The sequence below is a fragment of the Flavobacterium celericrescens genome, from assembly GCF_011392075.1.
Lineage (GTDB): Bacteria > Bacteroidota > Bacteroidia > Flavobacteriales > Flavobacteriaceae > Flavobacterium > Flavobacterium celericrescens.
In genome coordinates this window covers 57,672-115,342 of the sequence record NZ_JAAJBV010000005.1, presented here as the reverse complement: position 1 = coordinate 115,342, position 57,671 = coordinate 57,672, and the positions used below count along the sequence as shown (strand labels likewise).

The window sequence follows — 57,671 nt, the reverse complement described above, 5'->3', positions numbered from 1 at the left end:
TGAAACGGTGTTCCAATTGTTGTCTCATCAAGACACTTGGGCAGTAGAAGACATTCAAGATAAGATTGAAAAAACACTTTACGAATATGGTCATTATGAAGCTATGCGCTCTTTTATGTTATTTCGACATACAAGAAAACTTCAACGTGAACACGTTAATGGATTAAATGATGACAGTACTTATGTAGACAGTACCCAAACCATTGAAGAATACACCAACCAAACCGATTGGCGCATCAATGCCAACGCTAATACTTCGTATTCCAACGCAGGTTTAGTGAATAATGTCGCAGGAAAGATCATTGCGAATTATTGGTTAGACAAAGTCTATTCCAAGGAAGAAGGCTACGCACATCGTAATGGCGATATTCACATTCACGACTTAGATTGTTTAACTGGTTATTGTGCGGGTTGGAGTTTACGCGTTTTATTAAATGAAGGTTTTAACGGCGTTCGTGGTCGAGTAGAAAGTCGTCCTCCGAATCATTTTAGAGAAGCATTAGGACAAATGGCGAATTTCCTTGGGATTTTACAAAGCGAATGGGCAGGTGCTCAAGCGTTTAGTTCGTTTGATACTTATTTGGCTCCTTATGTTTTCAAAGATAATTTATCGTATGACGATGTTTTAAAAGCAATTCGAAGTTTCGTCTACAACTTGAATGTTCCAGCGCGTTGGGGACAATCGCCGTTTACGAATATTACTTTGGATTGGGTAGTTCCTGATGACTTAAAAGAGCAAATCCCAACTCGAAACGAACAGCATCTTTTCAAAGGAATCACTTCTGAAGATTTTATACAAAGAGCTAAAGAAAGAGGTGTTTCTGACATAACCGAAATGCGTTACGAACATTTCCAAAAAGATATGAATCTCATCAACAAAGCCTATTACACCGTTATGACCGAAGGCGATGCGCATGGACAACCGTTCACCTTCCCTATTCCAACGGTTAATATTACCGAAGAGTTTGATTGGTATGGAGAAAACACCGATATTCTTTTCGAAAATACAGCGAAAATTGGTTCGTCTTATTTCCAGAATTTCATTGGTAGTCAATATACTTATGATGAAAACGGCAATAAAGTTGAAAATCCAAATGCTTACAAACCCAATGCTGTACGAAGCATGTGCTGTCGTTTACAACTCGATTTACGCGAATTATTAAAAAGAGGAAACGGCTTATTCGGTAGTGCGGAAATGACGGGAAGTATCGGTGTCGTAACTATTAATATGGCGCGATTGGGTTATTTGAACAAAGGAAACAAAGCCAAATTATATTCTGATTTAGATCGTTTGTTAGAAATTTCGAAAGCAACTTTAGAGAAAAAACGAGTTTTTATTCAGGAAATGTACGATAGAGGATTGTTTCCCTATACCAAACGTTATTTGTCTCATTTCAGAAATCACTTTTCTACAATTGGTGTGAACGGAATTAACGAAATGATTCAAAATTTCACTAATGGAAAAGAAGACATCGTTTCGGGTTACGGAATGGCATTCGCAACCGAAATTTTGGAACACATTCGAACCAAAATGAGAGCTTATCAAGAAGAAACAGGCAATTTATACAACTTAGAAGCGACTCCAGCAGAAGGCACGACGTATCGTTTTGCAAAAGAAGACAAGAAACGCTATTCCGATATAATTCAAGCGGGAGAAGACGAAAATATTTACTATACGAACAGTTCACAATTACCAGTAGATTACACCGAAGATCCTTTCGAAGCTCTACTTTTACAAGACAATTTACAATGTCAGTACACAGGCGGAACGGTTTTACACTTATATATGAACGAAAAACTAAGTTCGGTAGAAGCGTGTCGTAATTTCATTAAAAAAGTGATTACGAATTTTAAATTGCCATACATAACAGTAACTCCTGTTTTCAGCGTTTGTCCAAAACACGGTTATTTGAATGGCGAACACGAATATTGTCCTAAATGCGATGAAGAATTATTAGCAACCTTAAACACAACATCTTATGCAAACACAAACCTCTGAAGCTTTGCTTCAACACAATGAAAAAAGAACCAAATGTTTGGTTTATACACGAGTAATGGGCTATCATAGACCCGTAGAAAGTTTTAATATTGGAAAAAAAGGTGAACACAAACAACGAACCCACTTTAGAGAATGTAAATCTTGATTTTCTAAACAAAAAAGCCATTCATAGTTTTACACCCTTCACACTGTTAGATTATCCTGATAAATCAGCTTGCATCTTATGGTTTGCAGGGTGCAATATGAAATGTGATTATTGTTACAATCCAGAAATAGTTTTCGGAAAAGGCTTGTTTTACTTTTCCGAAATATTTTCTTTTTTAAAAACCAGAAGAAACCTGTTAGATGCTGTTGTGCTTAGTGGTGGCGAATGTTTGATTCATAAAGACATTATTCCATTTATCAAATTAGTCAAAAGTTTAGGTTTTTTAATTAAAGTTGATACCAATGGAAGTCAGCCAAAAGTACTTGAAAAATTAATTAAAGAACAATTCATCGATTATGTAGCACTAGATTTTAAAGGTCCGAAAGAGAAATTCTTTGCGATTACGAAATCGGATTTTTATTCTCAATTTATAAGTTGCTTTGAATTACTTCAAGCGAGTTCAATTCCATTTGAAATTCGAACAACTTATCATTTCTGTTTATTAAATCCTAAGGATATTGCATCAATGCAGCAAATTTTATTGGAATTAGGTTACGACAAAAACTATTACGTTCAAAATTTCAGAAACTATCAAAATACCATTGCATCACTACCCGATTCGCAATCTATTTCGGAAAAGTATATCAATCAGAATATGACTAAAATCATAATTCGATGATTTAAAATGCCTAACTTTGTGTAAATTTTAAATATGTTTTCGAAAACTTGTGAATATGCCATACGAGCTACAATTTACATTGCCTCAGAATCGTCTGCAGGCAAACGTTGTGGTATTCGGGATATTGCCAGAAAAATTGAATCGCCAGAACCTTTTACGGCTAAAATATTGCAGCGATTGGTAAAAGCAAACATCATAAATTCTATTAAAGGAAATGGTGGTGGTTTTGAAATCGAAAAAGCACAATTGAAACAAATAAAATTAGACCAGTTGGTAAAAGCTATCGACGGAAATGACTTATTTGACCGATGCAGTTTAGGACTTCATGATTGTTCCGACAAGCAACCTTGTCCATTTCATCATAAATATAAGCCATTACGTGAAAATTTGAAGAAAACCCTTAGAGAGACTTCCCTTTTGGATTTGATAAGTGAATTCAACACTGGAGAGACTTTCCTTAAGCTTTAAAAAATTTATTTACATAGAAGATAAAAACATCCTTTAATGGAAACAATTACGGATTTAAAAGAAAAAATTCTTGCTCTAAAGAAAGAAAAAAATGCAGTTATTCTAGCCCATTATTACCAAGAAGAAGCCATTCAAGAAATAGCTGATTTTGTAGGTGATAGTTTAGAATTATCTAGAAAAGCGTCGCAAGTAGAGGCAGATATTATCGTTTTTGCTGGTGTTTATTTCATGGCAGAAACTGCTAAAATTGTCAATCCCAATAAAAAAGTAATCATTCCTGATGTAAATGCAGGTTGTTCGCTTGCCGATGGATGTCCACCTGATGAATTCAAAGCCTTTTTAGAAAAATATCCAAATCATACCGTTGTAACATACATAAATTGCACAGCCGAAGTGAAAACTTTAACCGATATAGTTTGTACATCTTCCAATGCTAAAAAAGTGATTGCTTCCATTCCAGAAGACCAACCCATAGTGTTTGCTCCTGATAAAAATTTAGGCAGATATTTAATTGCAGAAACTGGTCGTGATATGGTTTTATGGGAAGGTTCCTGCATTGTTCACGAAGCATTTTCACTAGAAAAATTAATCGATTTATTTAAAAAACATCCTACAGCAACCATCATTGCACATCCTGAATCGGAAACGCATATTTTAAAAGTAGCACACTACATTGGTTCGACATCAGGCATGTTGAATCATGTAAAAAACAGTACAAACAACACTTTTATCGTAGCCACAGAAGCGGGAATTTTACACCAAATGCAATTGGATAATCCAACCAAAACATTAATTCCAGCTCCTTCAAAAGAGGACAATACGTGTGCGTGCAGTGAGTGTGCGTTTATGAAAGTCAACACCTTAGAAAAACTCTATCAATGTTTACAAGATGAAAGCCCTGAAGTGCATTTAGACAACGGAATCATCAAAAAAACTTTACTTCCAATTCAAAGAATGTTAGCACTAAACTAAAACATTATGCAAAATTTAGAAACAGATATATTAATAGTAGGTACAGGATTAGCAGGATTATCCCTAGCGAAATATCTCAGCGAGCAAAATTCGAACCTACAAATCACCTTACTTAGCAAAACTTCCATTGACGAGTGCAATACCTATTACGCTCAAGGCGGAATTGCCGTAGTACACGATTTTATAAAAGACAGTTACCAACAACACATACAAGACACTTTACTTGCAGGAAAAGACATTTGTGATAAAAAAGTAGTCGAACACGTGATCACAGAAGCTCCTGCCCGATTACAAGAATTGATTCAATGGGGCGTGGAATTAGACAAGAATAATTCTGGCGAATTGGATTTAGGTTTAGAAGGTGGTCATTCGCAAAATCGTATTGTACACCACAAAGACAAAACAGGATTAGAAATCGAAACTAAGTTGATTCAAGTCGTTCAAAATTTAGCGAATGTTATCATCAGAACTTCCTTTTTTGCAACAGATGTTTTGCAAGACAATCAAAAATGCATTGGAATCATAGGATTTGATGAAAAAAGCGAAGTGACTTCCATCATAGCAAAAGCAACTGTTTTGGCTACTGGCGGTTCGGGACAAGTGTTTGGCGTGACTTCAAATCCTTTTGTTTCTACGGGAGATGGTGTGGCAATGGCGTATCGAGCGGGAGCAAAATTGGACAAAATGAAATACATTCAATTTCATCCCACAGCACTTTACGAACCTAATAAAAGTCAAGCTTTCCTAATTACCGAAGCGATTCGTGGTTTTGGAGCTCATATTTTAAATCATAAAATGGAACGTTTTGTTTTTCAATATCATCCTGATGGCGAATTAGCAACTCGACATATTGTTTCGAAAGCAATTTCTAACGAAATGAAGAAAGAACATTCGCAACACGTTTGGCTTGATGTTAGACATTTACCAATAGAAACGTTTAAAACGAAATTCCCAAAGGTTTACAACTATTGCTTTGAAAACGGAATTGATCTTTCCAAAGATTTAATTCCGATAACTCCTGCTGCGCATTATCAATGTGGCGGAATTGTCGTGGATGAAATGGGTGCTACTTCTATCAAACAATTGTTCTCCATTGGAGAATGTTCGCACACCGGACTTCATGGTGCCAATCGATTGGCTTCGAATTCATTATTAGAAGCTATTGTTTATGCGCATGATTTAGCGAATCATCTGATTTCATCAGTAGATGCGATTAAATTGAATAAATCTGAAATTACGCCTATTCATTATAAAAACATTCATCACGACCAAATTTTGCAATTTAAAAACCAACTGCAACATTTCATGAAATACGATGCTTTGTACACTTCTGGGAAAAATACTGAAAAAGTATATGAAATGGTTACCGAAATGAGCAAACGCTTCAAAATGAAGTTCAAAAATTATAATTCGCATCCGTTTTTATGTGAAACTTACAATTTAATTCAAACCGCAGAAATCATTTTAAAAGATTGTTTACCCAAAAGGCATCGTGTAAAATCGGTTAAAAAAGAAAAAACTATTTCGTAATGCTGAATCTATTTGCCCATCCAAGACGCATTTTTTTGATGCTTTTCGTTTGCTTTCTAGCGTTTAGCATTTGGATTTATGCCATTCCACTTTTTAGCCCAACGCCCTATTCTGAAAAAGAACTTCATTTAGTAGCTGAAGGTCGATTGGTTTGGCAGAAACACAACTGTCATACGTGTCATCAATTGTATGGCTTAGGTGGTTATTTGGGTCCGGATTTAACTAATGTGTATTCTAGAACTGCGAACAACGAAGCGTATATTAAAGGCATTATAAAATCGGGAGTAAAACAAATGCCTGCTTTTAAAATTTCGGATGACGAAATGAAAGCACTTTTACACTTTTTAAAAAATGTAGATGCCACAGGAACATCGAATCCGCAAGATTACCAACCTGAAATAATAGGAACTTTTAGTTTAGAAAAGAAATGAAGAATTTTGGAATTTGGCTCATCAGAATAGCCCTTGTATTGTTTGTTTTAGGTTTGTTTTTTGGACATTTAGCTTCCGAAAGTTATCGTATTACCCAACCAAAATCGGGTGTTATGGGATTTTTATCGCTTCGTCCGCTTCATGTGAGTAGCGCTTATTTGGGAATTATAACTGCTGGATTGGGTTTTCTGACTTTGATTATTGCGAAAATGAAAACCACACGTTTTGGTACTTTTTTACAATATCTTCATTTTTCACTTTGGGTAATTGCTTTGCTGGGAATTTTCTACAGCTATTTTACAGGTGATTTTGGAGGAAGAGAATATTGGGAATTCAATCCTGTTTGGGCTTTACCGATATTTATTTCTTTTATTGTTTTCTTAGTTTTCTATCTGCATCAAATTGGATTTTCGACAAAATGGCCTGTTTACTATTGGATGTGGCTCACTGGAATTATCTTCTTTATTTTCACTTTTATCGAAAATTATTTGTGGATTTTTCCATATTTCAGACAACATTTCATTGCCGATATGACGATTCAATGGAAAGTAAATGGTTCGCTAGTTGGCGCTATAAATCAAATTATTTATGGTGTTGCTTTTTATTTGATGGAAAAAATTAGTGGCAATGAAAAATCATCCTATCAAAAACTATCATTTGCAATGTATTTTCTGGGAATGTTTAATTTGATGTTCAATTGGGGACACCATATTTACTTGCTTCCAACCGAAAAATATATTCATTACATTGCCTATGCAGTGAGCATGACTGAATGGATTATTTTGATTCGTCTTTTTTACAAATGGAGCCAACAAATCAAAGAAAATAAACAGTTTTACTACTTTTTCCCTTACCGATTTTTAATGGCTTCTGATTATTGGGTAACGCTAAACTTAACCCTCGCACTATTTATGTCGATTCCAGCCATCAACTTATACACGCACGGAACGCATATCACGGTGGCACATGCTATGGGAACTACCATTGGAATTAATACGATGATTATTTTGGCAGGTGTTTTTTACTTTATTAAACCGAGTTTTAATTCGGCAAAATGGCGATTGTATGGAAGTATTACGTTTTGGATAGTACAAGTTACCTTATTACTTTTTCTAATTTCCTTAATTGGAATGGGAGTTCAACGTGCAATTTGGCAAGCTGGATTAACTTCGGAAAGCTTCAGTAAAATGAGTAGTTCCAGTGGAAATTGGGTTTTACTTTTCATCATTTTGGGAACGATTTTAATGTTCAGTATGGCGAGTTTCTTCATATATCTGTTTCTTCAATCTTGGAAGAAAAGTAAATTGAACCTAGAAGAATAAATTTATACTAAAAATACGATGATAAAAATCAGGTGAAATATCATAATTCCATTGTATATTTGACCTTTAATTCTTTCAAATTTATCATTGCTTATGTTTTCAAAATCATGCAATTATGCTATAAAAGCTACCATATTTATTGCCAAACATTCCTTAGAAGAAAAAAAGGTAGGTTTTGTTGATATCGCTAAAGAAATCGATTCGCCACAAGCGTTTACAGCTAAAATTTTACAAATACTAGTAAAAGCAGGGGTTATTGAATCTGTAAAAGGTGTAAATGGGGGATTTTATATTCCGAAAAAGAGAATTAAAAAAACTTTCTTAGTTGAAATCGTTGATGCTATTGATGGCGATGCCGTTTTTCATGGTTGTGGATTAGGATTATCGCAATGTTCTGAAATACATCCTTGTCCGGTGCATGATAAATTCAAAAGTATTCGTGATGAATTAGCGCATATGCTAGAAACCACGAATTTAGAAGAATTAGCTTTGGGAATAAAATCAGGAGAAACTTTCTTGAAATCGCTATAAAACCAATTCTTCTAATTTGTAGTATTTTTAAAACTGAAACATCAAATTTACAAAGATATTTCGTCCCATTCTTGGAAGATTTTTCCAATCGGTGTAAGTAGTATAATTGGCATCGAAGATGTTTTCAACACCGGTATTTATCATCATTTTTGATTTCTCAAAACTGAATTTATAACCTAAATTAGCATTTACAATCGCATAATCAGGTGTTTTGTCTTCACCATAAAAAGCGTTGTATTCGGTTTGTGTGGCATTTCCTTTTAGTTGTAATTCCGAACTAAATTTTCCTGGTCTAAAGCCTAAAGAAGTCATGTAATTAAACGGACTCATAAAAGCCAATCCGTTATTCTCATTGTCTTTTCCTAAGTTATATACGAATTGTCCTTTCCAAATCCAGAAATCAGATAATTGATAACTTACCGTAAAATCGGAAGATAAAATAGTAGCATAATCTAAAGCAGTATAGACTTTTATTCCATTGGCACCAATAGTCATAGGTGCTACAGAAGCATCAGGAATTCCGATGATATAATCGTAAATGTGAAAATAGGAAGTGGATAATTTGGTTTGCCATTTCGCATTTTTGTATCCAATATTGGCATTTCCTTCTAAAGATTTTTCGTTTTTTAAATTGGGGTTTCCGATGTAATCAAATCCATCAAAACTGTTGTACAAATAAAAACCATACCCTTCTGAAACTGATGGAGCGCGTTCGCCATACCCCATTCCGAATCCATACGAAATTCCGTCTTTGTTATAGAAATAATTGGTAGAAAAACTTTTTAGGAATCGAGATTTTGAAGCTTCCATTTCAGGATAAAAAATCTGTAAACTTTCTAAACCGAAATCACTAGCAACATTGTTATTATGAAATCCTAAATTCGTAGTGAATTTCAAATTAGAATGACAATTGATTTCGAAATTATCCTCCAAATAAATTCCAGTGTACAACGTACGAACATCAGGCCAAGTGTACATAAACATTAGATTTTCATTTGGATCGGACGGATACATCGTCATTTCGGCAACGGAACGATTGTAAAACGAATTCAAATTGGCTAAAAATTGATGTTTTTTGTATTTCCCATTTACTTTAGAATAAAAACCATAAGTGTCGCTCCAACCTGGCATGTCCATATGAATAGGAACATCTGGGCGTTTGGTGTCGTCCATGGTGTGCGTAATCGTATTAAAATAGAGTTTGGTTTCCCAATTATCGATTGAATCAAAACTTAGTTTGTAATTGAATTTTACCGAAGTAATTAAAGCTTCCGCCAAAGAAACATCCATTGGTAACGCAGGATAACCGACATCGGTAGCTCTATCAAAAATTACTGAAGCTTCAATGTTTTTATTGGGCGCCAATCGGTAACCCGAAGTGGCGGAAATATTGAGTTTTCTGAACTGTGAAAACTGAATTTCTTTATCATTTCCTGCTTTGTAATTTTCGGCATCGCGAAACATTACATCGGTATCCACATAAAATAAACTATCAGCATAATTGATGGCTGAGCCAATAATTTTCTGACGATTATTCGTTTCATAACCTGAATTCACAAAAAATTCCCAACCTGCATTAGTAAATTGGCGTTGGCTTCTTTTTAAATCGATAGAACCACCAATCGTATTTCCATGACAACTGCCTTGTTGCCCAGAAGAAATCGTAGCTTCAGACAAATTTGATACTTCAACATAGGAAGTTACAGGGTCCATTTTATCCGTACAAGCACCAAAGATTCGCATTCCGTCGATGGTAACTACGGTTCGCTCGGTTGCCATTCCGTTGATGATGGGTTCCCAAGCATAAGCACCTCTTTTGATTAAATCTACTTTGGTTGATTTTTGCAGAAATTCGTCTAAAGTTGCGAGTGTTTTGGTTTGTTTTTCGTGCAAAGCTGCTTTTGTCCCTACTACCAAAACTTCTTTAAGTTCTTTGGTTTTAAGAGAATCTGCTTCTTGACTAAAAGTAAAACAGAACGAAAGTGACAGAAAAAATACTATTAATTTTTTCATGATATAAAAGTTTTAAAAAAGGTCATTATAATGTCATAATGACCTTTTTTATAAGTAAAAATTAAAATTCGATTTCGAAGAAAATACTACTAGCAGTAACTGTTTCTGTGATTTCTTCTCCTTTTAAGATAGTTCCTTCTGCATCAGCTAATTGTAAGTTAATTTTCCAATAACCTGTCATGGTTAACGATAATTTACCATCGTATAATCCGCCAGCAAGTGTTTGTATTGCATGAACGTTATTTGGAGAGGTATGATTTCCCATACTTGGCATTCTTGGGTCGATTTTCACAGTGTAACCATCCACAACTGGGAACGTCATCATGTTTTGCATTTTCCAAACGCCAACTTTCATATCGTTAAGCGCTACTTTTGGATGATGAGGCTCAATGTAAGCCACTAAATACTTAACACCATCCGAACCTGTGAATGTATTTACTTTACGTTTTGCAGAAGCAGGCACATCAATTACATCTGTAGCAGTGTAATCTACTCCATTAATTGTGTAATCGATTTTTAAATCCCAATATTCCGTATCATTCTGAGCCATTTGGAACATGATATATCCTTCATATAAAGTTCCGTTTTCAGTTACTTTTTCTACTGCTGAATAAGGACATGAATGCGTCATCATAGCCATATGCATTAATGGAGACCAACTCACTTCGGCATTTTTAATGTATTTATCTGTGGTGTTGTCTTTAATTCTTAAGCTAATTTCGTTGTATCCTTGTTCTAAACTTCCCATGTGAGAATACAATTCAATAGTATGAGTATCGTTAGTGATTTCTTTAAATTTAGTAATTCCGTCTAATTCATTTACAGTAGTTTCATCATCGTTTGAACAAGACACGAAAGTTAAGGCCATAGCAAAAATGGCTACAATATATTTTATTGAAGTTTTCATTATATTTTTTAATTAAAGTGATTGTAATTCCATCTGAAATGTGATTTTTCAGAGAAATTATGATATAAGTTGAGTGGGTTAATTCAGTAAATGAACTAACAAAAACCAATATTTAATTAAGAAATAAATGTGGGTGGATGAAAAAAGGCACAATCATTCAAGTGAAAGTAAAGGTTAGAATAATTGTTACCAATAGAAGTTTTATTTAAAAAATAAATTTGTCTAATTTCTATAGGTTGAATTTCCTGAAAAAATACAATTTCAGTATGTTCGAAAGATATTTTTTTATCAGAAGAATTTTCAGAATTACTTTCGGAAGCTTTTGCCAATTGTTTTGTTAAGTGACACTTCCCGTTACATTTTAATTCGGGTTTGGATTTATTCTCACAAAGGTTAGTTACAATGTAATCATAATTCACGGCATACTCTAAAACCGGGAGTATTGGCTTCAGGAACATTAGCGCGGTTAATATGATTAGTAATTGTTTCATGGGACAAATTTACAAGAAATAAATTAAGGTCTAGTATGATTTCAGTCATATTTTTTTTACTTTTATTGAAATTAATTTGTGCTTTATCTAAAAGAATTAAAGCCTTCAACACAACTACTTTATGCAGATTGATTTAGATTTATTATTTACTTGGGGCGCTATTGCCAAGGAGTACAAGAAAAATGAAATTATTTTTCATGAAGATGAATCAGCGAATTTTTATTATCAAATTATCGATGGTTGCGTAAGAATGTACAATTCCAATGAAGAAGGAAAAGAGTTTACTCAAGGCTATTTTAAAAATGGTCATAGTTTTGGTGAACCACCTTTGTTTATTGATGAAGTGTATCCTTCCACTGCAGTAGCCTTTAAAGATTCCAAAATAATAAAAATTTCGAAGGAGAAGTTTTTAAAGATTTTAGAGGAATATCCTTTTATTCAGAAGCAATTCTTGAATTTAATGGCAACTCGAATTCACACCAAAGCCAAAACTACAAAAGACATTGTAAATCAAAAACCAGAGTTTCGAATTTTAGCCTTTTTAAATGCCCACAAAAACCCCGATTGTCCTAAAAAAGAATTGGTAGCATTTACAAGACAAGAAATTGCCAACTTTACAGGTTTACGCGTGGAAACTGTGATTCGAGAGCTTTCAAAAATGAGCAAGACGAATAAAGTGGAAATTATTAATCATAAATTATATTACTGATGTCTTTTAAAACAACTTTTTGGATTCGGTTTTCGATTTTTAATCTGATGCTTGTTGCATTATTAGGACTTTTAATGCGTTATAAAATTCTGTTTGAATTTCCGCTTCTCGATCAAAAAAGTTTACAACACTCGCATTCTCATTTTGCTTTCGCAGGTTGGGTTACGCATACTTTAATAACTTTACTCATAGCTTTTTTACAAAAACACGATACCCTTAATAAAATTGTGTTTAAGAAATACAATCTTATTTTAATTGGGAATTTAATTTGCTCTTATGTAATGCTAATTTCCTTTATTATTCAAGGTTATGGGGCGATTTCGATTACTTTTTCAACCCTTTCTATTTTTGTTTCTTACTGGTTCGCTTACTCTTTCTTTAAAGATTGCAAACAACTTGAAACATCTTCTGTAGCAACAAAATGGTTCAAAGCTGCATTATTTTTTAATGTAATTTCGTCTTTGGGAACTTTTGCTTTGGCTTATATGATGGCAACTAAAAACATCCATCAGAATGAATATTTAGCTTCCATTTATTATTATTTGCATTTTCAATACAATGGTTGGTTTTTCTTTGCTTGTATGGGATTGTTGTTGGATTATTTAAAAGTAACATCAAACTCAAATCGAATTTATTCACAATCGTTTATTTGGTTATTTTGGTCCTGTATTGCTGGATATTTTCTATCAACGCTTTGGTTAGATTTGCCTCTTTTAATTTATATTTTAACTGCTATTTCGGCGATTGTTCAAGTAGTTGTTTGGTATTTTTTATTTAAAACTATTTTAAAAGAAAACAAATCCATCTTCGTTACTCTTCCAAATTACTTAAAATATCTGATTTTATTCATCAGTTTCGCTTTGAGTGCGAAGTTCTTATTACAATTGGGTTCCACTATTCCGGCAATTAGTAAATTAGCCTTTGGTTTTAGATCAATTGTGATTGCTTATTTACACTTGATTTTATTAGCTATTATTTCTCTTTTTCTACTGTTTTACATTTATGTGAATGATTTTGTTACAATAAATAAGAAAACCATCTTAGGATTAGTTGTATTTAGCATTGGAGTTGTACTTAATGAAGTTGTTTTAGGAATTCAAGGAGTTGCTTCTTTAAGTTATATACTAATCCCTAACATTAATGAAGCTTTGTTTGGAATTGCCATACTCCTTTTCGCAAGTATTTTATGGACAACTTTTTTTACAAAAAAAGGATAAAAAAGTATTTTTTTTTATGATTCTACGCATAAAATAATAAGTAGATAATCAAGTACTTTGTGTGTATAAATTATTCAAATTATGAAAAATTCCATTAAAACTTTATTGTTAGCTAGTTTACTAATCACCTTTGGATGTAAACAAGGCGAAGAAACAGCATCAGAACCCACATCAGAATCTACAGAAGTATCATCTGGAGGACAAGAAAATGTAGTAGATGAAAATTCTGCTCCAAATATTGTGCAAACCGCAATGGGAAGTAAAGATCACACTACATTGGTTACAGCAGTAAAAGCTGCAGGATTAGTAACATCTTTAAGTAATGCCGGACCATTTACTGTATTTGCGCCAACTAATGCTGCTTTTGATAAATTACCTGCAGGAACCGTAGAAGGATTATTAAAACCTGAGAAAAAAGGCGATTTAGAAAACATTTTAGGCTATCATACGTATGTAGGTTCGTTGAAAACAGAATATATGCAAGACGGACAAGAATTTGATATGGTATTTGGTGGAAAAGTGAAAATCACTAAAAAAGACGGAAAAACATTTGTAAACGGTTCTGAAATTATGGCTTCTATTGAAACATCAAACGGAATTATCCACGTAATTGGCGATGTTTTACTTCCAAAATAGAAAACAATTATTAATTCATCTTTTATAAAGGTAAAAAGCGTAGACTTCAACAGTTTACGCTTTTTATTTGATGCGAATTTGAATTAATAATTAAAACTTCAAAAGTTAATTCCCTAATGTTTTATACTGAATTACTTGAGCAATATTTAATGCTCTTTCTTTAATTTCAGAGGCTTTTTCGCCTACAAATAATTGATCAACTGTTGTAGTGAATACGATTACCCAATGCTCAAAATGTTCGGGTTTCATAGGACATTTACTGTGTAACTCTTTGTGGACTTGCATAGGACTTCCGTTGTAATTTCCAGTATAGAAAAGAATGTTTTCCCAAAAATCATACATTCTTGGTAAATGAGTTTCCCAATTTACATGAGCAACTTCGGTAAACAGAAAACCGATAACAGCATCGGTTTTGATTGTATCATAAAAGGTATCGACTAAAAGTTCAATATCTTTTCTATTTCTAATATCTGTTTTCATTTTGTAATTTGATTAAATATAAATTACAAGTCTTTTTTATTGAATTTTCGCATCGAAATGAAAAACGGAATTATCGCCCACAAACTCAACAACACGAATGAAACTAGTAATCCAACCGTAGTTCCGAAGAAATCTTTGAAAATCGCCCCAGTATATCCCATCATAGCAGAAACATCTAAATGCAAGAGAATTTGAATTCGAGCTAAGTCAATCGGACTAAAAGCGGTGATGCCTACCATCATGTTTTCGATTGGATATTCTGCTAATTGGAAGAGTAAAAACAAAACCATTCCATCAAATAGCAAGGCGAAATACAGCCAAATCATTATCGCTAAACCAATTCCTTTTGCTTTATCTCGGGTTAAAATCGAACTCAAAAAAGCCAAAGCGACAAAGATGACTGAAATCAAACAACCATTTAGCAACATCATAAAACCAATACTATCAGGAGAATTGACTAACAACGGAATTCCTGCCCCAATAAAAAACGCAAAAACCATTGCCGTGGATAATCCGAAAAATAAACTCAACCAAATCTTTCTTCTTTTGATAGGTTGACTTAGTAAAAGTTCAATAAATTCAGCGCTATTGTACAAATAAATTGTAGCAAATAAAATAGAAACTAACGGAACTGTGAATAAAATCACATTCAAAATCGTTAGTAATCCTTTTGCTGAATTATCTTCTAATGCAAATGAACTCCATGATAAAATAGACAAAATCAGCGTGTAAGCCAAAACAATCTTGTTTCGGATAATGTCGGATAATATGATTTTAATGATTCGGTTCATTTTGTTTGTTCTTTAAAATTTTGGCAATCGCTTTTGAAATTTTCTCTTCACTAGTAGTCGTTTTTAATTCTTCTACTTTTTGATGAAAATGTACTTTACCTTCTTGCATAAAAATGATTTCGGTAATTAAATCATCCAATTCACTTAATAAATGCGATGTAATCAAAATCAATTTTCCTTTTTCTTTCTCTTTTATGATTTTTTCTTTCAAAATCTCAGCCGCCAAAGGATCTAAACCAGCCGTAGGTTCGTCTAAAATCAATACATCTGGATTAAAAAGAAAAGCTAAAACAGCACTTACTTTTTGAGTTGTTCCACCGGATAAAGTGCGCATTTGCTTGTCGAACATTTTTTCTAATTCGAAAGCGTGCAGCAAATCTTCATCCAAATCATCTGATGAATTTCGAATCTTTTTTATCATTTCGATAATTTGACCAATTGTCATGTTATCGGGATAACGACCAATTTGTGGCATGTATCCAATTTTTTCGCGATACAAATACTCACCTAAAACGGAATTTCCATTAAAATGAATCGTACCCGAATCTGGCAAAACCATTCCTAAAACCGATTTTATCAAAGTGGTTTTTCCACAACCATTCGGACCAATTAAAGCAATACATTCTCCTTTTTTACAAGAAAGATTGATGTTCTTTAAAACTTCAAATTTTCCAAACTTTTTCTGCAATTCTTTTATCTCAATCATAGCGGCAGTGACTTCATTAAAGGCTTATTATCTACAAAATTATCAGGTGTTATACTGGGTAATACTTTTTCAGATTTATCTAGCAACGTAATCATAAAACTCCGATATAACAACATAGCGGAAGGCGTATTTTCAGTTAAAACCGCAAATAAACTCAGCGGATGATAAGGAACATCACCCATTCCATCTTTGTCTAAATCGTAACCTTCGTATTTGTCCCAATAATTTTCATTGAACGTATTTAAAACTAAACTTCCATTGGTACTGATATCGAAAGTATTTTTTAAGAAATTATTGTTTACGATTTCGTTTTCCATACAACTCGCTTGGATTTTCATGCCCCAACCATTCGATTCGAAACTGTTTTTTTCTACTTTGATTCGAGACGTTCCTTCCATATAAATTCCAGATGTATTTCGAGCAAAACGATTATTGAAAATATAACTATCTGCAATTTCTTTCAGCAATAATCCGTAAGCCGAATCGCCCCAATTTTCCTCGAAATAATTATTGAACATTTTTACGTTTTTGGTAAACATAACGGCTACTCCTGCTCCATTGTTTTTGAAAACATTGGTTATGTAGGCATCATCATTGGAAAACATAAAGTGTAATCCGTAACGAATGTTATTGTTTGCAATATTTCTCCAAATTACGGAATTGGTTACAAATTCGAAATAAATTCCGTCTCGGTGACCGTCAATTCGATTAGCAATAATTAAAATATCTTTTGATTTCCAACAATGAATTCCGTTACCTAATTTTTGCTCTTCTTTTCCGTATGCCTTTAGCGTATTATTTTTAATAATGCAGTTTTGAGAATTTTGTAGATATATTCCAAAAAAATTATCGTCTAAAACATTATTTTGAATTAAAACATGACTTTTATTGTAAACTTTGATGCCGCATGGATCTGTAATAGTTGCATAAGCGCTTCGAATTATTTTAAAGCCATCAACTACAACACTATCAGCATGTATTGATAAAACTTCATGCTTTTTTTCGCCATCTAAAACTGGCAAATCTTTACCTAAAAAAACAATTTTTTTATCAATTATTATATTTCCTTCTTTGTACCATCCGCCGTGTACAATAAGTGTATCACCCACTTTAGCTAAAGTAATTCCTCTTTTAACAGACTTAATCGCATGTTTTTTACCTACGTGAATAGTTGCTGCTTTTAGAGAAAGTGAAAAAAAAAGGAAAATAATTAAGAAATATTTCATTTGATTTTATTTAATTATTTCACTCCAAGATGTTGGATTTGCTTTATATTTTGCAGTTATTTTTTTTGCTTCTTCCTCAGTTTTTACAGCAATTATATTGCCGCGCATTGGGCTATTAATCTCCCCACCTTTCACATAAAAAGCAGTTTCAGCAGGAATCAAAATATTATTTTCATTAAAATCATGAATATAAAAAGATTGAATATTTGTTGTTTGATTTTCTTTGTGATAACTAATCATACAATGCATATCATCAAACTTATAAATTCTTCCTTTATTAGTAATTAATTCAGCACCAAATTTTCCATCTGAAATTTTCATTTTACAAAACTCACATGCGTCTGAATTTAACTTAATTGGTTCTGCTTCTTTTGTTACACAAGAAACCGATACTAATAAAATTAAAAGATAAGATAACCATTTCATTTATATTGATTTTTTAAATTTGAATTCTTTAAGAACTATTGCAAATAATAAAATCCCAGCACCTACAAGCATCCATCCACCAGTGTCTGGTATAGAGTAAGCTCCAAAATTTAACAATTGCTTATACCCAATTAATGGAGGTTGATAAGCCATACCCGGCACTTTTATAGCTGCATTAGGATCAAGATTATGTCCATATTCGTAATTCCATCTATAAAAATCAATTCCTGCAAGAATTACAAAAAGCACAAAAACTACAAGAAAGCCAAAAACAGCTTTTCTATTATTAATAAATACTAAAATTAGCGAAATTAATGCAAAAGCACCAAAAATGTATGGAAGAATCTTAAATTCAAAAAAGTTCTCTGTATGCAAAGTTGCCATACCGATATAGTGATTCAATCCGTTTATAATATCTACATCACCTCCAATTTTATTTGCATGAAGTTGTAACATTAATCCTTCTGGATATTGAGGAGCATTTAATTCAATTCTCCACATAGGTACAAATAAAGAGCCAATAAATAATAATCCTACTAGTACTAACAAAACTTTAGAAAGTATTGTTAAATTATTTTCTTTCATGATTTCCGTTTTTATGATAAAATAACATATTGTTTTTAAATAAATTATCGCAAGTTTATTTTACAACAAGATAAACAACAACATTTTTAATTATAATTTTTAAGTAAAGGTTTTTGTTTTATTGGTAGAAAAAAATAGGGAGCATTGCTGCTCCCTATAAAATTATTTTTTTGCAGAAGCAGGTAGATTGGTACCTAAACTGTAACTAATTGGCACATTACTTCCTGCCGGAGAAACTCTAATGTATCCTGACATTTCTTGGTGTAATGCACTACAGAAATCTGTACAGTAAAATGGAACAATACCAACTTTTGATGGTTTCCAATTTAAAGTTGCTGTTTCACCTGGCATAATTAGTAATTCAGCGGTTTGTGCTCTTCTAATTGAGAATCCATGAGGAACATCCCAATCTTGCTCAAGGTTTGTAATGTGGAAGTAAACATCATCTCCCACTTTAATTCCTTCAATATTGTCTGGAGAGAAATGTGATCGTACCATTGTCATGTAAACATGTACTTTTTTACCTTCCCTTACCACTTTTGTTTCTTTTTCACCTTTAGCTACCCTTGGGTGATTATTTTTCTTGATATCGTAAATTTTTAATTGCCCGTTGTTTCTAATTAAATCAGCTGGTGCAGCTTGTGCATAGTGAGGTTCTCCAATAGTTGGAAAATCTAACAGCAATTTCATTTTATCTCCACTAATATCATATAATTGGGCTGATTGGGTTAACTCTGGACCAGTTGGTAAATATCTGTCTTTAGTAATTTTGTTATACGCAATTAGATATTTTCCGAAAGGTTTTTTAGAATCACCTCCTGGAATACATAAGTGACCAACAGAATAATAAGTTGGAACTCTATCTAAAACTTTTAATGTTTTAATATCCCATTTCACTACTTCAGAAGATACGAAGAATGTGGTATAGGCATTTCCTTTTCCATCAAACTCAGTATGTAAAGGTCCTAATCCTGGTTTTTGAACTTCTCCGTGAAGAACAGAGTTATATTTTAAAACTGGAATTCCTTCATAATCACCTTCATAATCTTTTTTACCAATGGCTTTTACCATTTTATCAAAGCTAAATACAGGTATTAATGCTGCTAATTTTCCAGAACCAACTATGTATTCACCTGTTGGGTCAACATCACAACCATGAGGAGATTTCGGACAAGGCATCAAATAACAAATATCTTTCATTGCCATAGCATCTAAAACTAAAACTTCCTCTTTTATTACAGAAGTTCCTGTATGTGTTTCGTCATTCCAAGTATTGTGAGCATATTTTGTTTTTTCAATTTTTCCTTTACCTGCTTTGATATATTCTTCCGCTTTTTTCCAGTTAACCGCCATAATAAAGTCTTTATCTCTTTGTGAGGCATTAACTTCTAAAAGCGTATTAGCTTGTTCAGAATTGTAACAAGTGAAGAAAAACCATCCATGAGATTTTCCTTTACCAGCATGGGAAAGGTCAAAATTCACACCTGGTAAACGTAATTGGAAAGATAAATCCATTTTACCAGATTCTTTATCTACTTTAATAAAACTGATGTGAGCTTTAAAATTTTCTTTATACGTATTAATTGGCACATCTCCTTTATCGTAATCTCCAGGTACACCAAAACGTGTTCCAGCAACTACATATTCTGTATTTTCAGTAATAAAAGGTGAAGAGTGGTTACCAGCAGAGTTTGGTAACTCAATAATTTCTGAAGTTTTAAAACGTTTTAAATCAACTCTTGCGATACGTGGTGTGTTGTTTGCATTAGCAAATATCCATCTACCATCAACTTCTCCGTTAGTTTGAGATAACTCTAAGTGATGTTGATCATCCCAAGGAATAAAACCTTCTGATGTGTTTAACATTGGTTTTGTTTCTTCACTAAAACCCCATCCACTTTCAGGATCTACCGAGAAGATAGGAACAACTTTCATCATTCTACCGCTTGGAAGTCCATAAACACTCATTTGACCACTAAAACCACCAGATACGAAATTATAAAATTCATCGTATTTACCAGGAGCTACATAAACACGTTGAGCAGCATCACCACTCACGGCATCCCCTGAATTTTTTGGTTTACAAGAAGAAACCAAGGCACTTCCTAATGCAATTACTAAAATTGCTTGTACAAATTTATTTTTCATGATATATGTAGTTAAATTAAGGTATCGTATTACTTTCACTTAACACAATACCCTTTTATGTTTATTTCACACCGTCATTTTTACGCATATACTCAAGAATTCCTCTAGCTTCGTCATCAGAAACACCTTGGTTAGGCATACGAACCAAACAAATTTCCAATTGCGCTTGTACTTCTGGATCTTTGTCAATCATTGGATCAGGATTAGTTATAAAATTCATAATCCATTCTGGTTTTCTTCTTTCAGTAACCCCTTTCCAACCTGGTCCAACTAATTTTTCATCTGTTGTTTTGTGACATGATGCACATTTTACACCCGCTACTTCTTCTCCTTTTTTCGCTAAAGCTTGGTCTAATGTAGCTCCTAATTCAACTGTGTCAAATTTTCCTTCACCACGTTTTGGATCATACGATGCTGGATCAGCAGCTTCTGTTGTTGCTTCACCTCCACCTGGCTGATAATTGTCTTCAGCAGATGCTTCTTTTTTACCACATGCTACAGCTAAAGCAAGAGATAAAACAAGTAAAATTGATTTGTTCATGATATTTTAATATTAAAATTATTACTACAAATTTATGAAATTGAATGCTTTAAAAGTATGATTACAATCATAAAAAAGGATATTTTTATCTTTATTATTAACAATTGTTGAACAAAAAAAAGGCTGTTTCCAAAAAATGAAAACAGCCTTTTGCAAAAACCTACTTATAAAAATTAAATAACCCTCATTATTAAGTAATTATCTTTTAGACAGAAATTGTATTAAATTCTAATTTGTTTAATTGTAATTCCAATTGTAAAATATCGTTTTGAATTTTGGAATTCTTTTCTTGAAAAATAGATTTGTAATAATCAATTCCATTTAAAAGATTCGTTTTAAAAGTTTCCCATTTTTTGATTTGCTGTGGCGTAATTTCGAAAACTTCATTTATTTGATTTAACAAATACGAAACATACAAGCCTAATTCTTTTACAAACATATTAGGTCTATCGGTGTGATTTTCGATTTCTTTTTTGCCGTAAATGTGTTGAATCATCTCTTTCAATGAAAATTCTCTAGAAAAATAAGCCATGTTTGGACCTGGACAAACAACAACACCTTGTGCTTGACCTTTAATTGGAATTCCTAATTCGATATGACTTGCATTTGCTAATCCCACGCACAAACATGATTTTTCTGTGATTGAATCGTATTCTTTAGTGTAAGCTTCGAATGAAATGCTATTGCGTTTTGCTTCTAATTCATCTAATTTCTTGTCTTGATGTTTTTTAGATGCGGTACAAGTGCCTTCTTTTTTGTATTCTTTGCTTAGTGCTAAATATTTTTTCGGACACGCACTTCCTGCTTTTCCTGAAGCGATACGTTGACTTTTATAGAAATCATTCGTCATGCCTTTAATCGTGTTGAAAGGAACTCCGAGTGGTGAAATATTACTCAAATACAAATCTTTTTCTTTGGCATCGGCTAATAATTTTCTGGTTTCAACATCAACTGAAGTCGCTTCTGGAACTAAAAGAAACGGAGAACCCCAACCCACAGCGTCTACCTGATAATGGTCTAATAAAAACTGATGCTCTTCCGCAGTTCCAACTCCGCCTTGAACTGTTATTTTTAAAACAGGTGGTTCGTTTGGAACTTCTTTATTTTTAGACGTTAAAGCATTTGTCAATAGCGAATAAGCCGATTGAATTAACTCGTCTTTTTTATTTTTGAATTCTTCTAAAATTGGACCTAATAGAAATCCATCAGTAGCAAATGCGTGTCCACCACAATTTAAACCTGATTCTATTCTATATTCTGAAACCCAAAGTCCTTTTTTAGCTAGAAAATTTCCTTGAATCATCGCCGAACGAAAATCGCTTACTTTCAAAATGATTTTTTTTTGAAATTGTCCGTTTGCATTGGAATAAAAAGCATCGAAAGTTTCCATATAACTGTACAATCTTGGATTCATTCCGGCAGAAAAAACTACGGATGAATTTGTGGTACTGTTTACAAAACCTCTCAAAGCAGCATGCGCATCGTTGTACATTACAGGTAATTGTTCATCATCACTAAAATTATCTTTATCAATTTTTGTCATGATATTGACATCGATACTACCTGGTGCAAAATGATGATCTAAGATGGTTTTTAATTCCATCATATTGTTTTTTCCAGAATCGATTAAATGTTCTAATTTGATTTTTAATTCGGAAGTTGTTGGCAAAATGGCAATAAAATCTTCTAATTGCGTTCTTTTTTCAATCAATTCCGATTTGAAGCATTCGAACTTTTGAGTAACAACTGTATCGAGTAAATTCAAATAATTGGTAATTCTTTTTGCTCTAAAGTCTTCAACTTTTTGCGAGATTTCTTCATAAGGTTGCTTGAATTTTTCGGCATAAAAAGCGGTCATTTTTTCAATCAAATCATCATCCATGATAGAGATTACAGAATCAATCCCATATTGTGCCACTCGTACTGGACTATCAATTGTGAAAGCCAATCCCATAACAGGAATGTGAAAAGTATGTGTATTTTTTTGTAAAGTCATATTGTTTTCTTTGTTAATTTCTGCATTCCATTTATCTCTTAACAAAATAAATAGTGACAAATAAAATACAATCCTTAAGATTAATTTATGATTATTATCATGCTTTGAAAATTGGAAGAATTTAGAGCAAAATCACTAAAATGACTCCCATTAAACCACCAAAACCTAATATCAAATATTTCCAAAAAGAATGTGCTTTTTTTAATTCCATAAACTGAAAAGCTACTAACCAAAATTTAATTAAAGCTAAAGTCACAACCGTTGTTGTCATAATTTCTGCACTTACATTTAATGCTAAAAAAGCAGCGATTACAGTTAGTGTCAACAACAAAATAAACGTAGAAGAAATAGTTTCTTTCATAATCTAACATTTAAAAAAGTAAATAAAGTACCGGAAATAAAAGCAACCAAATTAAATCGCACATGTGCCAAAAACTAGCACTTGCTTCGATGTCTTCAAAGGATGCTACAGTTTGTTTTTTTTTGATGGAAAATGTAATTACCAATAAAATTACCAATCCCACCAAAACATGTATAAAATGAAAACCCGTTAATAACCAATAAAATCTAAAAAACGAATTGTAATCCATATGCAATCCGGCTTCTAATTTTTCGTAATATTCGAATGATTTTAAAACTAAAAATCCAAGACCTCCCAGCATTGCCCAATTGAAATAAAACAATGTATTTTTGATGTTAGCAGTTTTAAAAAAACGGATTCCTTTGGCTACAAAAAATCCGCTAGTTAACAACAAAATAGTGTTTATTGTTCCAATTGTTTTATTCAGTTTTAAACTACTGTTGTGAAATAATTCACGCTCTTCCGAACCGTAATAGGCTAAGGCTAAAATCGCCATTCCGAAAGTGATGAGTTCCAAATAAATGATAATCCAAATTAAAATGCCTCCTGGCGGATAATATATTGATTTTGTATGGTTCATAATTGTAATAATTCGACTTTACCTGTGTGTAAATCGTAAAATGTTCCTACTATTTTTATTTTCTTCTGATTGACCAAATCTCTAATAATTTTGCTTGATGAGAGAATGTGTTCTATGGTGGAAAGCACGTTCAATCGACCTGTTTCATCTGATAAATGTTCGGGTAATGGATAGGTTCTGTGATTACTAAATGCCACTTTGATTTGATTGGTTAATTGTGTTAAATGTCCCAAATTCACATTATCAATTGCTCCTTGAACTGCACCACAATTGGAATGTCCTAACACCACCAACAATTTGGTTCCTTTTACTTGAACGGCATATTCCATACTTCCTAAAATGTTTGGATCTTCTATGTTTCCAGCAACTCTTGCTACAAATAAATTTCCTATTCCTTGATCAAAAACAATTTCAGGCGGCACGCGAGAATCGATACAAGACAACACAAAAGTGTGCGGATGTTGGTCTTTTTCAAAATGATGCGCTTCATCAATAAAATCATGATGTATGGATACATTATTAACATAACGCTGGTTTCCTTCCATTAGTTCTTTGAAAGCTTCATTTGCCGTTTTTGGAACATGATGATGCTCTGTTGTTTCACACGAAAAAATAACAATGATAAAAATGCTGAATAAAAGCGTACCTATAATTCTCATAAATTTTCAATTAATTATTCCATTCTAATAATCGTTTTTCACCATTAATTTGCTTGATATCGGTGATGTCCTGTGACATTTCGATTACGCCTTTATAATGTTTTTGAGCATCACGAACTGCAAAATAGCGAATGTAAATCAGGCGTTCTCTGTAGTTAATCCAGAAAGAAGCTTCGTTTTGTTCGCCTTTTCTAAACGCTTCTAAAATTTGCAAAACGGTATCCACACTTTTAGGCGGATGACAAAAACGAACTTCCCTACCAATAATTCCAGCACTTCTTGGGAAAACACGTTCTTCACCACGATTGTAGAAAATTACTTTATCATTTTCATCTACATAAGTTAAATCGATGGGTAAGGTTTTGAAAAGTAGATTTACTTGTTCAACTGTCATGAAACCTTCATCGTAATGCGCTGCATTTTCGTTGAAAACAACATCGGTCCTGCGTTCTGTATCTTGAGAAGGATGAATGTATTCAGATTCTTTTGGGAATTTTGGTGGAGCTTCTGATAACATCCAACCAATTTCGTCTTCTCCTTTTCGCATTTTAATCCAATCTTCATCTGATAACATATCTAATGCATTTGGAAACAATACGTTTTCTTCAACATCTAATAAACGATATAAACTTTGAGAGATTAGATTGGTATTGTGCTTGGCTGAAGTAAAATCTTGGTCTTCCAAATTTTTTCTAACAATGCGAAACATTTCTCTAATCGTATCGTGAAACGACCACATATTTCGAGATGGTCCTGTCCAACCTTTTTGTTCTAAAAACGGAAATAATTGATTTTCTTTTCTTTCAAAACGTCGTTCAACGGTTGCTAAATGATTGAATACATTGTAAAATTTCTGAAATTCTTCTTTTGGATTAATGGCATTTAATTCTTCCAATAATTGATGAATCAAATCGGTCTCTACGAAATAAGTATGAATGGGATGTCCTTCAATCACGTTTGTATGAGTTTCTGATGTTGCCATTTTATTGATGTTTGATTTTCTCATAAAGTTTTACCAATGATTTTAGTAAAGCTTCAGGAGACGTTAATATTTGATAATGATTTTGACCGAACATTTGCGGCAAATAATATTTGGCTTGCGCTTCAATGGCTAAGGCATACGAATTGATTTTTCTCTCATTCAATTCTCGCAACGCTTGCTTGATGTCTTGAATTCCGTGTTGACCTTCGTATTTATCGTAATCATTTGGTTTTCCATCGGAAAGCACGATAATCCATTTGTTTTTGGCATCCAATTGATCCATTCGTGCGCCAGCGTGACGTAAAGCGGGACCAATTCGAGTATAACCATTAGGTTCAACGGCTCCGATTTTATGTTTGGCTTTGTTCCAACTTTCGTTGAAATCTTTCAAAGTGAGATAAGTCGTGAAATTTCTGGTTTTGGAATAAAATCCGTCAATCGCAAAATCGATGTCAAACTCATGCAGAATTTCGCCAAATAAAATGGAAACTTCTTTTTCTACATCAATCACACGATTTCCTGCGGCATAACCATCGCTTGAGAGACTAATGTCTAACAAAACTAAAATTGCAAGGTCTTTGTTTTTCTTTCTTTGAGACAAATAAATGCGTTCGTCAGGTGATTTTCCTGAATGAATGTCGGTATATAAATCGGTTAACGCGTCTAAATCGAAAGCGTCACCTTGTAATTGTCTTCGTTGTTGTTGCATTTTATTATTCACGCTGGTAAGCATTTTTCGTAAACCATTTAAAGTGGTTTTGTACTTCGCCATCGTATTTTTATAATAAGTTGCGTGGGTTTTGAGTTGGGTTTTCGGATAAACTTTACAGAAATTAGTCAAGTAATTTCGTTTTTTGAAATCCCACTCGTCATATTTTAGATGAAACCCTTTTTCATCGACCTCAGCACTTTCGGCAATGGAAGTATTTTCAACAAAATCCGCTTGATATACAGAATGCACCACATCATCAACACGAACCGTAAACTTCATGTTCATTTCTTCCAAAGCTTCTTGATGGTCTTTTAAATCATCTTTTCCATCAAAATCGCGCCAATTTCCGTTGAATTCTTCTGCAGTTTCAATTTTCTCGAAACTGTGCATTAACACATAATCTTCTTGTTGTTTTTTGTCGATAGTAAGTGATTCAATTTCTTCAACAGCTTTCGCATGAAGCGTAGTTTCGGCTACTACATTGTTTTTTATTTTCTTAGTATTGTCATCGAAATTTTGCAATACATTATCGTCTTCAATTTCGGGTGTGTTTTTCATCCATTTTCCGTACAACCAAGAATAATCAATAGATTGGTCTTTTTTATTAACGGGTAATTTTGGTACCGCATCATAATAAAACTCTTGCATGGATAGATAATTTTCAAACATTTTTCCAATAACTAATGGTGCTGTTTCAAAGGCTTTTTCCAAAGAAAGTTCTGGTGAATTATCTTGGTTATCCCAATTCAAATTCAGTTGTTTCTGAATACTCAAATACACTGTTCTGAAAAAATAGAATTTCAGATTTTCCTCTTTTGTTGGGAAAAGCGAACAATTTATGGGAAGAAAGAAGTTTTTGTTTTTGTAACCGCCTTCGCGTTCGGCTGGAAAAATATCGATTGGTGCACCACAAATTGCTCTAGCAAAAAGAGTCAATCGCGGTTTGATGTCAGACAAATTGATTTGACGGCTCAGAATTTCGGCATCATTGAGTCGTTTATTTTTAAAGTACTTGAGTACTTTTTTATAGATAATTTCGTCTAATTCTAAGCCCATATCTCAAATCTTTAAATCATTAAATCGCACAAATCGTTTAAAGCTTGAATGGTTTCTTGCTCGTCTGTTAAAGGTTCTACAACGGCAACGTGAACGGCTAATCGTTTTGGTAATCCATTATTGATAAGTTTCGCGGCGTCCACTAATAATCGAGTGGAAACGGTTTCGGTTAGACCTAACTCGGTAAGATTTCTAATTTTTGTTCCGATTGCGACTAACTTTTGAGCAATATCGGCTTGAATTCCGGTTTCATTAATTAAAATTTCGGCTTCTATTTTTGGATTTGGATAATCGAAGGAAAGTGCTACAAATCGTTGACGAGTAGAAGGTTTTAATTCTTTGAATCCTTTTTGATATCCTGGATTAAACGAAGCTACCAAAAGAAAATCGGGATGTGCTTTGATGGTTTCTCCTAATTTATCAATGAAAAGTTCTCTTCTATGATCGGTTAAGGAATGAATGGCTACGATGACATCAGGACGCGCTTCGGCAACCTCATCTAAATATAAAATATATCCGTTTTTTACTGCTATGGATAAAGGTCCGTCAATCCAAATGGTTTCGGCTCCTTTGATGATGAAACGTCCAATTAAATCGGTTGCTGAAGTTTCTTCGTGACAACTTACGGTGACTAATGTTTTGTTAACTTCATTCGCCATATATTCGATAAAACGGGACTTTCCAGAACCTGTTGGACCTTTCAATAATAAAGGCAATCGCAATTGGTTGATTTGATTGAAAATTTCAATTTCAGAACCTACTGCTTTATAAAATATGGTTTTTTCTGCTACTATCATGGCAATTTATTTTTGAAAAAACCGAAACCAAAAGCGGGCAGCGACAACTCTGGGCAATTGGTCTCGGTTGCTATTAATTTAAAATTCTAACCAAAAACTAATAACTATTCTTTTACAAGAGCTTCATCTGTGGGTTTACCGTATTTGATAAACTCTAAAATGTATAAGGTAATTCCGGTTGTAAATAATGTGGCACAAAGCAACAATACAACAAAGTGAATACTGATTTCGTTTTGAACATCCATGAAATCCATTTTCATTTTACGTTCCATGTACACTTGGGCAACACCTGCTACACCGAAAGCTACAGTCATTCCTAACATTCCGATATTTGACAACCAAAACGCCATGTGACCTCTTGTGCTGTCGTATAACTTTCTTCCAGTAATGTTTGGTAAAGCATAGCTAATAATCGCTAAAACAATCATCGCGTAAGCACCCCAGAATGCGTAATGACCGTGCATTGCTGTTACTAAAGTTCCGTGTGTGTAAATGTTTGTTTGTGGTAAAGTGTGAGCAAATCCTAACAATCCAGCTCCAATGAAAGATACAATAGAAGCTCCGATAGTCCAGAATAACGCAATTTTGTTAGGATGCGATTTTTCTCCTTTTCGATACATGTACACTGCGAATAATGCCATTGCTAAGAACGCTAATGGTTCTAATGCTGAGAAAATTCCACCTACGATTAACCAAATTTTATTTACTCCAATGTAGTAGTAATGATGACCTGTTCCTAATAAACCTGAAAGGAATGTCAAACCAACAATTACATATAACCATTTCTCGATAACTTCTCGGTCAACACCTGTAAGTTTGATTAATAAGTATGATAAAATACCTCCCATGATTAGTTCCCATACTCCTTCAACCCATAAATGCACTACCCACCAACGGAAGAATGAATCCGTAACTTGACTATCGAACCAAATCATACCTGGTAAGTATAATAAAGCGGCAAAAACCAATCCCATTGTTAAAACTAATGAAGTTGTTGTTCGTCTTTCCGCTTTGTATAAAGTGGTTAGGATTAATCCTAAGAATAATAATACGTTTACCACTACTAAAAAGTCTAATTCTCTTGGAATTTCAAGGAATTTTCGTCCTTCCCAAATATTAAAGTGATACCCAACGATTGCTAAAACGCCAACAACTGCTAAGGAAATCAACTGAACATAAGCCAATTTTACATTGACTAATTCTCTTTGTGCTTCTTCAGGAATGATATAATAAGCGGCTCCCATGAAACCAGTTAATAACCAAACTACTAATAAATTCGTGTGAACAGCTCTTGCTGTATTGAACGGAATAAAATCGTGAAGACCATCCATTCCAATTCGGGCAAAGCCCATAATAAAACCATAGATAATTTGTAATGCAAACAATAACATGCATAATCCAAAGAACCAATACGCTACTTTTTGTGATTTATATTTCATGATATTATATTTTGGATTATTTGTCTTTAGCTAAAGGTGAAACCACGCGATCAAAACCATTCAAATCAATGTTTCCAATCCATTTGAAATAGGCAATTACAGCTTCGGCATCGGCATCGTTCATTTCGTATTTTACCATTTTTCTGCCTTTTGGTCCCCAAGGAACTGGCGATTGTAAAACGGCTTTGACGTAACCTTCTCCTCTTCTTTCGATTACTTTGGTTAGTTCTGGAGCATAGTAGCCTCCTTCCCCAAGAATGGTATGACAACCCATACAATTATTCGATTCCCAGATTTCCTTTCCTCGAATAACTTTTGCATCAATCTTATCATGATAAGTTTGATCATTTTTAGGCATGAACGAGTAAATAGTTAAGCCAATAAAGACCAAAAAGGTTACTACGGTTCCTCCTAAAAAAAATGCTCGTGCTTGTGATTTTGATAACATATTTTAGATATTAGTTAGAAATTATAAAGGATGTTTTTATCCTTTAATTAAATACAAAATAACTACCAAAAAAAAACATGCGTTATGATTCAAATCATACTATGAAAATTAAATTAAAGATAAATTTGTCTTTTATTTAAACAATACAGTATTATGGTAATAGATTCAAACAAAACAGTGGGAAACATAGTAGCAGATGATTATAGAACTGCCGGTGTTTTCAGTCAATTAGGTATCGATTTTTGTTGTAAAGGAAACCGAACAATCGATGAAGTATGTGCAAAAAAAGGCATTGATAAATATGCACTTTTAGACGAATTAGAACGTGTTACGGCAAACAATAATAATCAAGGAATCGATTTTAAATCTTGGGAATTGGATTTGTTGATTGATTATATTGAGAAAAAACACCATCGTTATGTGGAAGAAAAAATTCCGCAATTGCTATCGTTTTTACTTAAGTTGGAACAAGTACATGGTGCTCAACATCCAGAACTTTTTGAAATTAAAAAACTATTCAAAAGAAGCGCAGATGAATTAACGCAACACATGAAAAAAGAAGAATTAATTCTATTTCCATTCGTTAAAAAAATGGTAGAGGCTAATCGAAATAACACACCTATCAACAATCCTGGATTTGGTTCTGTTGCTAATCCAATTGCGATGATGATGGAAGAACATGAAAATGAAGGTGAACGATTTGAAAAAATTGTAGAATTATCAAACAATTATACACCGCCAGCTGATGCTTGCAACACTTACAAAGTAACTTATCAAATGTTACAAGAATTTGAAGCGGATTTACATGCGCACATTCATTTAGAAAATAATATTTTGTTTCCAGGTGCCATTGTTTTACAAGATAAGTTTTATTAGTTAATTAGGTTCTTTAAACGGAGTCGTTTTGGCAAACAGAGCGACTCTTTTTAAAGTAAAAGGACTGCTAAAATAATTAGCAGTCCTTTTTTAATTAATAATAACCCCATTTATAATTAATCTATTTTTTGTAAGTAAACAATTGAGGATTAAATGAAATCATTACCCAAGCCCAATTGTTATCATTTGAATTATTTCCTCCTTTTAAAATTTCCAAAGTGTCGCTGGCAAACATTTTAGAAACACCTCCAGAAATTACAAAGTTTTTGTCCATTTTGTAAGTTGCTGTTAAATCGATTTCTGTACCTAAATAACTATCTTGTTCTTCTAAAGTAGCCATGTTGTAAACCGATGCAGCGCTGTAAAATAAGTGAGGTGCTAACGTTACTTGCCATTTGTTTTTGTCGTAAATGAATTTGGTATAAAAATCTTGCAATCCAACCGAATTCTTATGATTTCCAACATAGAAATAATCCATTAAACCATTAAATCCGTGATTGGTTCCAAATAAAGGCGTAAACGATTTTACTTTAGTATCGGTATCATTTTGATCTTTTCCCGATAAATATTCGAAACCTAATTCGGCTTTGAAAGGATTGGTGAATTTATATCCCAAATTAAATCCCGCATAATACGCACCAACATCTACTTTATCATTAGTGATGGCAGCTTCACCAGTTTGAGCGTACAAACCGAAATCACCATAAAATTTAGAAGCATCCCATTTTCCATAAGTTCCGATGGTTTGCAAATAGGCAACTTGGAATTTATTTTCTACCAAATTTTCATATTGATAGCCATTATTCAATGCTAAAAAGCTCAAACTAAGTTTTGAAAATTTTTGGTTGAACCAAATAAACTGCATGTTTTTATAGTTCGTCACATAAGCAGATTCATAAAGGGCTTCATTGTTATTATTTAATGCTGCTCCGAAATCCAATTGATAATTATTCTTCTTATTGGTAACCAAAACGGCATCGTGACTTTGACCTTGTTGCAACCAATCGATTCCGCCCATAATTCTTTGATTATCATACGAAAGCACTTGTCGTCCGAATTTTGCTGTCCAATTCGTATTGAAATCATACGAAATCCAAGATTCGAATAGAGCTACTCCGTTTTTATCCGATGGAGAAGTTGTAGCCACATCGCCCCAAACTCTAACGTTTTGAAACGATACATTAGCTTTGAACTTTTCTTGCTTGTAGAAAAAATTCATTCTTGAGCGTTGAGAAACAAACGAAGTGGGATAAAAATCGTCTTTCATTAATTCTTTGAAACCATTTCGGTATTCAAATCGTGGTCGTAGTTGTAGGTTGACTTCTAACTCTTGGGCAAAAGAACCTACAGTTGAAATTGCAAAGGCAACTGCAACTAACATTTTATTTTGAAGTTTCATGTTGTATTGGATTTTTTATTGGGAAGCCACTACTCTATTTTAGCCGCTTCTTCTTTGATTTTTGAAACCGTTTTATCGTAACTAACTCCTAATCCTTCTTGCTGGAATGTTAATTCCCCTTCCGCATTAAATACACTGATTATATTGGAATGTGAGAAATCTATCGGAGATATTTTTTTATAATTTACGGCTAGAACTGCTGCGAATTCTCTGGTATTTTCTTCATTTGAACGCAAGAAAACCCATTGATTTCCAGTCATTTTGTTTTCGATAGAGAAATCTTTTAATCGTTTTGGAGTATCAACAGTTGGATCAATACTTACTAAAACCAATTGGACTTTGTCTTTGTATTCTTCTGGGATTTTAGCTTCAATATTTCGCATATCAGCAACTAATCTTGGACAAGCGGCTTTACATGAAGTGTAAATCATCACCATAACAAGAACTTTTCCTCTCAATTCTTTTAGTTCAATATCTTTTCCATCTTGATTGGTCCATTTTTCAGGTAAGTTGTAAATTGATAAATCGGTTATGGGTTTATCTTTTATGTCTTGTTTTTCCTCTTTTGCATTACATCCGATTAATAAAAGGGAAGCAATTACGAATAAAATTATCTTTTTCATAACTCAATTTTTTTAATTAAAAACTTAATTAGCGATGTCTTTGGCACATCGGAAACCTAAATTCTTTGTTGTGTAGTTTGCTTTTATACTTGCTCTGAAAGCATATCGCATAAAAGCGGCATAATTCATTAAATCGGTAGCGTTGACTGAACCACTTCCACAGAACAAATCTTTATCAGTGTCTTTATCTTTTCTAGATTCTCCTGATAAAAAAATGCTATTGAAATCGAAAGTCCATTCCCAAACCAATCCGTGCATATCGTAAACACCCCAATAATTTTTAAATGTTTTACCTACGGAATTGTTGTAGGTTTTGTTTTTTTCGTACCAACTCAAAATGTATTTATTAAATTCTTCTCTTGAACGAGCGTCTTTTCTTTTTTCATCTGCCATGGCTACATATTCCCATTCGTCTAAAGTAGCTAATCTTTTACCTTGACATTCACAATATTCTTTAGCTGTAAACCAAGAGACATTAGTTACAGGTGCAGTTGCATTTAATTGCCCAAAACTTAAATCACCACTCCATTCTGATAAATAAGTTATATTGGCAAAAAGTCGTTTGATTTTTGATTTTCTGTAATTCGGATTTTTTTTCAAAAATTCTAAATACTCTTGATTCGTAATCGGATATACATCCAACAAAAAGGATTTGATGTTTACTGGTTTCTTATCCGTTGTTCCATATAACGGAACATAACTCCCTGCTCCAATGGTTACCATATCTTCGGGCACCTGAGAAAAACAAATGGAAACCCAAGATAATAAAATTAGGCAGTAGTGAAATCGTTTTATAAATTGAGCTTCCATTCTTCAGTTTGTTAATTGTTTATACTTATTTTTTACCTCTTTGAGCTTTTACCATAGCTGGAGTCACTTTGGTTTTATTGTTACCCCAACTGTTATACACATATGTTAAAACATCTGAGACCTCTTGATCTGTAAGGTTTTGACTGGTCATTACTGAATTGAATTTTTTACCATTTACAGTAATTTCACCACTTAATCCGTGAAGTACAGCATTAATTGCTCTATTTGGATCCGCATTTAAGAAATCTGATTTCACTAATGGAGGGAAAGTACTAGGAATACCTTGACCTTCTGATTGATGACAAGCGAAACAAGTTCTTCCATAAATATTTTTACCATCAGTAATTTGTTGAGCTAATGTTTTATTTACGACAACTTCTTTACCATTACCTGATTTTGGCATGTTTTGAATCGTTCCTCCTTCTGGATGATAAACTCCTTCTTGGGTTGTTCCTGAATAAATTTTATCATTCTCAGTACCTTCTACTTTTAACATTCCCAATGCTCCTTTATTGAATGCTCTGAAAATTGAGTGATCCACTAAAATGAAAGTTCCTGGAACATCTACTTTAAATTCTACAATTGCAGAACCACCAGCAGGAATCAAGGTTGTTTGAACGTTTTTATTGATAGCATCACCACCTTCAATGTGAACTTTGTCGAAAATTTCTCCAATTACGTGGAAAGAGGAAACTAAATTTGGTCCACCGTTACCCATGTAAATTCTAACGGTTTCACCCACTTTTGCTGTTAATGCTTTATCTCCTGTTAAAGCTCCAACTTTACCATTAAACACTACATAATCTGCATGTTCATCCACAGCTTTTGTCATGTCGAAAGGTTGCATTCCTGGCTCACCGTATTTTCCTTTGGTATAAAAATCACCTTGCATTACGTAGTATTCTTTATCAACTGGAGGTAAACCACCTTCTGGTTCCACCAAAATTAATCCGTACATTCCGTTTGCAATGTGCATCCCTACTGGAGCTGTAGCACAGTGGTATACATATAATCCTGGATTAATACATTTAAAATTAAAAGTTTTTTCATGTCCCGGCGCTACTAATGAAGAAGCTGCGCCACCACCTGGACCAGTAACGGCATGTAAATCGATGTTGTGAGGTAATTTGTTGTCCGGGTGATTTTTTAAAGTAAATTCAACTTCATCACCTACTCTAGTTCTAATAAAACTTCCTGGAACACTTCCTCCAAAAGTCCAATAGACATACTTAACACCGTCGGCCATCTCACCTTCGATTTCTTTGATTTCCATGTTTACTATTAATTTTTTAGCAGGACGATCTCCAACAGGTTTTGGTACGAATGGAGGCGCTGTTAATTCTGCAATCATTTCATCATCAACTGAAATATCGGCATAGTTGGTTGTTGAGTCACCGTTCTGTTTACATGCGATACTTGCGACACAAGCCACACATAATACAAGAACTTTTTTAATAAAATTACTCATGGTAGAAAAAATTAGTTTTAAATATTGGTTTCAATAATAGTTTCGTTACTATCATTTTATAGGTCAAAATTAAAGGACAAAAATATCCTTTAATATGATATAAATCATGTTTCGAAAAAAAGTTAAAAAAATATTAAATTAAATAAATTAAAAAAAAGAAAATTAAGATATAGTCTTTTATGATTTTAAAGAAACAAATTATTTATAGGGTCAATAAAAAATCACTGCAAAATTTAGCAGTAATCATATTTTTTAATTAATAGTTGAGCAAAAATAAAAAACTTCAATTCAAAACAAATTCATTTTGTTTTGAATTGAAGTTGTCATTGTAATTTTAGAAATATCAAATGTAACTGTCTCAAATCTTCCTTAAATAAGTTCGATTCGCCTCCACTCTGCTCCACAAAAAACCTTGTAAAGTAATATTTTACAAGGTTTTTTTATTTATTAAAAACTTTTAGTTGATTATAAAATTATTTAAAAACAACTAAATTCCTTTAATTTTTAATACAATAAAGTTTTACTAAAAAATATTTTATGCAACTAATATTAGACATGAATGAATGAATGAATGAATGAATAAATAATAAATCATTCTATATAGATTGAATTTGGATGTCAATATAACTGGAATTTATTGGGCACGAAAAGTATTTGCTTGCAATTGACATAAAATAAACAAAAATGATTTGTTCATGATTTTTGATATTAAATTTATTAGTACAAAATTTTAAACATTAGTCTTTTAAAAGTATGGTTGCAATCATAAAGGACAAATTAGTGTTACTTCTCAATATTTTTTTCAATCAAAAACTAAGGAACCTTACAAGTAACTAATAATTAACTGGTTAACACACCACTTATTTATAAAATAATCACAATTATCCTCTAAAAAATATTTTTTATTTAAAATTAAATCAATATCATTTTAAAAAACATAAAAATTTAACACACCAGCACAATATCATGCAAAAAAAATATGTAAATTTGTAATACCCTCATTTTTTAATATCTGTGTAAGATTAATTGAAAATAAATATGCTTAAATAGTTATATAATGTAGTGTATGAGTAATAAAGAAATAGAAGAAGAAGAATTATTAAAAAAAATTAAAGAAATTTCGGACTATAAATATGCTCTCGATGAATCTTCTATTGTAGCAATTACAAATCAAAAAGGAATAATTACACATGTTAATGATAATTTTTGTAAAATTTCAAAATATAGTCGAGAAGAATTATTAGGACAAGATCATAGAATTATTAATTCTTCATACCATCCAAAAGAATTCATAAAAGAGTTATGGAGTACAATTGCAAAAGGAAATGTATGGAAAGGAGAAATAAAAAATAGATCAAAAGACGGAACTCCATATTGGGTTGATACAACCATTGTTCCTTTTTTAAATGAGCAAGGCAAACCATATCAATATGTAGCAATAAGATCTGATATCACTGAACGAAAAAAGGGTGAAGAAAAAATTGCAAAAATGCTAATTAATTCTGAACATCAAAACAAACAATTAGTCGATTTTTGCAACATTGTTTCTCATAATCTTAGAGCGCCATTAGTAAATATTTCAATGCTACTAGATTATATGGACTCTTGTGATGATGATGTAGAAAAAGCAGAAGTATTTAGTAAAGTACAACCTGTTGTAAACCATTTAAATAGTATTCTTGATGAGTTAGTTGAATCATTACAAGTTAGACAAGATGCTGAAGTTGAATCATCAATTATTGATTTAAAAGATACTATAGAAAAAGTTTTAATAGGCTTTAAAGCACAAATTTGCGAATATAAAGTTAAAATAAATACAGATTTTGAAGAAGCAACCACAATATATTATCCACAACTATACATTGAGAGCATTTTAACAAATTTAATAAGTAACGCATTAAAATATAAATCACCAGATAGAATTCTATCAATTGAAATAAAGACAATTAATGACGAAGATGGAGTTATACTATCCGTAACTGATAATGGTTTAGGTATAGACTTAAATCTTCATAAAAATAACTTATTTAAGATTCGTAAAGTTTTTCACAAACATCCTGACGCACGTGGTTTTGGTTTATTTATGACTAAAACCCAAGTTGAAGCTATGGGAGGAAAAATATGGGTTGACAGTATACCAGATGTAGGCAGCACATTTTATATTAAATTTAAATCATATGAAGCAAATTGAAATTTTAGCACTTGTAGATGATGATGATACTTTTGTCTTCATAACACAAAGAATAATTGAACAAACTAATCATGTTAAAGAAATTAAGGTTTTTAACAATGGATTAGACGCTTTGAACTATTTAAAAAACAACTTGAATAACGATTATCAATTACCTGAAGTTATATTTCTTGATCTTTCTATGCCAATTATGGATGGATGGCAATTTTTAGATGAGTTCACATCACTTTCTTTAAAAACAGATAAAACAGAAAAAATCTTGATTTATATTTGTTCTTCTTCTATTTCACCTCATGATATCACAAAAGCTAAAGAAATTAGCTCAGTTACTGATTTTATTATCAAACCAGTAACTAAAGATAAACTTGCAGAAATAGTAATGTCATTATAAAAATAAAGATTATTTCTTTTTAACTAAATAAAAACTTACCACCTTTTTTGAGGTGGTTTTTTTATGAATCAATTTTGAATCTTTTCATTTTTAATTAATCTGTTTATTTTTTTATTATATTTGTTAAACAAAAAAATATAAAATGAACAATGTAAAAAATGTATTTAGTATAAAAGATTTAGAAAATTTATCTGGTATTAAAGCACATACCATTAGAATTTGGGAAAAAAGATACAATATTTTAGAACCAATGCGTTCTGACACAAACATTCGTTCTTATGATATAAAAAGCTTACAGAAATTATTAAACATCGTTTTAATACACAATTATGGTTATAAAATTTCAAAAATTTCAACATTATCCCAAGAAGAAATTTTTAAACTAGCCAGTGACATCATTTCTGAAAAAAGTGCAAAAAATCATGCAATAAGCACTTTTAAAATTGCGATGATGAATTTTGATCAATCGTTGTTTTTTAACACTTATAACAATCTTTTGAATGAAAAATCATTTGAAGAAGTTTTTTACACCGTTTTTATCCCATTAATGCAGGAATTAGGTTTTTTATGGCAAACCGAAACTATAAGCCCTGCTCATGAACATTTTATTTCATACCTCATCAAACAAAAAGTATTAAGTAATACTGAAAAAGTTCAAACCAAAGCTCCAATAAAAAATGATAAAGTATTCGTACTTTTCTTGCCATCAAATGAAATACATGAACTAGGTCTAATGTATTTGAACTATGAAATTTTAAATAATGGCTACCAAACCATTTATCTTGGCGAAAATATTCCAATTGAAAGTCTAATCAATTTGAAAACCTGTTTTGATAAAATAACTTTTATTAGCTATTTTACGGTTGAACCAAACATGGAAAGCATTAACGAATATATTAAGACATTTAACTCAAAAATTATCGAAGGAACTAACCACGAAGCATTCCTACTAGGCAGAATGACTGAATATATTGATCCAAAAACTTTACCATCTACTATGAAAATATTTAAAAGTATAGAAGAAGTAGCTAGTAAATTATAACCTTTTATCATTTTGTTTAATTTTTTTACTATATTTGTTAAACAAAATTAAAACTGTGAGTAAAAAAATTGTAATAATTGGTTCAGGATTTTCTTCATTAGCAGCTGCATGTTATTTAGCAAAAGCTGGAAATGAAGTAATTATCTATGAAAAAAATGAAACTATAGGAGGAAGAGCGCGTCAATTAAAAAAAGAAGGTTTTGTTTTTGATATTGGTCCTACATGGTATTGGATGCCCGATGTTTTTGAACGTTTTTTTGCAGATTTTAACAAAAAACCGACTGATTATTACGAATTGATAAAATTATCTCCTGCTTATCAAGTCTACTTTGGGCAGTTAGATTTTGTAACTATAGCCGATAATTTACCAGAAATTGTAAACACTTTTGAATCTATCGAAAAAAGAAGTGGAAAACAATTGGAACAATTTATGGCTGAAGCTAAAAGCAACTATGATATTGCAATTAAAGATTTAGTTTATCGTCCAGGTGAATCACCGTTGGAATTAATTACGTTAGAAACAGCAAAAAAAGTAAATCAGTTTTTTAGTAATATTTCAAAAGATGTTAGAAAACGATTCAAGAATACCAAATTAATTCAAATATTAGAATTTCCAGTATTGTTTTTAGGCGCAAAACCAAGCGATACACCATCTTTTTACAGCTTCATGAACTATGCAGATTTTGGATTAGGTACATGGCACCCAAAAAATGGAATGTATTCGGTTATTTTAGCAATTGAAACTTTGGCAAAAGAACTAGGCGTAAAAATTGAAACCAATGCCAATGTAGAAAAAATTGATGTAATTAACAGAAAAGCTACTGGCATTTTAGTAAATAATAAAATCGTTCCTGCAGAAGTGGTGCTAAGCGGTGCCGATTATCATCATTCTGAAACGTTGTTAGATGAAAATCATCGTCAATACACAGAAAAATATTGGTCAAAGAAAACCTTTGCTCCTTCATCACTCCTATTTTATGTAGGATTTGATAAAAAAATAGAAAATGTAGAACATCACTCTTTATTTTTTGATGTTGATTTTGATATACATGCTGAAGCTATTTATGATAATCCAAAATGGCCAGAAGAGCCTCTTTTCTATGCAAGTTTTCCCTCAAAAACTGATACAAACTCAGCTCCAAATGGAAAAGAAGCTGGAATATTTTTAATTCCATTAGCTCCAGGTATTGAAGACACTAATGAATTGCGAGAGTTATATTTTGAAAAAATCATTTCTCGTTTTGAATACTTAACAAAACAAGAAGTAAAAAACAGTATAATATTCAAAGAGTCATTTTGTGTAAATGATTTTATTAAAGAATATAATTCGTACAAAGGGAATGCGTATGGTATGGCAAATACTTTACTGCAAACTGCTTTTTTAAGACCTAAATTGAAAAGTAAAAAAGTTAAAAACTTATATTTTACTGGTCAATTAACTGTTCCAGGACCAGGTGTACCTCCTGCATTAATTTCAGGTAAGTTAGTTTCAGATTTAATAGAAAAGTATCAATAGTATGAAATCAATTTTTGACAATGTTTCGTTTGATTGTAGCATGAAAGTTACAAAAGCATACAGCACATCATTTTCTTCTGCAGTTAAAATGTTAGCGCCATCCATTAGACAAGATATTTATAATATCTATGGCTTCGTACGTTTTGCAGATGAAATTGTAGACACTTTTCATGATTATGACAAAGACCTTTTGTTTACACAATTTGAAAACGATTTAGAATTAGCGCTTTCACAAAAAATAAGTCTAAATCCTATTCTAAATTCGTTTCAACATACGGTTAATAAATATAATATCCCGAATGAACTAATTGCTGCTTTTATGAAAAGTATGAAATTAGACTTATCTAAAACGAAATATACTACTGTGGAAGAATATAACGAATACATTTATGGTTCTGCAGATGTAGTAGGATTGATGTGTTTAAAAGTTTTTGTAAATGGAAATATTGAAAAATATGAAGAACTAAAACATAGTGCTATGCGACTAGGTTCTGCTTTTCAAAAAGTAAATTTTTTGAGAGATTTAAAAGCTGATTTTGAAGATTTAAGCAGAACTTATTTCCCAAATACCGATTTATCAAGACTAGACGAAACTTCTAAACAACAAATTATTGCTGAAATTCAAGCAGATTTTGATGCAGGATTTGAAGGTATTCAAAAATTGCCATTAGAAGCAAAATTTGGTGTTTATACTGCTTATATTTACTACAAGAAATTATTGAGCAAATTAAAGAAAACGCCATCTTTAGAAATTAAAAACACACGAATTCGTGTTCCAGATCATGAAAAAGTGGGATTATTAGCAAAATGCTATTTGAATTATAAATTGAACATTATTTAATCAAAAATATTATGTGGATACATGTTTTAGTATTTTTTACAACGTTTTTCTTTATGGAATTTATGGCTTGGTTTAGTCATAAATATATCATGCATGGGTTTTTATGGGTTTTACATGCAGATCATCATAAAAAAGACCACGATTCTTGGTTTGAAAGAAACGATGCTTTCTTTATATTTTATGCCGTTGTAAGTATTGGTTGTTTTTTGCTTTGGAAATACGAAATCTTTGAACTTGGATTAGCAATTGGGTTAGGTATTCTAGCTTATGGAATCGCTTATTTTTTAGTACACGACATTTTCATTCACCAACGTTTTAAATTGTTTAGAAATGCCAACAATCGCTATGCAAGAGCTGTTAGAAGAGCACATAAAATGCACCACAAACATATTGGTAAAGAACATGGAGAATGTTTCGGAATGCTAATTGTTCCTTTCAAATATTATAAAAACTAAAAAATCCCGCTGTAGCGGGATTTTTATTATTTCTTCATCAACTCTTGTAGTGGTTTGAGTTGTTCTAAATTCATATCTGATTTTTTAAGCAAACTCAACATATTTAAAATATGAGTTGGGTTCATATCATTACCCAAAACTCTCACAACGGCAAAACCATTTTCCTTTTTACTTGCTAGTAAAACAAATTCATCAATATGCTCATCTTCACCTACAAAATAAACCGCTGCTCCGTCATTTCCTGATCCTACTTTCATCAACTGTTGATAGGTTTCATCTTTTAAAAGCGATTTTACCTCTTTGATTTCCTTATCATAGTTCGCCACATCATTAGAATCTGTTTTGAAAGCTAAAATATTCATTTTTTCAAACGACTGTAACGCTTCTTTTTCGGCGGTTGTTAAAGTTACCTTTTCCGTATTAATGATACTTGGAGCCAAATCAACAGAAACAAAGTTTGAAGATTCTGTGTTTTTTACAAAATACTTTTGCAAGGTAGGTTTAGTTTCACAACTCCATAAAAGAATACTAGAAACCACTATTACGAATAGCTTTTTCATGATTATTTATTTGAAGCTTTTTTCAAATCATCTCCACCAGGCAAGCTCATTTTTTCTGTTAACATTGAAATTTCATCTAAACTGAAATTCCCTGTTAATGATAAAACAATTGTATTGGCATCTTTCACATTAGCACCCTCAATAAACATCAAAAGCTCTTTTACAATGTTTTCATTAGCTCCTGATTTTACATAGATTTTAACGTTTTTACCCTCATTATTTACACGCATCAATTCTTCTAAAGGATTTGATTTCAAATAGCTGTTTACCGTTGCTTTCATTTCAGCTCCTACTTTTGTACTACTTGTTGTAAACACTTTTAAATTATCTAATTTTTTTAGTAAATTTAAATATTGTTGTGTTTCTTTATCCTTTGCATCAACTTTTACTTTACTCATCATTTCAAACATCTTTTTGTTTACAACAACAGATGTTACTCCTTCTTTATCTTCAAATTTATCAAAAGCATTTTGAGCAAATGATACCGCTGATGACATTAAAAATGCTATAACTACTACTAAATTTTTCATGTGATTTTATTATTTAAAAATTGTTTTTTTTGTTTTTTCGTATTCTTTTAAATGAGATACACTTTCCATGCCAAAGTTTACTTGTTCTGAAACCATTAGCAATGCTTTTTGCGTTTCTAAATAGGCTTCTTCTGGATTATCAAAAGTTCCTAAATCTTCATTTTTAGGTTCTGTTGGATATAAAAAGAAAGTAGCCAATCCAAAAAGTACCACAAAGCTTGCTGCAATTCCAATCCATTTTACAGTACTTTGTTTTCTAGGTTGTAATGGAAGTTTTTGCTCGAATTGCGTTCCTTTTTGTGTTTCAAAGTAACCAAATAGCGATTGATATCTCACCAAATGTGGCGCTATATCACTCGAAGAAAAATAGGCCTTTAATTGTTTTTCTTCGGCTATAGTGGTTTCTCCTTGAAAATATTTTTCTACTAGTTGTTCAACTAACATGGATTCCATAATTATGTGTTTTTTCTATTTGTTCTCTCAAGGTTTTTCTAGCTCTTGATAAAGCTACTCGAACCGCTGTTTCATTCATTTCTAAGACTTGAGCAATATCCGAAAATTCGTATTCTTCAATTTCTCTAAGTTGTAATATAATTCGCTGTTGTTCGGGTAAATCATTGATTAATTTTTCTGCCCAATGCAACGTGTTTTGATATTCTATTTGTGTTTCTACACTTGCTTGTTTATCTTGATAATTATTGTGTACAATTTGCAAATTAGTGGCTCTTTTACTCTTCAATTGATCCAAGCAATAATTTTTTGTCATTGTCATTGCTAAAGCCTCAACACTATTATATTGTTTTAACGAACTATTTTTATTCCATAACCGCACCAATACTTCTTGCGTAGCATCTTCAGCTTCCTCTGTACTTACAAGCATTCGTTTTGCTAAACGAAATAACTTATCTTTAAAAGGAGTTATAATATGTACAAACTCGTTTTGGTTCATTGTAATGGGTTGGTTTATAATGAAGACGAATGTAAATCAATTTTGTTACAAATAAAAAAAGGTTTTGATAAATAATTACCAAAACCTTTTAAAAATCAATTAATTAACTTTATTAAAACATGAAATTTAAACCTAATTTATAATTTCTTCCTCGCGAATTGTAGCCAATAAGTTCCTGAAAGTCATCATTAAGAATATTATTTACTGCTCCAAATATTCTCAATCGATTAGGCAATAAATCATAAGATATATTTGAATTAAGCAATTGATAAGCTGGTAACTCGACTGCAGCTGTTGCCCATATATTAGAATCATAATAAGCATCTGAACGTTGATTTACATATTGATATGTTAATCCAAAAGTTCCTTTTTTAAACTGATAATTCAAATCGATATTTCCTTTGTGTTTTGGAATCAAGCGGTTTAATTGTTCTTCAACTTGTGTAAAAGTGTAATTTCCACCAATATTGAATTTTTCTGACAACCTAAATCTCACACTTGCTTCAATTCCTTTTGCATTATATGTTCCATTGGTATTGATATAGTAAGATTCAAACGTAGCAGAATTATAATAGAATCCTATAGTATTTTCTTCTTCTCTATAAAAACCGACTGCATTAATTGTCAATTTCTTATCTAATAATTGCGATTCAAAACCAAATTCTGCTGTTGCATTTTCTTCTGGAGTTAAGTCTAAATTTCCGTAAGGACCGTATAATTGGTATAAACTTGGTGTGATGAAAGCTGTACTGTACGAAGCCAAAACTTTTAAAGGTAAATTTTCAAAAGAAAAACTTGGATTGAAGTTATAAACTACTTGATTTCCATATTCACTATGTGTGTTAAATCTTGCTCCGGCATTGATGTTTAAGCCAAATTCAGAATTAAAAACAACAGTAATATATGGGTCAATTAAATTAAACTTAGCTCCTTCTCTTGCCACATCCGTATAAGCATCTTTTTGAGTCATGTCTACATATTGATATTGTGTTCCTATGACTGCAAACAAATGATTACTAAATTTATATTTATTAAATGCATCAACAGAAACAGTTCTTCCTGTGTAATTATAAACATCTATAGTTCCAGACCATGAGTTTGAAATATTAATAGTTCTATCTATTGTTGTAGCACCTGTATTAATTGCAAACTCTCCTTTAGCATATTTGTATTTTGGCAAGAATCCGATTCTAAATTGTTCGGAAAAACTATTGTTATTCAAATCATCAGAATTAGCACTATTCCCATCAAATGAATTATCAAATGTATTCTTAATTCGATCATAATTTCCAAAAAAATCAAAATTCAATTTCTCATTCACCCTAAAACCGATTTTTTGGAGCACATTAACTCTAGAAAACGTATCCTCTTCAAAATTTTCTCCAGCTGCTTCGGACATTCCTTTAGTTTCTGTACTATTCAATGAAGTCATGTATGAAACTTTATTAATCGTTCCATTAACCGAAAATCCTTGATTAAAATCTTGTGGACTTGTTTTTGAAGTCTCCGAAGTGTTTTGCGTTCCCATATTGATGTACGCATTTCCCGAAATTTCTTTTTTAGCTGATTTTTTCAACGTAATATTGATAACTCCAGTTGCAGCTCCTGTTCCATACAAAGTACTCGAAGCGCCTTTCATTACCTCAATTTTCTCGATTTGTTCTACTGGAATCAGACGCAAATCGTATTCAATATTAATTCCTGATGCATCAGAAACCGGAACACCATCAATGTAAATAGCAACCTGACGATTGCGACCACCACGAATGTAATAACCTAAGTTTTTTCCTCCAAACGATTGATTACCGTTGATTTCCACTCCAGCTACTTGACTCAATACATTGGCAAGTGATTGTCCTTGTTTTTTAGCCAAATCTTGAGCTGTGATTACCTCAATAATTTTACCTGATTTTTCTCTACTTTGTGCAAATTTTGTGTCTGAAACGACCACTTCTTTCAAATTAGTTGCTTTAATCGTATCTTGTTCTTGTCCATACGCAAAAGCAGTAGCTAGTGTAAATACACTTAAGCCAATAAACTTTTTGTTCATTTTAAGGGTTAATAAAATTTTTAATAAAATTGGGAGAAAAGCACAGAATTTACCCATACTCAAACTTTTTTTCCCGAAAGTTTGTTACTCAACGAATGTGGCAGGTCTCCTGGCTTGCGTCTTGTTATCAACCTTCCCATCGAAAGTTAGAAGTTAGAAGTTAGAAGTCAGAAGTTAGAAAGCATAATTTCTAAAGTCTTAATTCTTAATTCTTAATTCCAAATTACCAACAGTGGTATTGTAGATAATAACAAGCTTGATAGCTTACAGTTGCGGGTACAGCTTAGGTCTTACACCTAATTCCCTTTTAATGTTGTTTTGAAAAATTCAGAAACAACAACCAAAATTCGGGTGCAAAGGTATTATATTTTTTTGTAATTTTGGTTAAAATTGGTAATATGAAAAAAATAGCACTCCTTTTTTTAATTGGATTTTATGGGTTTTCACAACCTTTATATGTTCAAATATCCACCAACTCCATTAGCGTTTACGTTACTACTAATCTAAATGATCCTATTAATCCATACAATGATTCGACATCAGATGCCGGTTTGAATACTATTTTTCAGAATCATAATGTAACGACAATTACCGACAATTTTCATGAAATTGATAATACCAATGCTATTTTCGCAATATACTCAGGAACTAATTTGAATGGATTTATAACTGATTTAGAAAATTATTCTTCACTTGTAACTAAAGTTAGTCTAAGTCCAGAATTTGAAACTTTTGGGGATGTTTTAATGTATAATTTAGTAAATCCAACTATTGGAATTCAAACTGGAACCGATTCAAATGGTATTGTAATAACCAACGATAGTGGTCTTAATTCTATTTTACTAAATCATAATGTAACTTATTTTCAAAATTATTATTTACAATGTGATTGTAATGTAATCAATTTAAAAAATGATTTAATTAATTACAACTCTGTTATAAGTTCTTCTCACTATGCAAGTTTAGTATTTTTAAATACTCCCGAATTTTCTAATAATTTAATTAAGATTTACCCAGTTCCATTTGAAAATGATATTGAAATTGAAAGTAATAACCTAATAACTAATTACAAACTTTTTTCATTAGATGGAAAGATTATAACTGATGTAAACCAATTTGAAAATTTTAAAAATTCGCTTCTAAATTTAAATTCAGGAATATACATTATTGAACTTACCAATGATTCTAGTGAAGTTCACAGACAAAAAATAATAAAGAAATAACCTACTTCTTCTTATTCATCTTACGCCACAACCAAATAAAGCCAATTACAAAGTGTGCTAAAATAATGGTTGCTACTGCATAAAGGAAAGCGTTAGAATCTGTTCTCATATTTTTTTATTACAAATTTAGTGGTTTTGTTGGTTTCTATTTGTCTTATTTGTTACACAAAGTTACACGAAGTTTTCCACAAAGCATCACAAATAAAATCCTTTTTAATCTTTATAATCCGTGGCAAAAAAATAAAAAACTACTTTTGCAAAAAACATTTTCATGCGCCACTATTTCATTTTAGTAATTTTATTTTTAGGATTCATCCAATGTAAAGAATCGAAAAGTTCTGCAAATCCGAATACTTCTACACAAAACAGTATTCAACATGCGGAAGGATTTTCAATCGAAAAATATGATGGTTTTTCGGTTGTAAAAGTTTCGAATGCATATCCTGAAGCTAAAGATGATTACACGTATGTTCTTCATAAAAAAGGCGTTCAAATTCCTGATAGTTTGCAACAATTTACTTCGATTGAAGTGCCAATCAAAAAAATAATCGTTACTTCTACAACACATATTCCCGCTTTAGAATCTTTAGGTGTTGAAAATACTTTAATTGGTTTTCCAACCACACAATACATTTCATCTGAAAAAACAAGAGCTTTAATCGATGCGGGGAAAGTGCGAGATTTAGGCTCCAATCAAGGTTTAAATACCGAAGTTATTTTAGACATTCAACCTGATGTAATTGTCGGCTTTAGTGTAGATGGCGATTTGAAAACCTACAAAAATTTAGAAAAAAATGGCCAAAAAATCATCTTCAACGGCGATTGGACCGAAAAAACGCCTTTAGGAAAAGCCGAATGGATTAAGTTTTTTGGTGCATTATATGATTTAGACGAAAAAGCAACCGAGATTTTCAATTCGATAGAGAAAGAATACAATTCCGTATTAGCTTTAGCGAAAAATGCTAAAACCCAACCCACCATTTTTGCCGGCGCTATCTACGAAGACCAATGGTTTTTACCACAAGGCGATAGTTGGGCAGCCTATTTTTTAAAAGAAGCCAACGGAAATTACCTATGGAAAGATTCCAAAGGAACCGGAAGCTTAGCTTTATCCTTCGAAAGTGTTTTAGATAAGGCAAAAGACGCTGATTTTTGGATTGGTCCAGGGCAATTTACTTCAATTCAACAAATTTTGGACAACAACCCAAATTACATTCACTTCAAAGCTGTAAAGAACAAAAACGTATATTCGTTTAGTACAAAAAAAGGCAAAACAGGTGGCGTAATTTATTACGAATTAGCACAAAATCGTCCTGATTTAGTTTTAAAAGACATTGTAAAAATTTTACATCCCGAAGTGTTGCCAAACCATGAGTTATTCTTTTTTGAGAAATTAAAATAACGTAATTTAGCCAAAAATTCAACGCATGCCATTAACCAAAAAACAAAACCTTCTTTTCATCCTCTTGCTTGTCGCAATGGTGTTTTTGTTTTTGGTGAATATTAGCTTAGGTTCGGTTTCTATTCCTTTAAAAGAAGTGGTTAACGGACTTTTATCGCAAGACATGAGTAAGGAAAGTTGGGAAATTATTCTATGGAATTTCCGTTTTCCTAAAGCGATTACCGCTATTTTAGTAGGAATCGGACTTTCGATGAGTGGATTGTTAATGCAAACGTTATTTAGAAATCCATTGGCTGGACCTTATGTTTTAGGATTGAGTTCGGGAGCGAGTTTGGGAGTGGCATTTGTCATTTTAGGAACTGGATTTTTACCAACCTTTATATCATCCTTCTTTTTATCGAATTACGGATTAATTCTAGCTTCGAGTTTAGGAAGCTTATTGGTTTTCATGGCTGTTTTATTAGTATCGAAAAAACTAAAAGACACCATGGCAATTCTAATTGTTGGATTGATGTTTGGAAGTTTTACAAGTGCTATTGTTTCGGTGCTATCCTATTTTACTACTGCTGAAAAATTACAGAAATTCACTTTTTGGTCAATGGGAAGCATTTCGAATTTATCTTGGAATGAAATTTCGCTTTTATCCATTTTTGTTTTCATTGGAATCGGAATTAGTTTTATGGTTATCAAACCGTTGAACGCTTTATTATTAGGAGAAAAATATGCGCAAAGCATCGGAATCAATTATAAGAAAACGCGTTTTTTAATCATTATCGCCACTAGTATTTTAGCAGGAAGCATTACTGCATTTGCAGGTCCGATTGCTTTTATAGGATTGGCAGTTCCTCATATGGCGAAATTGTTGTTTCAAACCAGTAATCATTTTGTGTTGTTTTGGAGTACACTGTTACTAGGTGCCATTGTCATGTTGTGTTGCGATACGATTGCTCAAGTTCCAGGAAATGATATTACCTTACCAATAAATGCTATAACTTCTGTAATTGGAGCGCCTGTTGTGATTTGGTTGTTAGTTAGAAAGAAACGATTTTAATCATGAGCGAACAAAATTTCACCATACAAACCTCAAACCTTTCGATTGGCTACAAAACCAAATCGGAAACAATTACTATTGCTCAAAATATCAATTTAGGTTTAGAAAAAGGCAAATTAATCGCTTTAATTGGTGAAAACGGAATTGGAAAGTCTACTTTATTAAAAACAATAACAGGTCTCATTCCTCCTTTATCGGGTGAAATAACCTTACTAAACAAATCGCTTCAAAGCTACAAACCACTTGATTTAGCTCAAGAATTAAGCATCGTTTTAACTGAAAAATTACCACCAAGCAATTTAACCGTTTACGAAATCATTGCTTTAGGAAGACAACCTTATACCAATTGGCTAGGCACTTTATCAGAAGAAGACAAAACGAAAATTGAAGAAGCTATTTCACTTACAGAAATCCAACATTTAGTTCATAAAAAACATGACGAAATTAGTGATGGCCAATTGCAAATTGCTTTAATTGCTAGAGCTTTGGCGCAAGATACTTCGATTATCATTTTAGATGAACCTACGACGCATTTAGATTTAGTTCACAAAGCAACTCTTTTGAAATTGTTACAAAAACTTACGCATGAAACTGGAAAAACCATACTTTATTCAACACATGACATCGATTTGGCAATTCAAATGACTGATGAAATGATTGTGTTTACACCAACTCAAATTGTACAAGACCAACCTTGTAATTTAATTCAAACTGGGATTTTTAATACGTTGTTTGATACCGAACATTTGACATTTGATGCCTCGATTGGGAAATTTAAAATTAGGTAAATTACACATCAAAACCACCCACTTCTAAAACTTCACCTGCTTTTAAATCATTCAAATGAATATTTCCTACACGCACACGAACCAATCGCAACGTAGGAAAACCAACTGCTGATGTCATTTTGCGTACTTGACGAAATTTTCCTTCCGTTAAAGTTATAGAAACCCATGATGTTGGACCGTGACGCTCATCGCGAATCTTTTTACCGCGTTCGCCTAAATTTGGTTCAGATTCTAATTTAAATGCTTTACACTTTTTGGTTTTGTATTTTTTGCCGTGCAAGCCGATTTCGACTCCGTTTTTTAATTGTTCAACGGCTTCTTCAGTAATAATTCCATCAACTTGAGCATAATATTCTTTTTCTACTTTTTTGCTTCGGACAATTTCGCTCATCATACCATCCGTCGTCAACAAAAGTAAACCTTCAGAATCTTCGTCTAAACGACCAATTGCCATCGTGTTTTCGGGAAAATCATATAATTCGCCCAACAACTTTTTCTTGCGTTTTAATTGGTAAATAAACTGCGACAAATAGCCATAAGGCTTGTGAATAAGAAAGTGATGATGCATCTATAAAAATTTGAAACAAAAATACATTTTTAAAATTTGGGGTTTCAATATATTCCGTATTTTTACATTTTACAATTCATTTTATGCCAGAATCCATGCTTATTTTAATTACTTTTATTGTAGCACTTGCCGTTGGAATTTTTATCGGTAAGTTAATTTTTAGTGCCAAATCACAATCTGAAAAATCGGGTTTAGAAGAACGAATTAACGGGCTTTTAGGTCAAATAGAACAATTGAAAGTGCAATTTCAAACGGAACGCAATCAGTTTGAAAAATCGTTTGCCCAACTTTCCTCTGAAAAAGAAAATCTTCAAAAAGAAAAGGAATCTTTAGCTATTCATTTGGCTAAAAAAGAAAATGATTTTGATAATTTATTAGAGCGTAACAAAGAACAAAAGCAAGAAGTAGAACAACTTCAGGAAAAATTCACCAAAGAATTTGAAAATTTAGCTAATAAAATTCTGGAAGAAAAAACGGTTAAATTCACCGAGCAAAACAAGGAAAATTTGAAAAATATTTTGTCGCCTTTACAAGACAAAATCCAACTTTTTGAAAAGAAAGTCGAAGACACGCATAAAGAAAGTATCGATTATCATGCCGCGTTACGCCAACAAATATTGGGGCTTCGCGAAATGAACGAACAAATGAGCAAGGAAACCATCAATTTAACCAAAGCCTTAAAAGGCGACAGCAAAATGCAAGGAAATTGGGGCGAATTGGTTTTAGAACGCGTGTTAGAAAAATCAGGCTTAGAAAAAGACAGAGAATATTTTGTACAACAAAGTCACGTTACGGAAGACGGCAATCGTGTGTTTCCAGATGTTATCATCAATCTTCCAGATGGCAAAAAAATGATTATCGATTCGAAAGTAACATTAACCGCTTATGAACGCTACATAAATGAAGAAGATGACAATCAGAAAAATCAGCATTTAAAAGAACACGTAGTTTCGATAAATCGTCATGTTGAACAATTGGGTAACAAAAATTATCAGGATTTATACCACATGGAAAGTCCCGATTTTGTCTTGTTGTTTATTCCAATCGAATCAGCTTTTGCGGTGGCTTTAAATGAAGATACAACTTTGTACAACAAAGCTTTTGAAAGAAACATTGTGATTGTAACACCTTCTACTCTTTTGGCTACTTTACGCACGATTGACAGCATGTGGACAAATCAAAAACAACAAGAAAATGCGATTGAGATTGCGCGTCAAGCAGGTGCTTTGTATGATAAATTTGAAGGATTTGTGGGTGATTTGATTAAAATTGGAAAAAAAATGGACGAAGCCAAAATTGAATATGGTAACGCCATGAACAAATTAGTCGACGGAAAAGGAAACTTAATTACTAGCGTTGAAAAATTAAAGAAAATGGGAGCCAAAGCTAAAAAAGCATTACCTGAATCGGTTTTAAAAAGAGCTGAAAACGAAGAAAATATACTAACAGAAGAAAAAAATTAACAGATGAACACAGCAAGAAAAATTTTAATTTATTTTTTATTAGCAATTACTATTGGTTTAGTGAGTTATACGCTATTTATTTACAATTTCACTATAAGTGACGGCGTTAGAAGCGGAGTTTTGTCAAAATTCAGCAACAAAGGAATTATCTTCAAAACATGGGAAGGCGAACTAAATGAAGGTTTTGGCGCTACACGATTTTTTCCATTTTCTGTTCAAGATAATGAAGAAAAAGTCATTGAAGATTTAAAAAAATACCAAGGTCAATATGTAAAATTAGAATACAAAGAACGTATCAAAACACTACCTTGGTGGGGTGACACACATTATTTTATAGTAAAAGTAACGCCAGAACAATCACCATACTTTAATAATAAATAAATGAATACTGCAAACACTGTAGCTGCTTCAAAAATAACTCTTTCAGAACTTATGTTGCCTTCTCACTCAAATTTTAGCGGGAAAATTCATGGTGGTTATTTACTTAAATTAATGGATCAAATAGCTTTTGCCTGTGCATCAAAATATTCAGGTTGCTATTGCGTAACAGCTTCCGTTGACACGGTTGATTTCTTAAATCCAGTGGAAATTGGCGAATTAGTAACTTTGAAAGCCTCAGTAAATTATGTTGGAAGAACTTCAATGGTTGTTGGAATTCGAGTAATTTCAGAACACATTCAGACTGGTGTCAAAAAACATTGCAATTCGAGTTATTTTACAATGGTTGCCAAAGACGAAATGGGTAACAATGTAAAAGTTCCTAAATTAATTTTATCCAATATGGAAGAAGTTCGTCGTTTTTATGATAGTATTAATCGTATCGAAAACAAAAAGAAGCACAAAGAATTGGAAATGACTTTTGATTATAAATCTGATGAAGCATTGAAAAATTTAGAAAATTTCAACATCGAAATTTCAGAAAACTTCAAAAATGAATAAGTAAACTTCGAAAAAATATTGCTATTTTAAAAAAAAAGTTATATTTGTTAGAACAAAAACAACAAATCTCTAACTATATGACAAAAAAATACGCTTTATTTTCAATTATTGGTATTTTTCTTTTAATTATTGTTGCCTGTACAAATGACAATGATGATGAATATACACCTGTATCTCCAGTAGTAGTTGACTTAACCTCTGTTCCGTACGAAAAACTTTCTGATTATCATTTTTTTGATGGAGAAATGAAAAATCAAATCCCATCATTGGACGTATTACCATACGAACCAGCATCTCCATTATTTACTGATTATGCACACAAAAAACGATTTGTTTGGATGCCAAAAGGAGTAAAAGCAACATACAATGGAGATGGACAAATTTTAGAACTTCCTGTAGGCGCTGCGATAATAAAAACTTTTTATTACGATAAAGTTCAACCGTCAAATACGACCAAAATAATTGAAACTAGAATAATGATTAGAAAATCTAGCGGTTGGATATTTGCCGATTATGTTTGGAATACAGAACAAACAGAAGCCTATCTAGATATGGACGGAAGTAATGTTAGTATTGATTATAAAGACGAAAATGATATTTTACATAGCGTTCCAAATTATAGAATCCCAAACGAAGTACAATGTATTACATGCCATAAAGCAAGACAAACAATAAACAGTGTAGCTGTTGATGTTAATATTCCAATCGGAATAAAACCACAAAATATAAATTTTGATTATAATTATGGTACTGAAACTAAAAACCAATTGACAAAATGGATTGAAGTTGGTTATCTACAAAATAATTTCAGTTTACCTTCTGCTAATAATACCACAATCGATTATACAGACACCTCAAAACCTCTAGAAAGCAGAGTTAGATCTTATTTAGACATCAATTGTGCTCATTGTCATCAAGATAACAGACATTGCGACTATAGACCAATGCGATTTGCGTTTGCTGAAACTGGTGATTTAGTAAATGGTTTAGCAAACATGGGTGTTTGTGTAAGCACACAAGATATGCAAGATTTTCCTCCTGCCTTGAGCAAAATTGTATCTCCTGGAAATATTAATCGTTCAATGTTATATTATAGACTAAACACAACAAATGAAAATTATCGTATGCCATTACATGGTAGAACCGTAATTCATACCGAAGGTGTGGCTTTAATTGAACAATGGATAAATTCACTTCAACCTTGCCAGTAAAAAACTAACTACTAAATAAACTAACCCATGAAAAAAATTACATTAATTATTGCCCTCTCATTGATAGGGCATTTTGCAAAAGCTCAAGACACTTGTGCTTCTGCATCACCAATAACGACTGCTGGACTATATATCGTATCTGCAGTAAATGGAACACAAGTTCCATCACCAATATGTGCTGATAATGGAGCTATTACAAATGGCACTCCAGCAGGAGAATGGTATGCTTATACCCCATCAAGCAATTACACAGTTACTATAACTACAGACATTGTTCAGAACACCCCAAAAGTTGACACTCGTTTTCACGTATATACTGGAACATGTGCTAGTTTAACTTGTTATTCAGGTGACGACGACACGGGAGCAAACTATTCATCTGTTGCAACCTTTAATGTTACTGCAAATACAACTTATATCATTGCTTGGGATAATAAATGGACATCTAGTGGATTTACTTTTCAGTTAATTGAAGCACCTATTGTTATTCCACCACCTACTCCTATTACTTACACTACACAAACAGTTAGTACTGTTAATAGTACATATAATATTTGTGTGGCAGACATGAACGGTGATGGTAAAGATGATATTGCTGGAGTTAGTGCAAACAACTTAAGAATTCACTATCAAGGAACAACACCAGGAACATTTTCTGTTTCAGATTTTCCAATTACTGGTACAAGTATGATGCCTACTTGGAGTATGGCTGCAGGCGATACTAATAAAGATGGTTTTAATGATTTAGTTTTAGGAAATGGAAGCGGTCTTTCGGTTTGGAGATCAAATAGTACTGGAACTGCTTATTCAAATTTTACACCTGGACAATATATTTTCTGCCAAAGAACTAATTTTGCAGATCTTAATAACGATGGAAATCTAGATGTTTTTTCATGTCATGATATTGCTCCAAATTGTTATTACTTAAATGATGGTGCGAATAATTTAACTTTTTACCAATCGACTGTAACTCCAGGCGCTATGACCTTTGGTACAATTGGTGGTAATTATGCAACTTTATTCACAGATTTTGACAATGATGGTGATTCTGATGTTTTTGTTTCAAAATGTTCTGGACCTCCTTGCGAACTTCACAGAAATGATGGGGCTGGCGTTTACACAGATATCTCAGCTATAGCGCAAATTAATGTAACTCCTATTCAAACTTGGTCTTCAGCAATTGCAGATTTTGACAATGATGGTGATATGGATATTATTATTACAGCTAGTGCTGGCTTACATAAATATTTTAGAAACAATCTAGATACCACAAATAGCACAGAAGAAGCATTTACAAACATTACTGCAGGTTCAGGTTGGGATACAAACACATCAACTAATATTGATAATGTAGCTTATGATTTTGACAACGATGGTTATGTAGATGTACTAGCTGGTGGAAACAAAATTATGTTTAACCAAGGGAATAGCACATTTTTACCTGTTAGCTATAGCGGAATTAGTGTAGGTGCAATTGGAGATTTAAACAATGATGGTTTCTTAGATATCCTAAATGGTAGTACAATTCGTTACGCTATTCCAAATGCAAACAATTGGATTAAAGTTTTATTAAAAGGGATTCAAAGCAATAGCAACGGAATTGGAGCTAGAGTAGAAATTTATGGTCCTTGGGGAAAACAAATTAGAGATATCAGAAGTGGTGAAGGATTCAAGTATATGAGTTCTCTTAATGCACATTTTGGAATTGGAACAGCAACAAGCATAACACAAGTAGTTATTATTTGGCCATCTGGAACTGTGGATGTAATCAATAATCCTAGCGCAAATCAATCATTAACAGTTATTGAAGGTTCTAGTCCATTGAGTCTAGTAGACAACGGTGATGCATCTATCATTTTATATCCAAATCCAGCAGCTGATATGTTATCTATTTCTAACATCGAAAGTTTAATGGTTAAAAAAGTAAGCATTATTTCAACTTTAGGAAAAGTAATTAAAACTGTTTCTCTAAATAACAATAGTTTTAGTATCGCTGACTTAGCTGAAGGATTATATATCTTAACAATAGAGACAGAAGATGGTAAAAAATATTCAGAGAGTTTTATAAAGAAAAATTAAGTTTTAATTGCTCCAATAAAAAAACCATCTTTTATGAAAAGATGGTTTTTTTATTTTAATATGTAAACTATTTTTTTATATTATTGCAAATTATTTTAACATGAAAATTTTTCCCTTTTTATTCTCATTGTTTTTTTGCATCTCATCATTCGCTCAAAAAAATGCAGACCCATCGCCTGAAGAAATCAAAACAGCAAAATCAATACGAGAAAAGTATGACAAATTTGATATTGCAATTCTTAGTAGTACAGAAAAGGTAACTTTTAACATTAATAAAACTAACGATCTCGTTGAAGTTAATTATGATGTAAAAGAACACTTAATGAATATTAATCATCGGGCTGATATTCAAAAATATGAATTTTATGATAGTCAATCTGTTATAGAAAATTTTTCTTTAAAATATAAAAGTAACAAACAGGCAAATTTTTATGTTGCTGATGAATTTTACAAAAGCAATGATTTGTTTTATAATGATGCGAGGGTAAAATTTATGCAAGTTGATTTTCCTGTTCAAGGTTATACTTACAGTTACCAAATGGAAAAGAAAATTAAAGATAGTAAATATTTTACAAGCGTATATTTTAGTGACGAATATCCAATTATTGAAAAAAAAGTCATTATTGAAATTCCGAAATGGTTAGATATTGAAATTAAAGAATTTAATTTTGAAGGATTTTCAATCAAAAAAGTAGTTACAAAAAACACAGAAAACACTATATATACCTATACAATAGAAAATGTAAATGGAAATCCTAAAGAAAAATACAGTCCAGGTCCAAGTTTTTTATATCCACATATATTATTTATAGCTAAATCATTTAGCATAAAAAATGAGAAAAAATCATTATTTAGTTCACCAGCAGACTTATACAAATGGTACAAGTCATTAATTGACTCTATGAAAGATGATAAAAACGTATTTGCAGCTAAAGTGAAAGAATTAATTGCAAATGCGAAAACTGAAGATGAAAAAATAAAAAATATCTATTATTGGGTTCAAGATAATATTAGATACATAGCTTTTGAAGATGGAATTGCTGGATTTAAACCCGATGATTCTCAAAACGTTTTTCAAAAAAGATATGGTGATTGTAAAGGAATGGCTAACTTAACAAAACAAATGCTCAAAGAAGCTGGTTTTGACGCAAGATTATGTTGGATTGGAACCAACCATATTGTTTATGACTACAGTACTCCATCACTTTCTGTCGATAATCATATGATTTGCGCTATCTTTAAGAATGGTAAAAGATATTTCTT

The 57,671-nt window shown here is 32.2% G+C and carries 58 protein-coding genes and 1 riboswitch (2 of these 59 cut by a window edge); of the genes, 29 read left to right on the top strand and 29 right to left on the bottom strand.

Translation table 11 applies throughout. The features are described 5' to 3' along the window. The 9 genes from G4L40_RS08290 to G4L40_RS08250 all read left to right on the top strand — a co-directional run. On the top strand, nt 1–1,999 hold the 3' portion of the coding sequence (locus tag G4L40_RS08290; RefSeq protein ID WP_166236736.1) for a ribonucleoside triphosphate reductase. 119 nt of this gene lie to the left of the window's left edge; the window shows 1,999 of its 2,118 coding nt (coding positions 120–2,118); the start codon falls outside the window, past its left edge; the stop codon is at nt 1,997–1,999. Further along, on the top strand, nt 1,980–2,144 hold the full coding sequence (gene nrdD, locus G4L40_RS13135; protein ID WP_166236735.1) for an anaerobic ribonucleoside-triphosphate reductase: 165 nt from the start codon (nt 1,980–1,982) through the stop codon (nt 2,142–2,144). Before G4L40_RS08290 ends, nrdD begins: the two co-directional genes overlap by 20 nt. Beyond that, nucleotides 2,101–2,823: an anaerobic ribonucleoside-triphosphate reductase activating protein gene (locus G4L40_RS08280; protein WP_166236734.1), complete on the top strand. Its 723-nt coding sequence runs from the start codon at nt 2,101–2,103 to the stop codon at nt 2,821–2,823. Before nrdD ends, G4L40_RS08280 begins: the two co-directional genes overlap by 44 nt. A gap of 33 nt (nt 2,824–2,856) precedes the next feature. Then, nucleotides 2,857–3,291, top strand: a complete 435-nt coding sequence (locus tag G4L40_RS08275; protein WP_166236733.1) for an RrF2 family transcriptional regulator — start codon at nt 2,857–2,859, stop codon at nt 3,289–3,291. A 36-nt stretch (nt 3,292–3,327) separates the two neighbouring features. Then, nucleotides 3,328–4,263 carry a quinolinate synthase NadA gene (gene nadA, locus G4L40_RS08270; RefSeq protein ID WP_166236732.1) on the top strand — a complete coding sequence of 312 codons (936 nt, stop codon included), beginning with the start codon at nt 3,328–3,330 and terminating at the stop codon, nt 4,261–4,263. A gap of 6 nt (nt 4,264–4,269) precedes the next feature. Next, on the top strand, nt 4,270–5,793 hold the full coding sequence (nadB, locus tag G4L40_RS08265; protein ID WP_166236731.1) for an L-aspartate oxidase: 1,524 nt from the start codon (nt 4,270–4,272) through the stop codon (nt 5,791–5,793). Next, nucleotides 5,793–6,224, top strand: coding sequence for a c-type cytochrome (locus G4L40_RS08260; RefSeq protein ID WP_166236730.1), 432 nt, complete (start codon nt 5,793–5,795; stop codon nt 6,222–6,224). Before nadB ends, G4L40_RS08260 begins: the two co-directional genes overlap by 1 nt. Further along, nucleotides 6,221–7,546 carry a cbb3-type cytochrome c oxidase subunit I gene (locus G4L40_RS08255; RefSeq protein WP_166236729.1) on the top strand — a complete coding sequence of 442 codons (1,326 nt, stop codon included), beginning with the start codon at nt 6,221–6,223 and terminating at the stop codon, nt 7,544–7,546. Before G4L40_RS08260 ends, G4L40_RS08255 begins: the two co-directional genes overlap by 4 nt. A gap of 93 nt (nt 7,547–7,639) precedes the next feature. Then, on the top strand, nt 7,640–8,077 hold the full coding sequence (locus G4L40_RS08250) for an RrF2 family transcriptional regulator (protein ID WP_166236728.1): 438 nt from the start codon (nt 7,640–7,642) through the stop codon (nt 8,075–8,077). Between the two features lie 27 nt (nt 8,078–8,104). Here G4L40_RS08250 and G4L40_RS08245 read toward each other — a convergent pair whose 3' ends face one another. Continuing rightward, a complete protein-coding gene (locus G4L40_RS08245) occupies nt 8,105–10,090 on the bottom strand; it encodes a TonB-dependent receptor plug domain-containing protein (protein WP_166236727.1) in 1,986 nt (661 codons plus the stop codon). Nucleotides 10,091–10,151: 61 nt separating this feature from the next. Then, nucleotides 10,152–10,997, bottom strand: a complete 846-nt coding sequence (locus G4L40_RS08240) for a hypothetical protein (protein WP_166236726.1) — start codon at nt 10,995–10,997, stop codon at nt 10,152–10,154. 612 nt (nt 10,998–11,609) lie between these two features. Between G4L40_RS08240 and G4L40_RS08235 the strand changes: the two genes are divergently transcribed. The 3 genes from G4L40_RS08235 (at nt 11,610) to G4L40_RS08225 (ending at nt 14,050) form a co-directional block, all read left to right on the top strand. Further along, nucleotides 11,610–12,197 (top strand): Crp/Fnr family transcriptional regulator, encoded by a 588-nt coding sequence (locus G4L40_RS08235; RefSeq protein ID WP_166236725.1) that lies wholly within the window; start codon nt 11,610–11,612, stop codon nt 12,195–12,197. Between the two features lie 47 nt (nt 12,198–12,244). Beyond that, nucleotides 12,245–13,414, top strand: coding sequence for a hypothetical protein (locus G4L40_RS08230; protein ID WP_166236724.1), 1,170 nt, complete (start codon nt 12,245–12,247; stop codon nt 13,412–13,414). Between the two features lie 81 nt (nt 13,415–13,495). Next, nucleotides 13,496–14,050 carry a fasciclin domain-containing protein gene (locus tag G4L40_RS08225; RefSeq protein WP_166236723.1) on the top strand — a complete coding sequence of 185 codons (555 nt, stop codon included), beginning with the start codon at nt 13,496–13,498 and terminating at the stop codon, nt 14,048–14,050. A 105-nt stretch (nt 14,051–14,155) separates the two neighbouring features. Here the strand turns inward: G4L40_RS08225 and G4L40_RS08220 are convergent, their stop codons facing one another. From G4L40_RS08220 to G4L40_RS08140, 17 genes are all read right to left on the bottom strand, one after another. Then, complete coding sequence (locus G4L40_RS08220) at nt 14,156–14,530, bottom strand: group III truncated hemoglobin (RefSeq protein WP_166236722.1); 375 nt, start codon at nt 14,528–14,530, stop codon at nt 14,156–14,158. Between the two features lie 23 nt (nt 14,531–14,553). Next, a complete protein-coding gene (locus tag G4L40_RS08215; RefSeq protein ID WP_166236721.1) occupies nt 14,554–15,321 on the bottom strand; it encodes an ABC transporter permease subunit in 768 nt (255 codons plus the stop codon). Continuing rightward, on the bottom strand, nt 15,305–16,027 hold the full coding sequence (locus tag G4L40_RS08210) for an ABC transporter ATP-binding protein (protein ID WP_166236720.1): 723 nt from the start codon (nt 16,025–16,027) through the stop codon (nt 15,305–15,307). The genes G4L40_RS08215 and G4L40_RS08210 overlap by 17 nt, the downstream gene beginning before the upstream one ends. Then, complete coding sequence (locus G4L40_RS08205; RefSeq protein ID WP_166236719.1) at nt 16,024–17,253, bottom strand: nitrous oxide reductase family maturation protein NosD; 1,230 nt, start codon at nt 17,251–17,253, stop codon at nt 16,024–16,026. Before G4L40_RS08205 ends, G4L40_RS08210 begins: the two co-directional genes overlap by 4 nt. 6 nt (nt 17,254–17,259) lie before the next feature. After that, on the bottom strand, nt 17,260–17,679 hold the full coding sequence (locus G4L40_RS08200; RefSeq protein WP_166236718.1) for a nitrous oxide reductase accessory protein NosL: 420 nt from the start codon (nt 17,677–17,679) through the stop codon (nt 17,260–17,262). Continuing rightward, entirely contained in the window at nt 17,680–18,264 is a 585-nt protein-coding gene (locus tag G4L40_RS08195) for a hypothetical protein (protein WP_166236717.1), read from the bottom strand. A gap of 162 nt (nt 18,265–18,426) precedes the next feature. Further along, complete coding sequence (gene nosZ / locus G4L40_RS08190; protein WP_166236716.1) at nt 18,427–20,412, bottom strand: Sec-dependent nitrous-oxide reductase; 1,986 nt, start codon at nt 20,410–20,412, stop codon at nt 18,427–18,429. A 61-nt stretch (nt 20,413–20,473) separates the two neighbouring features. Then, nucleotides 20,474–20,953: a c-type cytochrome gene (locus G4L40_RS08185; RefSeq protein ID WP_166236715.1), complete on the bottom strand. Its 480-nt coding sequence runs from the start codon at nt 20,951–20,953 to the stop codon at nt 20,474–20,476. Nucleotides 20,954–21,158: 205 nt separating this feature from the next. Further along, nucleotides 21,159–22,949, bottom strand: a complete 1,791-nt coding sequence (locus G4L40_RS08180) for a hypothetical protein (protein ID WP_166236714.1) — start codon at nt 22,947–22,949, stop codon at nt 21,159–21,161. A gap of 121 nt (nt 22,950–23,070) precedes the next feature. Further along, nucleotides 23,071–23,310: a cytochrome C oxidase subunit IV family protein gene (locus tag G4L40_RS08175; RefSeq protein WP_166236713.1), complete on the bottom strand. Its 240-nt coding sequence runs from the start codon at nt 23,308–23,310 to the stop codon at nt 23,071–23,073. 10 nt (nt 23,311–23,320) lie between these two features. Continuing rightward, nucleotides 23,321–23,890, bottom strand: coding sequence for a cytochrome c oxidase subunit 3 (locus tag G4L40_RS08170; protein ID WP_166236712.1), 570 nt, complete (start codon nt 23,888–23,890; stop codon nt 23,321–23,323). Continuing rightward, nucleotides 23,887–24,549 carry a carbonic anhydrase gene (locus G4L40_RS08165; protein WP_166236711.1) on the bottom strand — a complete coding sequence of 221 codons (663 nt, stop codon included), beginning with the start codon at nt 24,547–24,549 and terminating at the stop codon, nt 23,887–23,889. Before G4L40_RS08165 ends, G4L40_RS08170 begins: the two co-directional genes overlap by 4 nt. Before the next feature lie 10 nt (nt 24,550–24,559). Next, nucleotides 24,560–25,531, bottom strand: a complete 972-nt coding sequence (locus G4L40_RS08160) for a DUF438 domain-containing protein (RefSeq protein WP_166236710.1) — start codon at nt 25,529–25,531, stop codon at nt 24,560–24,562. Nucleotide 25,532: 1 nt separating this feature from the next. Further along, complete coding sequence (locus G4L40_RS08155; protein WP_166236709.1) at nt 25,533–27,299, bottom strand: nitric oxide reductase activation protein NorD; 1,767 nt, start codon at nt 27,297–27,299, stop codon at nt 25,533–25,535. An 11-nt stretch (nt 27,300–27,310) separates the two neighbouring features. Continuing rightward, a complete protein-coding gene (locus G4L40_RS08150; protein ID WP_111567247.1) occupies nt 27,311–28,096 on the bottom strand; it encodes a CbbQ/NirQ/NorQ/GpvN family protein in 786 nt (261 codons plus the stop codon). 104 nt (nt 28,097–28,200) lie between these two features. Further along, on the bottom strand, nt 28,201–29,535 hold the full coding sequence (locus G4L40_RS08145; protein ID WP_166236708.1) for a cbb3-type cytochrome c oxidase subunit I: 1,335 nt from the start codon (nt 29,533–29,535) through the stop codon (nt 28,201–28,203). A 16-nt stretch (nt 29,536–29,551) separates the two neighbouring features. After that, nucleotides 29,552–29,983 (bottom strand): c-type cytochrome, encoded by a 432-nt coding sequence (locus G4L40_RS08140; RefSeq protein ID WP_166236707.1) that lies wholly within the window; start codon nt 29,981–29,983, stop codon nt 29,552–29,554. 153 nt (nt 29,984–30,136) lie between these two features. Between G4L40_RS08140 and ric the strand changes: the two genes are divergently transcribed. Continuing rightward, nucleotides 30,137–30,859, top strand: coding sequence for an iron-sulfur cluster repair di-iron protein (gene ric, locus G4L40_RS08135; RefSeq protein ID WP_166236706.1), 723 nt, complete (start codon nt 30,137–30,139; stop codon nt 30,857–30,859). 121 nt (nt 30,860–30,980) lie between these two features. Here ric and G4L40_RS08130 read toward each other — a convergent pair whose 3' ends face one another. From G4L40_RS08130 to nirK, 4 genes are read right to left on the bottom strand one after another with little or no spacing between them, the layout of a single operon-like run. After that, on the bottom strand, nt 30,981–32,258 hold the full coding sequence (locus G4L40_RS08130; protein WP_235922619.1) for an alginate export family protein: 1,278 nt from the start codon (nt 32,256–32,258) through the stop codon (nt 30,981–30,983). 29 nt (nt 32,259–32,287) lie between these two features. Then, complete coding sequence (locus G4L40_RS08125; RefSeq protein WP_166236705.1) at nt 32,288–32,881, bottom strand: SCO family protein; 594 nt, start codon at nt 32,879–32,881, stop codon at nt 32,288–32,290. 24 nt (nt 32,882–32,905) lie between these two features. Continuing rightward, nucleotides 32,906–33,691 (bottom strand): formylglycine-generating enzyme family protein, encoded by a 786-nt coding sequence (locus tag G4L40_RS08120; protein WP_235922618.1) that lies wholly within the window; start codon nt 33,689–33,691, stop codon nt 32,906–32,908. A 25-nt stretch (nt 33,692–33,716) separates the two neighbouring features. Next, complete coding sequence (gene nirK / locus G4L40_RS08115; protein WP_166236704.1) at nt 33,717–35,159, bottom strand: copper-containing nitrite reductase; 1,443 nt, start codon at nt 35,157–35,159, stop codon at nt 33,717–33,719. A gap of 1,066 nt (nt 35,160–36,225) precedes the next feature. Here nirK and G4L40_RS08110 point away from each other — a divergent pair. The 6 genes from G4L40_RS08110 to G4L40_RS08085 all read left to right on the top strand — a co-directional run bounded on the left by G4L40_RS08110 (nt 36,226) and on the right by G4L40_RS08085 (nt 41,595). After that, complete coding sequence (locus G4L40_RS08110; RefSeq protein WP_166236703.1) at nt 36,226–37,350, top strand: PAS domain-containing sensor histidine kinase; 1,125 nt, start codon at nt 36,226–36,228, stop codon at nt 37,348–37,350. Then, on the top strand, nt 37,337–37,741 hold the full coding sequence (locus tag G4L40_RS08105) for a response regulator (RefSeq protein WP_166236702.1): 405 nt from the start codon (nt 37,337–37,339) through the stop codon (nt 37,739–37,741). The genes G4L40_RS08110 and G4L40_RS08105 overlap by 14 nt, the downstream gene beginning before the upstream one ends. A 142-nt stretch (nt 37,742–37,883) precedes the next feature. Then, entirely contained in the window at nt 37,884–38,783 is a 900-nt protein-coding gene (locus G4L40_RS08100) for a MerR family transcriptional regulator (RefSeq protein ID WP_166236701.1), read from the top strand. A gap of 55 nt (nt 38,784–38,838) precedes the next feature. Beyond that, complete coding sequence (locus G4L40_RS08095) at nt 38,839–40,299, top strand: phytoene desaturase family protein (protein ID WP_166236700.1); 1,461 nt, start codon at nt 38,839–38,841, stop codon at nt 40,297–40,299. 1 nt (nt 40,300) lies between these two features. Beyond that, entirely contained in the window at nt 40,301–41,140 is an 840-nt protein-coding gene (locus G4L40_RS08090; protein ID WP_166236699.1) for a phytoene/squalene synthase family protein, read from the top strand. A gap of 11 nt (nt 41,141–41,151) precedes the next feature. Beyond that, nucleotides 41,152–41,595, top strand: coding sequence for a sterol desaturase family protein (locus tag G4L40_RS08085; protein ID WP_166236698.1), 444 nt, complete (start codon nt 41,152–41,154; stop codon nt 41,593–41,595). Nucleotides 41,596–41,621: 26 nt separating this feature from the next. Here the strand turns inward: G4L40_RS08085 and G4L40_RS08080 are convergent, their stop codons facing one another. The 5 genes from G4L40_RS08080 to G4L40_RS08060 all read right to left on the bottom strand — a co-directional run bounded on the left by G4L40_RS08080 (nt 41,622) and on the right by G4L40_RS08060 (nt 45,684). After that, nucleotides 41,622–42,155 carry a DUF4252 domain-containing protein gene (locus G4L40_RS08080; RefSeq protein WP_166236697.1) on the bottom strand — a complete coding sequence of 178 codons (534 nt, stop codon included), beginning with the start codon at nt 42,153–42,155 and terminating at the stop codon, nt 41,622–41,624. Between the two features lie 2 nt (nt 42,156–42,157). Continuing rightward, entirely contained in the window at nt 42,158–42,685 is a 528-nt protein-coding gene (locus G4L40_RS08075) for a DUF4252 domain-containing protein (RefSeq protein WP_166236696.1), read from the bottom strand. Between the two features lie 9 nt (nt 42,686–42,694). Then, nucleotides 42,695–43,138, bottom strand: coding sequence for a hypothetical protein (locus G4L40_RS08070; RefSeq protein ID WP_166236695.1), 444 nt, complete (start codon nt 43,136–43,138; stop codon nt 42,695–42,697). Beyond that, entirely contained in the window at nt 43,119–43,634 is a 516-nt protein-coding gene (locus G4L40_RS08065) for an RNA polymerase sigma factor (RefSeq protein WP_166236694.1), read from the bottom strand. The genes G4L40_RS08070 and G4L40_RS08065 overlap by 20 nt, the downstream gene beginning before the upstream one ends. Nucleotides 43,635–43,746: 112 nt before the next feature. Then, nucleotides 43,747–45,684 (bottom strand): TonB-dependent receptor plug domain-containing protein, encoded by a 1,938-nt coding sequence (locus tag G4L40_RS08060; protein ID WP_166236693.1) that lies wholly within the window; start codon nt 45,682–45,684, stop codon nt 43,747–43,749. 82 nt (nt 45,685–45,766) lie between these two features. Continuing rightward, nucleotides 45,767–46,044, bottom strand: a riboswitch (cobalamin riboswitch). 38 nt (nt 46,045–46,082) lie between these two features. Between G4L40_RS08060 and G4L40_RS08055 the strand changes: the two genes are divergently transcribed. From G4L40_RS08055 to G4L40_RS08040, 4 genes are all read left to right on the top strand, one after another. Continuing rightward, nucleotides 46,083–46,907, top strand: coding sequence for a T9SS type A sorting domain-containing protein (locus G4L40_RS08055; RefSeq protein ID WP_166236692.1), 825 nt, complete (start codon nt 46,083–46,085; stop codon nt 46,905–46,907). 271 nt (nt 46,908–47,178) lie between these two features. Next, on the top strand, nt 47,179–48,309 hold the full coding sequence (locus G4L40_RS08050; RefSeq protein ID WP_166236691.1) for an ABC transporter substrate-binding protein: 1,131 nt from the start codon (nt 47,179–47,181) through the stop codon (nt 48,307–48,309). A gap of 25 nt (nt 48,310–48,334) precedes the next feature. Beyond that, nucleotides 48,335–49,360: a FecCD family ABC transporter permease gene (locus tag G4L40_RS08045; protein ID WP_166236690.1), complete on the top strand. Its 1,026-nt coding sequence runs from the start codon at nt 48,335–48,337 to the stop codon at nt 49,358–49,360. 2 nt (nt 49,361–49,362) lie between these two features. After that, nucleotides 49,363–50,148 (top strand): ABC transporter ATP-binding protein, encoded by a 786-nt coding sequence (locus G4L40_RS08040; RefSeq protein WP_166236689.1) that lies wholly within the window; start codon nt 49,363–49,365, stop codon nt 50,146–50,148. 1 nt (nt 50,149) lies between these two features. Here G4L40_RS08040 and G4L40_RS08035 read toward each other — a convergent pair whose 3' ends face one another. After that, nucleotides 50,150–50,716 carry a pseudouridine synthase gene (locus G4L40_RS08035; protein WP_166236688.1) on the bottom strand — a complete coding sequence of 189 codons (567 nt, stop codon included), beginning with the start codon at nt 50,714–50,716 and terminating at the stop codon, nt 50,150–50,152. Nucleotides 50,717–50,799: 83 nt separating this feature from the next. Between G4L40_RS08035 and rmuC the strand changes: the two genes are divergently transcribed. The 6 genes from rmuC to G4L40_RS08005 form a co-directional block, all read left to right on the top strand. Next, entirely contained in the window at nt 50,800–52,179 is a 1,380-nt protein-coding gene (gene rmuC, locus G4L40_RS08030; protein WP_166236687.1) for a DNA recombination protein RmuC, read from the top strand. Nucleotides 52,180–52,182: 3 nt separating this feature from the next. After that, the gene (locus tag G4L40_RS08025; protein WP_166236686.1) at nt 52,183–52,560 is read left to right on the top strand and encodes a 6-phosphogluconate dehydrogenase; all 378 of its coding nucleotides are present in this window, start codon (nt 52,183–52,185) and stop codon (nt 52,558–52,560) included. Further along, entirely contained in the window at nt 52,561–53,118 is a 558-nt protein-coding gene (locus G4L40_RS08020; protein WP_166236685.1) for an acyl-CoA thioesterase, read from the top strand. Between the two features lie 77 nt (nt 53,119–53,195). Continuing rightward, nucleotides 53,196–54,329, top strand: coding sequence for a hypothetical protein (locus tag G4L40_RS08015; RefSeq protein WP_166236684.1), 1,134 nt, complete (start codon nt 53,196–53,198; stop codon nt 54,327–54,329). Between the two features lie 27 nt (nt 54,330–54,356). Then, entirely contained in the window at nt 54,357–56,408 is a 2,052-nt protein-coding gene (locus G4L40_RS08010; protein ID WP_166236683.1) for an FG-GAP-like repeat-containing protein, read from the top strand. A 100-nt stretch (nt 56,409–56,508) separates the two neighbouring features. Further along, nucleotides 56,509–57,671, top strand: the 5' portion of a protein-coding gene (locus G4L40_RS08005) for a transglutaminase-like domain-containing protein (RefSeq protein ID WP_166236682.1). It continues 745 nt past the right edge of the window; only the first 1,163 of its 1,908 coding nucleotides appear in the window; the start codon lies at nt 56,509–56,511; its stop codon lies off the right edge, out of view.

Excerpts from the sequence above, each read along its gene's own strand:
- nrdD (WP_166236735.1), top strand. The coding sequence starts at position 1,980 with ATGCAAACACAAACCTCTGAAGCTTTGCTTCAACACAATGAAAAAAGA.
- G4L40_RS08275 (WP_166236733.1), top strand. The coding sequence starts at position 2,857 with ATGTTTTCGAAAACTTGTGAATATGCCATACGAGCTACAATTTACATT.
- nadA (WP_166236732.1), top strand. The coding sequence starts at position 3,328 with ATGGAAACAATTACGGATTTAAAAGAAAAAATTCTTGCTCTAAAGAAA.
- nadB (WP_166236731.1), top strand. The coding sequence starts at position 4,270 with ATGCAAAATTTAGAAACAGATATATTAATAGTAGGTACAGGATTAGCA.
- G4L40_RS08260 (WP_166236730.1), top strand. The coding sequence starts at position 5,793 with ATGCTGAATCTATTTGCCCATCCAAGACGCATTTTTTTGATGCTTTTC.
- G4L40_RS08255 (WP_166236729.1), top strand. The coding sequence starts at position 6,221 with ATGAAGAATTTTGGAATTTGGCTCATCAGAATAGCCCTTGTATTGTTT.
- G4L40_RS08250 (WP_166236728.1), top strand. The coding sequence starts at position 7,640 with ATGTTTTCAAAATCATGCAATTATGCTATAAAAGCTACCATATTTATT.
- G4L40_RS08245 (WP_166236727.1), bottom strand. The coding sequence starts at position 10,090 with ATGAAAAAATTAATAGTATTTTTTCTGTCACTTTCGTTCTGTTTTACT.
- G4L40_RS08240 (WP_166236726.1), bottom strand. The coding sequence starts at position 10,997 with ATGAAAACTTCAATAAAATATATTGTAGCCATTTTTGCTATGGCCTTA.
- G4L40_RS08235 (WP_166236725.1), top strand. The coding sequence starts at position 11,610 with ATGCAGATTGATTTAGATTTATTATTTACTTGGGGCGCTATTGCCAAG.
- G4L40_RS08230 (WP_166236724.1), top strand. The coding sequence starts at position 12,245 with ATGCTTGTTGCATTATTAGGACTTTTAATGCGTTATAAAATTCTGTTT.
- G4L40_RS08225 (WP_166236723.1), top strand. The coding sequence starts at position 13,496 with ATGAAAAATTCCATTAAAACTTTATTGTTAGCTAGTTTACTAATCACC.
- G4L40_RS08220 (WP_166236722.1), bottom strand. The coding sequence starts at position 14,530 with ATGAAAACAGATATTAGAAATAGAAAAGATATTGAACTTTTAGTCGAT.
- G4L40_RS08215 (WP_166236721.1), bottom strand. The coding sequence starts at position 15,321 with ATGAACCGAATCATTAAAATCATATTATCCGACATTATCCGAAACAAG.
- G4L40_RS08210 (WP_166236720.1), bottom strand. The coding sequence starts at position 16,027 with ATGATTGAGATAAAAGAATTGCAGAAAAAGTTTGGAAAATTTGAAGTT.
- G4L40_RS08205 (WP_166236719.1), bottom strand. The coding sequence starts at position 17,253 with ATGAAATATTTCTTAATTATTTTCCTTTTTTTTTCACTTTCTCTAAAA.
- G4L40_RS08200 (WP_166236718.1), bottom strand. The coding sequence starts at position 17,679 with ATGAAATGGTTATCTTATCTTTTAATTTTATTAGTATCGGTTTCTTGT.
- G4L40_RS08195 (WP_166236717.1), bottom strand. The coding sequence starts at position 18,264 with ATGAAAGAAAATAATTTAACAATACTTTCTAAAGTTTTGTTAGTACTA.
- nosZ (WP_166236716.1), bottom strand. The coding sequence starts at position 20,412 with ATGAAAAATAAATTTGTACAAGCAATTTTAGTAATTGCATTAGGAAGT.
- G4L40_RS08185 (WP_166236715.1), bottom strand. The coding sequence starts at position 20,953 with ATGAACAAATCAATTTTACTTGTTTTATCTCTTGCTTTAGCTGTAGCA.
- G4L40_RS08180 (WP_166236714.1), bottom strand. The coding sequence starts at position 22,949 with ATGACTTTACAAAAAAATACACATACTTTTCACATTCCTGTTATGGGA.
- G4L40_RS08175 (WP_166236713.1), bottom strand. The coding sequence starts at position 23,310 with ATGAAAGAAACTATTTCTTCTACGTTTATTTTGTTGTTGACACTAACT.
- G4L40_RS08170 (WP_166236712.1), bottom strand. The coding sequence starts at position 23,890 with ATGAACCATACAAAATCAATATATTATCCGCCAGGAGGCATTTTAATT.
- G4L40_RS08165 (WP_166236711.1), bottom strand. The coding sequence starts at position 24,549 with ATGAGAATTATAGGTACGCTTTTATTCAGCATTTTTATCATTGTTATT.
- G4L40_RS08160 (WP_166236710.1), bottom strand. The coding sequence starts at position 25,531 with ATGGCAACATCAGAAACTCATACAAACGTGATTGAAGGACATCCCATT.
- G4L40_RS08155 (WP_166236709.1), bottom strand. The coding sequence starts at position 27,299 with ATGGGCTTAGAATTAGACGAAATTATCTATAAAAAAGTACTCAAGTAC.
- G4L40_RS08150 (WP_111567247.1), bottom strand. The coding sequence starts at position 28,096 with ATGATAGTAGCAGAAAAAACCATATTTTATAAAGCAGTAGGTTCTGAA.
- G4L40_RS08145 (WP_166236708.1), bottom strand. The coding sequence starts at position 29,535 with ATGAAATATAAATCACAAAAAGTAGCGTATTGGTTCTTTGGATTATGC.
- G4L40_RS08140 (WP_166236707.1), bottom strand. The coding sequence starts at position 29,983 with ATGTTATCAAAATCACAAGCACGAGCATTTTTTTTAGGAGGAACCGTA.
- ric (WP_166236706.1), top strand. The coding sequence starts at position 30,137 with ATGGTAATAGATTCAAACAAAACAGTGGGAAACATAGTAGCAGATGAT.
- G4L40_RS08130 (WP_235922619.1), bottom strand. The coding sequence starts at position 32,258 with ATGAAACTTCAAAATAAAATGTTAGTTGCAGTTGCCTTTGCAATTTCA.
- G4L40_RS08125 (WP_166236705.1), bottom strand. The coding sequence starts at position 32,881 with ATGAAAAAGATAATTTTATTCGTAATTGCTTCCCTTTTATTAATCGGA.
- G4L40_RS08120 (WP_235922618.1), bottom strand. The coding sequence starts at position 33,691 with ATGGAAGCTCAATTTATAAAACGATTTCACTACTGCCTAATTTTATTA.
- nirK (WP_166236704.1), bottom strand. The coding sequence starts at position 35,159 with ATGAGTAATTTTATTAAAAAAGTTCTTGTATTATGTGTGGCTTGTGTC.
- G4L40_RS08110 (WP_166236703.1), top strand. The coding sequence starts at position 36,226 with ATGAGTAATAAAGAAATAGAAGAAGAAGAATTATTAAAAAAAATTAAA.
- G4L40_RS08105 (WP_166236702.1), top strand. The coding sequence starts at position 37,337 with ATGAAGCAAATTGAAATTTTAGCACTTGTAGATGATGATGATACTTTT.
- G4L40_RS08100 (WP_166236701.1), top strand. The coding sequence starts at position 37,884 with ATGAACAATGTAAAAAATGTATTTAGTATAAAAGATTTAGAAAATTTA.
- G4L40_RS08090 (WP_166236699.1), top strand. The coding sequence starts at position 40,301 with ATGAAATCAATTTTTGACAATGTTTCGTTTGATTGTAGCATGAAAGTT.
- G4L40_RS08085 (WP_166236698.1), top strand. The coding sequence starts at position 41,152 with ATGTGGATACATGTTTTAGTATTTTTTACAACGTTTTTCTTTATGGAA.
- G4L40_RS08080 (WP_166236697.1), bottom strand. The coding sequence starts at position 42,155 with ATGAAAAAGCTATTCGTAATAGTGGTTTCTAGTATTCTTTTATGGAGT.
- G4L40_RS08075 (WP_166236696.1), bottom strand. The coding sequence starts at position 42,685 with ATGAAAAATTTAGTAGTAGTTATAGCATTTTTAATGTCATCAGCGGTA.
- G4L40_RS08070 (WP_166236695.1), bottom strand. The coding sequence starts at position 43,138 with ATGGAATCCATGTTAGTTGAACAACTAGTAGAAAAATATTTTCAAGGA.
- G4L40_RS08065 (WP_166236694.1), bottom strand. The coding sequence starts at position 43,634 with ATGAACCAAAACGAGTTTGTACATATTATAACTCCTTTTAAAGATAAG.
- G4L40_RS08060 (WP_166236693.1), bottom strand. The coding sequence starts at position 45,684 with ATGAACAAAAAGTTTATTGGCTTAAGTGTATTTACACTAGCTACTGCT.
- G4L40_RS08055 (WP_166236692.1), top strand. The coding sequence starts at position 46,083 with ATGAAAAAAATAGCACTCCTTTTTTTAATTGGATTTTATGGGTTTTCA.
- G4L40_RS08050 (WP_166236691.1), top strand. The coding sequence starts at position 47,179 with ATGCGCCACTATTTCATTTTAGTAATTTTATTTTTAGGATTCATCCAA.
- G4L40_RS08045 (WP_166236690.1), top strand. The coding sequence starts at position 48,335 with ATGCCATTAACCAAAAAACAAAACCTTCTTTTCATCCTCTTGCTTGTC.
- G4L40_RS08040 (WP_166236689.1), top strand. The coding sequence starts at position 49,363 with ATGAGCGAACAAAATTTCACCATACAAACCTCAAACCTTTCGATTGGC.
- G4L40_RS08035 (WP_166236688.1), bottom strand. The coding sequence starts at position 50,716 with ATGCATCATCACTTTCTTATTCACAAGCCTTATGGCTATTTGTCGCAG.
- rmuC (WP_166236687.1), top strand. The coding sequence starts at position 50,800 with ATGCCAGAATCCATGCTTATTTTAATTACTTTTATTGTAGCACTTGCC.
- G4L40_RS08025 (WP_166236686.1), top strand. The coding sequence starts at position 52,183 with ATGAACACAGCAAGAAAAATTTTAATTTATTTTTTATTAGCAATTACT.
- G4L40_RS08020 (WP_166236685.1), top strand. The coding sequence starts at position 52,561 with ATGAATACTGCAAACACTGTAGCTGCTTCAAAAATAACTCTTTCAGAA.
- G4L40_RS08015 (WP_166236684.1), top strand. The coding sequence starts at position 53,196 with ATGACAAAAAAATACGCTTTATTTTCAATTATTGGTATTTTTCTTTTA.
- G4L40_RS08010 (WP_166236683.1), top strand. The coding sequence starts at position 54,357 with ATGAAAAAAATTACATTAATTATTGCCCTCTCATTGATAGGGCATTTT.